This is a genomic window from Aeromonas simiae (assembly GCF_000820125.1).
GTDB classification, from domain to species: Bacteria; Pseudomonadota; Gammaproteobacteria; order Enterobacterales; family Aeromonadaceae; genus Aeromonas; species Aeromonas simiae.
In genome coordinates, this window is the sequence record NZ_CDBY01000058.1 from 1 (window position 1) to 53,224 (window position 53,224).

Consider the following 53,224-nt stretch of genomic DNA (forward strand, 5'->3'; position numbering starts at 1 on the left):
AATGAGGGGATCTCTGAGGGTTTGCAGGTGTAAAAATCTTCAACCAGACTTTTGCATAAATGAGAAAAGGCATCGTCAGATCTGACAGTTGACTCAATAAGAGCGCGGGGGTCAGCAGGAGCCCCAAATGAAAAAACCCAAATTGGCAGCAGATACGGCGGCTATGATGATAGCCACCGAGTATGTGATGGCGTCAAAAGTAGCTATACGAGCGCTAATGAAACGCCGGGGGTTGAACAGCTCGGATGTGGCTCGCCTTATCAGCGTCAATCCGGGGACCGTCAGCCGCTGGCTATCCAGCTCCAGCGGCCACTTCTTTGATTTGCATCACTATGCCCTGCTCTGCATTCAGCTGGGCATCCCTCCCGCCACGTTGCTGCCACCAGCGGAATGGACTGACGGAGGACTGCAAGCCAGCCTAAAGTACATCATCACACTCCCTGAGAAGGAACTCGCTTTTCTCATCGCCGTCAAAAAGCTGGCTGATGACTGCTACACGGGCCATTAAATCTCCAGCGGCCAGAGCCGCTCCTGCTCCAGCATGGCCAGCCTGACGGCCTCGCTCAGTTGCGTGCGCGTCACGTCGCGCACAGTGTTATCAGCCAGTACCCAACGGGCGGTATCATCCGGCCCCATCGCGTCAGCGCGGCGCATCATGCGTTGCTGGCTCAGCTCGTCGCCGTCAAATCGCAGACCATCCACGGCCACGACGATCGCGTCCACGGCGGCCTGCCGCTGCGCCTTGCGCGCATCACGCGCATGGCGTTCCCGCTCTGCTGACTGCATCTCTGCCGTGATCTGCTTGCTCCAATCGATACTCATGGCATCACCTCCGACTCGGTCTCATAGGGCGGCAGGGGGACGGGGCCATCCATTACCGTCATCGGTACAGCGAAGGCGGCAGGGAACAGTGTTTCACGCGGGGCATGCGCCCCGTGGGGAACGCGGAGAGTCAGGGATATTTCCCCGTCCGTTCGTGTCACATCCGATGCAATCCACGGGGAGTCGATGGCGGAAACGGGCAAAATATCGCCCTCACCCAAGGGGGTGAAATCCAACACCGAACCGTTGAGCTCCAGGGCGTCCCCACGCACTTCGGCTATTAGGCGATCATCGGTACTAAAGGGGCTCAATTTGATTTTCATCTACTGTTTGCCTTCAACGTTGATTAGTGCCAGCGGCCAATGACCCCCACCAAGAGGGTGCCGCTGAAGCTGGCCATGGATAACCCGCCCTGAAGGACGTAGCTAGAATATGACATCCCTTGCGTCGTCAGCACCGGCCAAGGCCGGTTACCGCCGCTGCCATACAGAACCTCTGCGAAGCTGCGTGCCACACCGACAAAATTTACGGGATAGTTCACCGTTACCAAGGCTGAGCTCTGGAATATCCCCCCCACAGCCGACGTAATAGCAAACGATGAAATAGACGGGTTGCAGAAACACACCATCAAGCCGCCCAAGAACTTGATGTACATTCCGTTCGCGTTTTCACCTGTTTCGACAATGGCGCCGGTGGGAAGCCCGCCCTCCTGGGAGACGGAGCCCACGGCGTTTTTGCTATCGAACTGCGTATAAATCAGGCCGGGGGAACTGTTCGCTGGGGTCTCAGTGCTGCCCGTATTGACAAGAGAGAGCTCGACACCAGGGCTGCATCGCGCCCGGATATACTGCGTGTAAATATTGCCAGGGGTGACATAAATGTCATACACATCCCCCCCACCAGGATTGGTAAAGCAAATGTCTGAAAAAATAGCATTCTGCCTTCCCTGGTTTCGGGCGATAACGCCAATGGATTTGGGGCTGTTGTTAAACCCACGAATTATTATTTCCACTTTATGAGAAAACTTGTTGTACCCAGCATTCCCAAATAACTCGATTATTTCAGTCCGCCCTTGCGGAATAGTCACTGTGGCAATCTTGCACCAACTCAGCGACATCGGGAAATTCAGGAAGACCTCATGCTGCTTGGCTTCCATCGCCGCCCTGGCCAATGCCGCCGTTGTCGCCTTGCTCAGCAATGACTGAGCGAACGCGGGCAGGTCGATCAGTTTAGCCTCCGTACTGGAGTTGAACACGGGCAGCTTGTTTGCCGCCGGCACCACGGCCTGCAACGCTTTGAGGGAGTCAGAGGTAGGCTGAAACGCCGACAGGGCCGGCACCTCTATTTTTTGCCCGTCAGGCGCCGTCAGCGGCACCATCCCTGCACCCGTGAGCACTTGCTGCCAGCTATCGTACTGCCCCTGCGCATACGCCAGCTGCGCCGACAGCTCACGTGAGAACGCGGGGATCGTGCCCGTCCGCGTGATGTCGATGGCGTACGCCTGAGAGTTGGCCGTTACCCCCGCATAGACCACAACCAGGTACAGGACTGTGTCTGACTCCACGTAGTCGATTTCATAGGCCTTGCCGTCCGGGCCATAGAAAGCGTGGCCCTTGTCGGGTTTGTAGACAGTACTCTTCCACTGAGTGCCGAAACCGGTCACCTTTTTACTGCCGTTCGTCACGCTGACCGTGCCAACGCGATACCATAACCCCGCCATTGATAGCTCCTAAAAAAAAGCCCGGCACTAGGCCGGGCAATGGATGTTAAACATCAGGTCACGGAAATTAGCCACGTTGCCATGGCAGGGAATTGCACATTAGCGATTCGATCTCCCCCCACTTTTTCTACAGCAAACGTCACATTGGCGGTCGTGTTTGCGGGGATCTCAATCGCCGGCTGCAACCAGGCCGTGAACGGCGCATTCGATACCCCGGTCGTAAACTCGCCGGTGACCTGGGCGCTATCCACCTCAACACCGTTTAGATAGCAGACAAGACGTATTCCAATCGTACCGAAACCGGACACGGCAGCCGTCGCCTGCACCCCTTTCACACAAATCAACACTCTTTTCCGGCGATATGCCGGAATAGATATATTCGCCGAGGCCCGCACCATTTTTGTTATATCCCCGTTGACTCTCGTCACGTCGAGATCAGCCAAAATAGTGCAATTTTCCTTTATCGTGACATTCTGGAATGTACCTGAATTAGCCAGCACATTTCCCTGAAACGTCCCGCTAGTGAAATAGACATCGCTGCCGTAAAAGCGGCCGCTTGAGTCAATACCGGCATTCCAGCGTTTGCCATACGCACTGAACGCACCACTGGCATTTTCACCCAGCCAGATATCCCCACCCCTGAATGAACCTCCCTCGATCAACGAGCCCACCAAGTGCTGCACGTCGATATACTTGGCGATCACATTGCCGATCTCTGCCGTGTCCATCATGGCGTGGTTCATATAAACCGTGCCGTTTTTGATGATGAACGGGTTTCGCTTCGTCGTGATGCCTCCAGCACGCGAGAGCACGGCGAACACATCGGCGTCGATCACGAAGCTGGTCAGGATCGAGCTATCGGCGGCCAGCGTGACCGCCAGGCCAAAGCCACCCCCGACTCCGTTGATCTGCGCCTTGGTGTACCATCCCGCCTCTACCTGCCCGGCGGTACTGGCCTGAGCCAACGCCACCGTCTGCACTGCGGCAGAGGTACTATCCGCCGTGGCCTGCACAGTATCCACCCGCTTACTCAGTGCCGAGTCGGCATTGGCCCTCGCCGTCGCCTCGCTCTGGATGGCTGCCACATTGGCCCTGTCACCCGCCTCGTATTCGGCGCGCATCACCTGCTGCTGCTGGGAGAGCGCCTCATCGGCGGTGGACATCGCCGTCTTGGTCTCCAGTATCTGGGCCGAGAGACTGGCATCCGCTGCCTGGTACTCGACCTGGATCAGCTCCACGGTCTGGGCCGTGGCTTGCTGCTGGTCAGCCAGCACCTTCTGATCCCGGCGGATCTGGCCGGATGCCTGCCGCTGCCGGGTTGCCTCGGCGGCGGCTCCCAGCGCACCGAGGATTTGCGCCTCGGCGGCGATGTCCACGCTAGCGTTGATCCCCTCGAATTTGCTGGACAGAGATGAGCCATCACCGGTCACCACCTGCTGCAACTCGGTGATGGCTGCCGTGTGGCCACCGGTCAACGCCTCCAGCGATGTGAGGCGCTGAGCCTGCGCGCCGTTCGCTGTGGCCACAGCCTGAGACAACTCGGTGATGGAGGCCGAGATCGTCGCGTCCGCCTGCTGCAGTGCGGCCTTGACCTGCTCGACGCGCTGAGCATTGGCTTCGGTTGCCGAGGTGTTGGCGCCGATCTTCTGCTCGGCGGCGGCCAGGCGCTGGCCCTGGGCATCCACTTCGCTCTTTGCGGCTTTCTGGGTCAAGGTGGCATTGGTGGCGTCCAGAGTCTGGCTGACTTGCGTCACCCGATTGCCGAGCTCATCCATCTCCGACTTCGTGGCCGTCTGTGACAATGTCCCATGCATGCCATCGATCTGCTGCTCGACAAATGTCAGGCGCTCGAACTCATCGCCGATCTCGGCACGAGTCACGCAGGTGTTGACGATCCCCTCGACAGCATCCAGATGCTGGCTGACCGCTGTGATTTCGGCGCCAAGTTCGGAGCGCACCGCGTTGACCGCGTCCATGGTGATTTCACCTGTTGTCGGGTCAACGCTGAACACCGCATTTCGAAAGTCAGCGAAATCCACGCTGTAGCGGTCGATGCGCTGGCGCAACTGCTCTTGCACCAGGGAGACGTTGACGTAGTTCTCGCCGAGCTGGTTCTGGGCATTTTCGAGCAGGGTTTTGACGTCCTGCTCGCGTTGGTCCAGCGCGGTCAGCGCACTGCCCAACTCAGAAAGCGAATCGCTGATCCCCGGAATGTCGGCGATCGGCTTGCGCAGCTCCTCACGCAGATGCTCGGCGCCGATCTCCCCGTCCAGCACATCCAGGATCGAGGCGGCGTCATACGTCGTCCGCGCCCGCGCGGCGAGCAGGCCCGACTTGCCATAGGCGTTGACCGCCCGCAGCCAGACGAAATACTCGGTATCCGGGCGCAGGCCCTGCAGGGTCATGTAACTGGCAATTCCCGCCTGGTTGGCCTTCTCCATCACCTCACCAATGGGGTGATCGATATGGCTCCACCACCACTCACACAGCACGCCGTAATCGTGCCCGCCAGCGAAACGGGGGCGCAGGGCCAGCGACCAGTTTCCCGCCTCCACGTCCACACCGATCGGGGTCGCCGGCACGGCAACAATGAAATTCACCGCGGCGACGGGGGACGGCGCACCCGTCATGGCGATCGCCCTGACCTGCGCGGTATAGTTTCCGGCGGCCAAGCCGTTTACACGGCAGGATTGACCCGGAACCTGGGCCGTCATCACCGTCACCGGGGCGGCGCCCGGAGTCAGGCGCTGAATGATCACCTGGTTGTAATTGACAGTGCCGCTGTTGCGCCAGCTGAGCACCCCCTGCACGACATCACCGACCGCCTCCACGTCATAACGCAGCTGATCCGGCATCGCCACGCCGCCTGTCGGCAGCGATGTGATCTCCGGGCGTTCCATGGGTTTGCCGATGGCATCCGCCCAGAACAGCGGGGAGTCCTCACGCAGTGTCAGATCGACCCCGCCATTGAGACTGAATGACCAGTCCGTGATCCGAAACTCAGCGCCATCAATGCCAAGCGCTGGAATGAACAACCGAATAGTCTGGCCAGGGCGATAGCGCCAACCAGATAGATTGACGGAACACGTCAATGTTCTAGCCGCTCTACGCTGGCGCAGGATCACATTCGCAATACGCTGCGCTTGGTGTGGACTGGTTACACAGCGCAGATCCAGATCTTCCAGCATCGGAACGCCGCCATCCTCCTCCACCCACTCCGGCACGATGACTGCCGGGAAGTCAGTCTTTTTAAAGGTGATCGGGTCAATGAAGGTGCCTGCAACCTGGTTGATTTTGTCACTGCTCGATGGCTCCGGCAGCAATTCCAGATCGCCGAGCAACTGATGGTGGCGCAGCTCGTCACTGGCGGGTCCATAGTAGGCGCCGGCCAGGATGCCGAACTTGCCGCCGATGTAGGTCGGCTGACCACAGCATGCCATGTGCAGGGCCTCCAGCACTTTGGCGCGCGGCTCTGTCAGGTCGAATTCCACGTTGGTGGTATAGCGCGGCTCCACCTGGCCATCCGCGACCGTGACTATCTCGTCACAGATATTGGCGGCAACGATAAACTCGTCCATGCGGATCTCGTCATCGGGCACGTTGAGCCAGCTGCGATAGTAGTCGAGGATCACCAGGGCGCTGTTGGCACTCCACTTCCACTTGCCATCGCGGGGATCCCATACCGACTTGCCGAACTTCTCCGCTTTGATATTGGGTAAACCGGCGGGGAACTTCTCGGCGTCAAACTTGAGCGAGAGGCGCAACCAGGTGATCCCCTGGCCTATCATGTCCTCCGTCCAGTCTGCGCACTTCTCCAGCATATAGGGGTCACAGGTCTGGCGGTCGGCATGCAGCTCCCAGCTGACCAGATCGCCATAGGTGCCGACCAGATCATCGCCGAGCCAGAGGTCGCCGATGCGGGTCAACTTGGTGCCAGCCAGCACCAGGACGAGGTGCAACCACTCCCCCTCGTCCTGCTCTCCCTCTTCTTCCGCAGCAAAGCTCAGCAGGCCGGACGAGATCACCCGACCATAAACACAGCTCTTGTCACTGGCGGCCGCCCGCAGAACCTGACTTCGTTCGCTTGCACTTCGGTAGTCGCCGAGACTGGGCTTTTTCATGGTGAGCATCATTGTTGCGCTCATCACTGCCGTTCCGATGGCGATAGCAACAGTCGCTGAGACAACTAGGGCTGATCCAGCGCCTGCGGCGATACCAGCAATAATGGGGATAGCTGCAGCAGGCATTTACTCAACTCTCCAGGCAAATAGGGGAACGACATCGGGGATGGGGCGGGCCCCCTGCTCGGTCATGGCCCATACCTGCCCCGCCCACATCACGGCGGCGGTCTGGCCGTGGGGCCCCTCGAACACCAGGGCGTCGCCGCGCTGGGCCATGGCCACCGGCACCCGCTCAAACAACGCATCGAGAGCGGCGGTAATGCTGCCATGGGTCTTGGCCAGAACCCGCTTGGCACCAGTCTCGGTGCTGTAGCGGCCACGATAGGCGGCGGCGGGATCCCTGTCGCAGGCAGCCAGGCAGACATCGGCCACGAACAAACAGCAGTCGTTTTCACCCCAACAAAAAGGCCGCTCGGAGGCGGCCTGAATGCACTGAATGATGCGGATTTGCCAGTCTGGATGGCGCATGGTCAGTCCTTATAAACGAAGCCTGGGGCGTCCTTCTTCGAGCCCCAAAAAATAGACCGGTCGGCCATCTCGTTCTGGAAGCGGAAGAAGCGATCACTGGGGTGAATGCGGCGGTGACTCTCGTCGGTGTAACGCTGGTTCAGCCCCTTCTGCCAATCCTCGAAGATGTTGGAGATGGTGAGCTGAATGGTGTTGGTCTTGCCGGCTTTTATGGGGGTCTGGGCGATCCGCCCCTTGAACTGCAGACTAGCATTGAGCGGCGTCCCATCGGGGCCCATCACCACTAGGTAGAGCCAGGCCATTCGATCCACGATGCGCTCGCGCATTACCTCTGCCAGCATGCTGTCATCCAGCCCCCCCAGGGCCACCGTCAACTTGGTGGGCGAGGTGGAAAGCTGCTCTTTCTGTGGGCCGACAGACCCCATGGAGCCCACGCCGTAGTAGGTTTCCCCGCCGATCACCAATGGTCCAAGGCCGGAGTGAACGCGGCTGACGCCGCTTACAAGATCCAGCTTGAGCGCATAGAGCGCCGAGACGTGGGGCTGGTTCAGCGCGGCGACCACATCGGGATCAAGGCCAACGATCATGGGTAGAAGCTCTCCACGAAAGACAGGGTCACATCGGTAAACACACCAGGGGAGCGCTGAAAGGTCACCGCCTTGTCGTCCCGCAACATGAAAACCCCGCTGGGACGGCTCACCGAAAGAGGGGTGCCGGATGGGTAGTCGCCACGCAGCATGGGGGCAACCCGGATCAGCGCGCCACCGCTCAGGTCTGAGGTAACATCGGCCAGCACCCGTTTCAGCTCATCACCGATCTGGATCCAGTCGCCTACCTGTAAAACTTTGGTGCCCGGCGTCCAGCCGCGACTGGTAAACATCTTGCGCATCGCCAGCGCCTCCGTCACGACCGGGACGCCGCGCACCGGCTGGGGACTACCGACCAGCCGAGCCCCAAAGTCCCAGAGGCGCACCCTGCCTGCCTGGCCATCAAGGGAGAAGACCAACGCCTCCAGTCGCCGGGCCTTGTCCACGGGCAGCCCCTTGAAGCTGACCTGCATCACGACTTTCGAACCAGGGGTTTCGACCGTCTGCACCGAGCCCGTCCAGGGAGACTCAAAGGATCGGGTCATGCTCTCCAGCCCCAGACTCATCTCGCCGGGGATCACGTCCACCGGCCAATCAATCACCTCAGCCATACGTCCTTACCCTATCAGTTTGCGGATCTGGCCGTAGCTAGACACATCCTCAACCACCATCTGATAACCCTTCCTGGCGCCCGCTTCTGCGCCTTGCCGCGCGGCCTGCTCGCAGGCGAGGGCCAGGGCCGCATCGCCAGCACCGGACACCGCCAGATGTTGGATGACCGTCACCCCACCACCGCCACCGCCCTGCCCTGCTGCCCGCTCAAGAATGGCGGCGCTGTCGCGGCGACTGGTCACATTGGCCGGACCGCGCACCAGGGTGCCGTTGACGAACTCATCGCCCAGCTCAGACACGATCCCGAACTGGTTGGCTGGGATATATCCACCCTTGTCGAACATGCCAGCAAGGGTCTGGCCTGCCACAACGCCGATAGAGGCATAACCCAACGCCTTGACGCTGGCCGCCAGCGGAATGCTATACGGCGCAGGAACGGCACCTAGCGCCTTAGTAGCCGCATCTTCTGTTGCCACGATCATCGATGGAATCGCCGCCGCTTTCTGCGCCGCAAACAGCACTTTATAGAGGGCGGATTGTTCCATCCCAGCCTGCTGCATCGCCGAGGTAGTGATGCTCATCTGCTGCTGGGTGAAGCTCAGCAGTTCGGCAGCCACCGTGGCCTGGTACTCGCGCTGCTTGTTGACCCGGTCGTTTTCGATTTGCAGCAGGCGAGCCTGGTGATCCTGCTCCAGCTGCTCACGGGCACTGTACTGCTCCATTTGCAGTTGCATCTGCAGTTCGTGATTGCCGGCTGCTGCATCATAGGCGCTGGCATACTGCCGCTGCAGGCGTGACTGGGCATCCTGCCATCGGCTCTGCTCTTCGATTATTGAGGCGCCATAAGCCTCCTGAGCCTGCACGGCGCGAGCGTCGTACCAGCGCTGATCGACCCCAGCCAAGGCAGCATTGCTGTTTTCCAACAACGCCTGGCGCTTGGTTAGCTCGCGGGATATCTGGGCGGTTTCCTCACGAAAAGAATCAACAGCCGCATAGTTGGGGGGCCTAACCTTCTTTGGTGCATCCGGGATCTCCACAACACCGACAGGGCGGCCAGTGCCGGGGGCAGGCAGTGGAGCCTCACCATCACCTGCCGTTGTGGCTTCGGCAATCTTCTGGCGGAGCAACCCGAGGTTCTTGAAATAACCATCCCAGCCGTTACTCTCGCCGATGTTCAGAAACGACTTGACCCGTTCCTCAGCCTGAGACAATGCCTCGCCCATTTTCGCAAGATGGCTAAAGGCGGGGGCGGCAGCACCTTCATCATTGGATGCAGCGATAAACGCCTTCTCGGCCTCGTTGTACTCGATCTTAGCGGAAAACAGATCAGCCCGAGCCTTGAGGTAGGGTGCTCGCATCGATTCATTCAGCAACGGTTCAATCTTGCCGATCGTTTGGTCAAGCCATTGCATCAATGACTGCAGGGCTCGACTGGCTTGCTCTACCCCATCGATCACATAGAGCGCGATCCCCTTCCCCAACTCGGCAAAGCCGCCCTTGGCCTCGGCACTGTCGGTAATCCACGTCCTGATCAGGCGCGATCCCTCCGCCACAGCAGGGGCCATGCTGGCCTTAACCTGCTGCCAGAGCGCCCCCATCACCGACACCAACCGATCAAGCTCGAGACGGGCATCACGCACCGCGGCAAACTGGCCACCGGTGAGCGCCATCCCCATCGACTCGATGCTGTCAGCAAAGGTCAGCAACTCCCCGTTGCGTGTGTAGAGGGTGTCGAACAACTCGGCGGCAGCGTCATTCAGCTCGTCAAGCCAGAATCGCGCATCGCTGGCGCTCATCTTCTGCAACTCAGCGGTGAAACGGCGCAGCTGCTCATCCGGTGAGAGGGAGGCCCAAGACTGCGCCGACTGACCGATCTGTTTGAAAAAGTCTGCCATGGGGCCACCGCCTGTCTTGGCGGCATCGGCAATCTTGACGTTAAGATCCTTGATCACGTCCGCCAGACGCTCACTACTGGAGCCCGCCCACTCTGCAGCTTGGGCGTAGGCATGCCACTGCTGCGCAGCGATACCCACATTGCGACCGAGCTGGGCAGTCTGATCCAGCGAACTGTACGCTGCCTTGATGCCAGCGAGAGCGGCTCCAGAGCCGATAGCAATCAGTGCACTACGCAGGCTGAATATCTGCGCGATCGTGGCCTGCACACCGCCGGCCACCGCCTTAGCACCGTTAACGATACTGCCGCCAAAGCTGGTGAAGTCGTCCCGTGAGCGTTTAAGCTCGCTGCGAAACTGCGCAGCATTGAGCCCCAGGGTGGTGACCAGGGAGCGAAGTACGGCCATGGAGATTCCTTACCCAAGCAACGCCTTAACGGCAAGCCGGGACTCTTCTGGTGTGATGGTATTGGGGTCTTTCGGGGTGGGATGCAGACGTTCGTGTTCGAGCCAATACCACGCCAGCCAGGTATTCAATTCGGAGACCGGCAGAGCCATGATCTCCGTGATGCTCTTGTGTAGATCCAGCGCCAGGCGGATCACCAACTTCGTGGTGTCGCTGGCGCTTATTCGTTTTTTTCCTGCTCCAGCGCCTTCTCGCCCATGTGATTGAGGCGCTTTGCCACCGGTAGCAGCCGGTCAACCAAGGACATGGGCATGGCGTCCATCAGCTGAGGAACATCGTCTTGGGTAGCCAGCGGCTCTCCATCCTCGTTGACCATGCAGGCCACGAGCAGGGAGACCATCCATTGGAAAGGGTTGTCGATCAGGGGGGTCCCACTGATCGGGTCAAAGTTGCGCTGCTGGTAATCCTGCAGTCCAGCGATGGACATCTCACGCACGATGATTTCCATGTCGTCCCCAAACTCAGGGGCAGGGACGCGCTCATGGCGATAGGCCAACTTGTTGAGCAGGGCCGCCGCCGTGACAGTGGGCGCCTTGGTTTTTTTGTTCGTCATGGTTGATTAGCCCCCTGCCGCCTTGCCCCAGGTCACGGTGCCGTTTTGCTTGCACGGCACCACCCAGTCGATAGTCTTGTCGCCACTGGTCTCGTCGCGCATATAGCCCAGCAACACCACCTCATACTCGGCGGTAACGCCGTCTGGCCACTGGTGCTGGATGATGACGATTTTGCGAGCGCGGGCGGCGGCGAAAAACGCCTCCTGACCAGCGTCGCCGTCGTAGGATTTCCCCTTGAGCTCCTTATCGGGGCCGTCGAACAGGCCCGCGATGTAGCGCTTACTCGTATCTTCTAGGGTCGTCTGCTCCTGGGTTGGGGTTTTCTCACCGACCTGGCCGATGCTCATCATGCCGATCACCTGCTGAAAGGTAGTGACGGCGCCCTTTTCCTTGAACAACGTGATGGTGCCGGCGCCCAGAACGGCGTCTTTCGGGGTAGCGCTCATGCTCGATTTCTCCGATTGGTGGTTTGGATCTCAACGATGGCGCGCAGCTGGCTGCCGCCCTCGCTCTTGGCGTCCCGCGCATCGAGCACGGTCACCCGTTGAAATTCGGTGGTCGTGGTGTTGTCCAGCGCAGCAAGCCGGTTGGCCAGCTCATCCAGCTGGGTGCGGCGGGTGGCATACAGGTCGATCTGCCAATTGTGGCTCTGGAGGACGTTCCCACCCTCCAGGGTGCGGGCCGCTTGCACCGGCGAGGTGAGGAAGTAGCCTGCCGCCGGCAGCTCGGCCTCTTGAGGCACAGTATCGGGGTATGGCTCAAGGCCAAGGGCACCGCTGATCAGCCGGTGAAACGCGTCTCTGAAAATCATCGCAGCAATGCCTTGTCGATGGCCGCTGACAGCGTGGTGCGCTGGATCTCCAGCGCGTCCTCGATATGGCGGTCAAATGCCGGGCGGATAAAGGGGCGCGCCTCGATGCCTGGGTGAATAAGGCTCTCTTGCCCTGGGCGGTCGCGTCGCAGGTGGGCGCGCTTCTGTGCCTTGGCAGAATCGCTGTGCTTCTTGAGGCTGGCCCCCGAGGCGAGGCTGTGCTCGCGGGTGCCGTGCTCCAGCCAATAGGCGTACACCGGGGCGTCGATGGCTTTACCTGCTGCCACCTGCACCTTGTAGCTCTTGAACACCCCAACCGAGGCCACCACATCGGCCCAGGTGGGATTGCGCGGAATGCTGACCCGCAGCTTGATGCTCTCGCCAAGCTGACCGGTGTCGTGGTCCCAGTTCTGTTCGTACAGCGACTGGGTATCGGCCAGCACCGGCTGAGCCGAGGTACGGGCGACGTCTCGTAGCACCTTCTTCTGCACGGCCAAATCCAGGTTGGCGAGCTGGCTTTCCAACTCATCGAAGCCGGACACATCGAACGACGTTGTCATGAGTCGACCCTCTCGGCGGTAATTGTCAACCAGGCGCGGCGCTGGTCTGGCTGAGCCAGCTTGATGTCCAACACCTCACCCGATGCCGCCAGCCGGATGCGCTGCGCGGTGGTCACACCGTGGCGGTGGCGAATGCGGATGCTGTACTGCCCCTCACTTACCTCTCGCCCAGCACGGATCTGCTCGCGCCCACCAATCATCTGCACATCCGCCCAGATGGGGCTGGATTCATCCCAACCATCGAGAGGCTGACCAACGGCATCACGGCCAGCCTGGCGGGTCAGCAGGGTGATGCGGTCTCGCAAACGGCCTGCAGGCATTGTTCCTCCGGCAATAAAAAACCCCGCCGGAGCGGGGTTATGTTGCTGACTTAGTTACCAGTCAGAACGACTGATGGTGAAGCTACGCTTCATTTCATCACCAAACTCAAGAAGCTTAGGCTTCACAGCATCTAGATCCCCTCGAGTTTGAATTGGTAGTTCCATGGCAGGATAGGACCCAAATTCACTGACAGTTGCAGGCATGTCAAGAAGAAGGTTTTTAAAGTCTGTTTTAAACTTGCCCTCTTTAGTCTCAACCTTCATCGTGAACTTAACTCTCCACGATGCCTTACCGATACATTCGAAACCGGCACATGGATAATTGATCATGCCATTGCCAATCAAAACTCCATCAGCAGCATTCTGATACTCGATGACCGACTTGGCTGATTTAAAGTTTTCAGCGATCCATTTCAGAGAGCCTTCATAAATTTGTCCCTTTGACATACCAGGAACATCATAGATTTGAGAAAACTCTCTATCTGATGGGTTAACAGGCATATCCGCAGGGGAGGTAACACATCCACTTAAACCAACAGCCACTGCCACCGAAAGACACTTTTTCATCCTATCCTCCTGAACAAAGAGAGGTAGGATATCGTTTGAAACCAATCGCCTTCAATGTAAATACACCATGGAATAGTGATCAATCCCTCACAACTCTGGATACAAGATCCGGTAAGGCCCCAGTAGATGGGCATACGCCAGCGGCACCTCGCTGACGGTTGCACCTGTGATGATGGTTTCCCGGTTCTCATACAGCTGGCCAGCATGCATCAGGATGGCCGCGACCACCGCTTGGTTATCGAGGGTCAGGCCGTAACTGTCGGTGTCGGGCACTGTCTCACCGGCGGCATAGAGCTGGCGGCCCATGTAGTTGGCGGCGGCCTGTTCTGCCGCCCCCAGGTACACCCCCAACAGCACATCTTCGACGCTGTCGGCGGCGTCCAGGCGAAGCTGTTTTTTCAGCAGCACCACATCAAGCAGAGGCACGGCGGCCTCCCTTACCCTTGCTTGGCGGTTTCTTGCTGGACTCGGCATCGCCATCGGTGGCGTATCGGGCGAGACCGGCTTGCACCAGCTCGTCCGCCTCTGCTTGGTTGGCAACGGTCAGGGGATCCCCGGCGTTGCCGCTCCGTTCGCCAAACAGCGAAGTCGTAAGAATCACGTGCATAACGCACTCCTATGCATCGACTCAAACAAGCCGGGGCCATGCCCCGGCATTGGTTATGCCTTGATGGCCAGCGCCTTGACGGCGGCGGTATCTTCGAGCAGGGCGTCGAAGCGATGGAACATCAGGAAACCGACCAGACCGAACTCGGCGTACTTCTCGGCTAGGCGGCGCAGAGCCATACCCTTGACGCGGCGGATCTGGAAGTAGCTGAAATCGCCGTAAGCCACGGCCTTGGCCCCTGCTGCCACGCTAGGCATCCCCTGGTCGATCTGGTACTGGTCGCCGTCGATGGTAGCAGGGGCTACACCGGCCACGTCCGGCAGCCAGAGCGGGCGGCCATCGCCATCCTTCATCTTTTTGAGACCGAGCAGGGTGTTATCGTTGAACAGCCAGCGAGCGGTGGCGAGACGATAAGCCGGATCCACCGCGTGCTTGAGATCGAGCAAATCGGCATGGGAGAGTGAACCGGATGCCGCCGAAGTCACACCGCCAGTGACCTGATTGAGCAGACCCTTGATGTTGTTGCCAGCACCACTGCCACTGATCAGCTGCTTAGCCTCGCCACGCCCCAGGCGGGAACCGAGGCGGCGGGCAACCAGCCCGGTGATATCGACACCGCTGTCCTGCAGCAGCTCGTCGGAGATCTTGACGATGTTGGAGGTCATCTTCTTGGCCCCGATGCTTACCTGGCCGAACTCCGCGTCATCTTCGGTAGTCTCCTGATTCTCACCGACCATCACCCCCTCTTCGAGGGTGCCGTCGGTGGTCACCCAGGTGATGGGGTTGCCGCTGTCGGTTTCGAACACAGTGGCGATATTGGCGAGGCCGCCGAACGCCTTCATGGTTTCGACCACCCGGTTGCGGAACTCGGTCGGCACGGTGAAGCCACCCTTGGCATCATCATTGGTCACCTGAGCGCGCATCTCTTTGAACAGCTGACGCTGCTCGCCGTCGAGCGCATCAAACCCGCCACGCAGCACAGTATCGAGTACCTTCAGCTGGCGAGCCTCGGCAACACTGGTGTTGGTGTCGATCAGAGAGCGGTGCTCAGGGTTGTCGTTGAGGTCGTCAGAATCCAGCTTGATCAGGCGCTCCTCTCGGGAGATGGCCGCATCCAGATCGTCCAGCTCCTTACTCATATCCCCCCACTGCTTGGTCAAGGCATCGTCCCAGCGCTTCTCGCTGTTCTCGTCGTTGAGTTTGCGCATCTGACCGGCGATGGTGGCGCGCTTCTGCTTCATTTCATGCAATTTCATGGGGCATCTGCTCCGTTAGGACAACAAAAAACCCGCCGAGGCGGGTCAGGGTTTACAGCGCGATCAGGCGCCGATCAGCTTCAATTCTCGCTCCCGTCGCAGGCGTTCCTGCTCTATCTGGGCTCGACTCTCGGTGGCCAGGTAATCCTGCATGGAGCGGGAGGCAGCGGCAGAATCCGGGTAAGCCGGGAAGGCCACCGGGCCGACATCGTAGAGGCGGGCAAACTTGGTGATCTCGCGGATCAGCAGGCCGTCATCGTCGTAGTACCAACGTTCGCCATCGTGGGCCACCCGAAAGTTGAACGAGCTACCGTCGATGTCTCCCCGCTGCAGCGGGGCCAACACCATATCCCGCACCGTCTGGGTGTCCGGGGCGGCGATCTCGTAGCGCAGGCCGGTTTCATCCAGGGTCAGGCGCAGGGTGCCGCTCTTGGTGCGCCCCAGTACGAAGTTGGGGTCGTGGTTGAACAGGCCACGTACATCGTCCTGCATCACGCTGTCAAAAGCGCCGGGCTTGATGATCTCGCGAAAGCCGCCGAGGTTTTCGCTCAGGCTGTTGAAGGTAGCGCCGTAGCCGATGATCTTGGCCCCTTGCCCCTCCGCACCGGGATCGGCGCGCACCTCGCAGCGGAAGAAGCGGCGCTCCCGATCACTGGTCGCTGTTGCTTGGGTCATCTTTAACCTCGTCGTTGGTGTTTTTGTCTTTATCGCCGATCAGCTTGCTCGCGTTGACAGAGACCAGCATCTCGTCCAACCCATCCCTCGGGTTCTTATCTTCGAGCAGACGGACCTCGTTGCGGGACATCCAGCCATCGGTGATGGCGTAGTGATAGAACTCGGCCCGCTCTTTGGCAGTGCCGCGCAGCAGACCGGCCAGGTTGAACTTGACGTAGTAGCCCGCCCGCCGCTCCATGTCCGTGAACAGCTTGCGGTTGAGCTCCATTTCCCAGCGCACCACCCATGGCATGATGCTGTGGCGCACGAAGTGGATAGCCTGCTCGCTGATGTTGGAGAAAGTCGCCTTCTCCAGGTCGTTGATCATGTGGCTGGGAACGTTGAACAGCCCGGCGATCTCGCTGCGGTTCATCTTCTGGGTGTCGAGGAACTGCGCCTCTTCCGGCGAGATGGTGATCGCCTTATAGTCCAGATCCCCAGAGAGTAAGGCGGTGCGGCCGCTACCATTGCCGATGCCGCCCTCTTTCCAGGCGGATTTCAGGTTGGCACGGTGCTGCTTGCCGATATCGCCAATGGCATTGGGGGTCTTATCGATCAGGATGCCGGAGGGGCGACCACCACCACCGAAGAACTGCGATCCGTATTTCTTGGCCGCCAGGCCCAGGCCAATGGTCTCGGCGTGGTAGCGGATCGGGCTCATTCCCCAGTAGCGGCTACCGCCAAACCCCTTGATGTGGGCGGCGTCATAGATCGGCAGGGCAAACCAGCGTTGCTCCTGGGCGTCATAGGCCGGGTAATACCAGCCGGAGGCACCTTTGACCGGCTCGCCGATGTGTTCCGGTTCGAACAAATCCAGCTCGATCAGCTGACCACGCCGATCACGGCGCAACCGGGTGATGGCGTTGCCGTTGGTCAGCACCACCTGCTGGGCCTGCTCGCGCCAGTCATAGCTGGATTGCCACTGGTTCGGCGAGGTGGAAAGCAGGGCGTGGGCCGGGTGATCGTTGCCATCCACCACGTTGCTACCGTCCCGACGCATTACATGAAGCGGAAGCTGGGCCATGTTGCTCGACAGCCGATGGACGCAGGCATAGACCGCCGCCAGGCGCATGGCGCTCTTGGCGGTGACGGCGATGCCGCTGTCAGTCACCGGGGCCAGGCCAAACCATTCGGCCAGCGCCGGATCTGACGAGGCCAGCACCTCTGCGCGCGATTCACCCCCGAGCAACATCCCGAGCATGGCGGTCTCCCCATCGTTTCAAAATTACCAGGACGGCGACCAGGGCCAGCCCCATCAGCAAGCCACCGACCAGCAGCAGGGCAGGACCGAGGCCATAGGTGAAGTAGGCCCCGGCGCCAATCAGGCAGAGGCCGAGCAGCAGCGCTGCGTCAATCAAGACGCGCATCAGTCGGGTCATAGTCATCATCTGCATAGGGGCTCATAAACTCGCCCTTGTTGAGCATGGCGCGACCAACGGCCATGATGGCCGCGACGGCGCCGTCGATCTTGGCGTCGCGATTCCCCTTGCGAGGGAACACGTTTTCGTTGGCATCCTCCTTCGCCATGACGTTGGAGATCATCCAGTTGAGCACCGGGTTGCCGTCATGGTGCAGGCGCCCGGAGGCGATCGCCGATTCGATCTCCTTCATCGGGGCGCTGAGGTGTGCCGTAGTCTGCGGGATCGCCACCGGCAGCCAGCCTGCCGCCGCGATTTGCTGGGCAAGCTGAGCCGAGTTCCATGGGTCGTGCGGCACCTCGCGGGGCGAGTAGACATTCGCCAGACCGATCACCTCCCCCCCGATCTCGCCGAAATCGATCTCGGCGCCGTCGGTGGCATTGAGAGCAGGCCCGCCGCTGTTGTGCCAAGGGGTGGCGATCCACTCCTGATAACGCGCCATGTTGCGGTTGTCCGGGTCGTTGACCGTTTCCTCCGGCAGCCAGTGGCGGCTGAACAGGTAGTAATGGAGCTGGCCGTCCGACTCGTAGCGGGCGAACACGATTACCATGGAGCAGACGTCGAGCTTGCTGGCCAGGTCGAGCGAGAACCAGCAGGGGCAACCGATGAAGTCCTCTATCCTCAGCGCCGGGTTGCTGGCGGCTTGCCAGTGGCCGAAGTTGAAGAAGGTGACGGCGGCAGTCGTCCAGACGTTGCAGTGTTTGATCAGGTACTTGGTCTGATTGCGAGCGCTGCGCTTGGCACGTAGTAACTGGGCCGCTAGGTAATCTTCGAACACCGACACGCCAAAATTGGGATTGGCCTTGCGCAGGGCCTCGATGCTGTAGGGATCATCCCCATCATCCAGGGTGTAGATGAGTGCGAATAGCTCGTCATCGGGTTCGACCCCCGCGAGCATCTTGACGCACTCGTCCCAGAACTGCTTGCAGGGGCCGGTCGGGTCAAAGCCCGCCGTACTGATGACCAGCATCAGCGGCTGTTCACGGGCCCCCATGCCAGTGTCCATGGTGTCGAACAGCTCGGCGGTGTCGTGCTCGTGGTACTCATCGACAATCGCCAGGTGGGGACTGGAGCCATCGCCGGGGTTACCAATGATGGGTTCAAACACAGAGCCATCCTGGCGCATCATCTTCTTGGCGGCGACCATGACACCGAAATGACGACGCAGGTTGGGCAGTTGGTGCGCCATCTGCATGGCGGGCTTGAACACCTCCCACGCCTGCTTTTCAGTCGTCGCGCCGCAATACACCTCAGCGCCCGGCTCGTTATCGGCGGCGAACATGTAGAGCCCGTTCCCGGCTGCAACGATGGACTTGCCATTCTTGCGCGGAACGAACAAGGCTGCCCGCCGAAACCGGCGCAGTCCGTCTTTCTTTCGCTTCCAGCCGTAGACGCAGGCATGAAAGAACAACTGCCACGGCTCCAAGGTGATACGGCGCTGAGCCAGCGGTAGACGCCGCCATTTCCCCTTGGTGTGAGGGAGCAGTTGCAGAAACTTGCAGGCCCGCTCGGCGGCGGCGATGTTGAACCGGTATGGGTAGGCTTTATCCTTGACCTTATCCAGATCGTCCAGGTGACGCTGGCAGGCCTGCCGAACATAGAGCCCTGCGGTGACCCGACCCGAGACAACGTCGCGGGCGTACTTGTTCGCGGCGTTGACATTCGGATTGGCGGCCATGGTCAGAAGATCCTAAATTCATTGTCCCCCTCGGGGTCACCGCCTCCGCCACCACCCATCAGCCGCCGGTAACTGGTTGGGTCAAGACCGAGCAGACTGCCGACCCGCACCAGGGTAGACAGCGCATCCTGACGCACTGCGACCGCCGGGTGCTTCTTGATCCCACTCTCGGTCGGCGTGGTAATCCCATCCTCCTTGATCATCTTCTTGGCGCGAAGATAAAGATCGAACGAGTCGCAATAGGTCAGCACCAGCGGCAGGTGATCTTCAGTGAGCTGCTTACGGTTGATCAGGATCTTGATGGTTCGCTTCCACAACGCAGCAGCAGTAGCGGAGTCCTGTAAATCTTCGGGGACTGGTGGTGCCCTAGTGATCAGTTGGTCGGAGGCAGCCGCCGGCAGATCTCCGCCAGATGGGCGACCTCCTCCTGCGGCTCTTGCCATAAACACACCTCATGTAACATAACACTGGAAAATTTTTCTTATTTCCCGCCCGTGTAAAAATCCCTGGGCGGCGGTACTAAGGGGCTTGAGACGGTAGGGATTTGACCACCCCCGCCCCGCCTGACCCGCGCCGCGACTGGATCTCGGCGGCCTTTTTGGATCTCTTGAGGATCTCGCCGAAAGGGTGCCTGGGGAGGGCTGTTTTCTGGGTTGGCGTTCAGTTTCACGCCAGTTCACCGCCGGTTCAGCCGCTCGTTCGCGGTCTTAACCTTGTGGTGAGCGGTACAAATGGACGCCAAGTTGCTCGGGTCATCCGTGCCGCCGTGCGCCTTTGGCACCACATGGTCAACAATGTTCGCGGGGGTGTATATCCCCTCGCCCAAGCAGGTAAGGCAAAGGTATCCATCACGCTGCAAGATAGTTTCCCGCAGCTTATCCCATGCCGAACCATACCCGCGCTGATGCCTGGACAACCCAGCCTGATATCGCTCCCACCCAGAAACGCGGTGAGCCTCGCACAAGCCGGACTTGTCATTGGTCAGAGCACTGCAACCGCCGGGATGGCGGCATGGCTTCATCCGTCTTGGCGGCATGGTCACTCCACAATAAGGGCCGCCCGCTGCTGCTATTGGCATCGCTGCATGGCGCTAGCATTGGGCGGCAAGGTAAATCAATGCGTATTCCTTTTGGGAGACCAAGGGATTGCATCACCAGTTATCTGCTGAATAACAACCTTGCGGTCAGACTCTGATTGCAGATGGCGCGTGAATGCGAGGAGAGCGGCATTGCTCTCTTTCAGCGCCCTCCCTGCTTTACGCAGTTGGAGCAGCGCATAAACGTTAAGGCAAAACGAAAGCAACAGGATGGCACCGGTTAACATGGCATTACTCCTTTCACAAAGGCATGGACTTCACCAGGTTGGTTCCCCTCCCTCGCTGTCCTGTTAGGTTAAGAGCCCATGCCTTTGTGTTGAGTGAGGCGCTGGCATCACGGTCGAGCCCAAAGGGTCAATCGTATCTGATGCTGCTTGGTCGCCGGTCAGTCAGCGCCTCGGTACTCATTGCTTGATGCACTCACGCACATCGGTAATCCACAACCCCGCTTTTTGGGGTTTCATATGTAGTGAAAATCCGCGCCTCAACGACCCGTCGAGGACGGGGGGCTGGGGGGAGTACCTTTGACCTGGGGGGTGGGGTATTGCGGTAGTTGGGTTAACGGGGTTGAGTCAATGAGAGATAGGCTCTTTCACAGGCTAGTCCTGACGCTCGAGCTCGGTCATACGCTGCTGCCAGCTCACCCGCTCTCTCGTCAGCCCGGCTGAGCAGGTCGGCGAGCACCATGGCAGGATGTCCGGCTGCCGGGCCTCCTTGGGCAGCCCCGGGATTGCTGGCGCACTGACTTGCTCGGGCTGCCAGGCGGCGGGCTTGCTCGCGCAGCCGGCCAGACTCAAGGTCAGCAGCAGCGGCATCAGCCTGCGCTTGGGCGATTTCTTCTTGTGCATGGTCTCTCACCTCATCGATTTCAGCCTGCCGGCGCTGCTCTTCCTCCCGAGCCTTCAGCTCAGCCTTAGTTCTGGCTGTGGCAAGGCGGGCAGCCTCTTCATTCCACTTTGCCTGCCAGGTCTTGCGCTCCCCCTCCTCCCCAGCAGCATGACCGGAGCGATAGAGCGCCACACCGCCGCCGGCCAGGGCGGCTATCACCAAGGCACCGGCCAGGAACGGCAGCACCTTGCTCTGCTGAGTCACTCCCATCACACCCCCTTGCACTTCGCATTGAGGCGCAGCCGGTCTTTCCAGAGCCCGGGGCATACCCGGTTCCCCGGTACCGAGCAGTCCTGGTTGCCGGAACGCTTGAATAGCAGGATCGCCTCGCAGGCCCCGGGGTAGTCGCCAGCGTTCAGGCGCTTCACGATGGTGGATCGGCAGAAGGCGCCGGGACCGATGTTGTGGGAGAGCTCGACATAGGCGTCGAACTCATACTGGTGGAGTGGCACCTTGATGCAGGCCTTGAGGGCATTCTCGAACACCCGCACCTCCCGAAGGCTCCTGTTCACCGCGGCGACGGGCGTGATGGTGTCACCCATCTTGACCCCTTCGGTGCTCCCAAAGCCGATAGTGGGGAGCTTGGTACCGTGTACGGGGTCGGGGTAAGCCATCGGCTCAAACCCCTCCCGATTCAGGATCCCCACAAAGCCGGCAGCACTGAGAGTGAGCGCCGCTATGGCAATTCGTACTTTTGTCATGCCTACCCCACCTGCTTGGCGCGTGGCTTGATGATGTTCGACCAGATAAACCAGCCGATCTGAACCGAAAGCCACACAAGCGTCGCGATCAGCACCCAGTCATTCAAAGAGACACCAGCCCACGACATACTCACCACCGCTACAGGAGGGGCAGATTTCGCAGTTTCACCGACCACAGTGGTAGCGATCTGCTCATGGCCTTGATTCATGAATCCACCCCAGAAACGAAAAAACCCCGGCTAAGCCGAGGTTTGAGAGCAAGAAACAAAAAAAAACCGCAACCTTTCGGGTGCAGTCTTCCATCGTTGGCAATCAGCCTACACAAAATTGCAGGTGGCCGTCAAGCCACCCTCACCTGCACAAGCAACAACCCCGCCGAAGCGGGGTTCTAGGGGCAAGTGACTTACCGCGTCGTATACCAATAGCGCGCCTGCGCCGCTGACTCCTGCTGGTGGCACCAATCCAGCACGGCCAGATAGAGCGGATACCAGCCCAGCTCCCATTGCCCACGGGTCAGTCCACCAGCCAACGGTTCAATGGCGCGTCTGATCTGAGTACCCGGGATGGGGCGTAGCCCGGTACCACCACAGCGTGGGCACACCTTATCAATCGCCTTGCCGTGCAGGCGGCTCAGTTCCAGGTCGCGGATCACTCCCCGCCCCCGGCAGAACTGCGGGTGACAGGAAGCCCCAGGAGTGTCAGCAGTGCGGCAGTAGTGTTCCAGGGCCAGCTCGGCCACCCGGCGCAAGGCCATGCCATGGCCACGTTCCTTGTTGGCCCCCACATAGCGGGGGGCAATCTTGGTGCACTCGGCTTGCACAGCTAGCAGGGCCTTCTTAGCATCCCCTAGGTCTTTGCAGTAACGCGCCATCACCAGCGCCATGCCGGCACCATTGTGCTTCTGAACCATTCCCAATGCCGTCATCACATCACTCTTTGTCAGATGAGAACGCTCCGTTGACTGGGCCTGATAGGCCTGCAGCATCACAGAACGCGGATCCCCTACGGTAATTGCATATTCAAAGCGCACTCATCACCTCCACCGTTACCGACACCATTCCCCCTTTCACTACCGGCCCGCGCTCCACCAGCAACCGGTCGATCTGGCTATCGTCCAGCCACACCCCGGCGTGGGTCAGGGCGTCTTGCACCGCCTTCACCGTGTTATCCAGATCCCGGGCTCGCCGGTCAGGGGCCTGCACCACCAGCCGCAGGGCCAGCCGATCGGGAATCTGCTTGCCGGCTAACTTGGCAGCCAGACAGGCATCGGCCGCAGCTTTGCGATAAACCCTCCCCTCCTGGCTCAGCAGGGTTCTGGGCTTACCGCTCACGGCCACATTGCGCCAGATCCGGTTGGTTGAAGGGGGCCATGGCAGGGTCACTGTCCATGAATCAGCTTTTGGCATTGAACACTCCCAAGGAGCAAGCCAGCTCCAGTGTGTTGATAACGTGCTCCAACTGCGAACCGTGCTTGGCCTCCCAAGCCTTCCACCCGATCCGGTGCAACTCCATGTGTGGCTGGTGGGCGAGTGGGAACGACATCAGGTCATGCGCCTTGCTGCCCATCACACTCATCCCGTGACCCACAACGTGGTGCGCCTCGATGCCCTCGCGCTGGCCCGTCACTACACAGGGCAACTGTCGAACAAAAGCCAAGTAGGCCGCACACTCCCAGCGCTGTCGTTTGGGCTTGCCTAAATGCAAGGCAGCAGGCTCAGGATCAATCTGGCGAATGGCCGGTTTGGCATTGATGCGGGCCCGCAGATCGGCCAGTGGATCGCGCTCTGCCACCTCAAGGCGATGATCACGATAGCGAGCATCGGTCTCCCGGTTACCACGGGGCGACCACTTCCGATCCGGTTCGATGGGTGCCAGGCGACAGGCAGAGCGCAGCAGCGGATCCGGCAATGAAGGCAGCACCTTATAGACGGTCGCCCACCAGCACAGATCCCGGGCAGTCAGGTCAGCAGCGGCCACCCCACACCAGCCAGCGACCCGCTGCAGCACAAGCTGCGCCAGCCACCCGGCCACATCGGCGAGGCGGATCGGTAACTGCCCATTGCGGTGCTCGTTGTCGTGATGCCAGCACAAAGGCAGATGGACCCCCTCCACCTCTGCGGTGACGGTTTCCCCGATGCAGCCATCGGCTATCACGCAAGCCGTGGCATTGGCGGTCAGCAGCTCCCCACCGGCGGCATTGACCACTGCGGCGCAGGCCAGGGCCGACATCAGCTCAGGGAACTGGGCCAGCAGGTCAGCCCCCTGATCGCACACAAGGCGCACCGGCTTGCCAGCCAATTGGCGCCTCACCGCCGGCAGGCTGTCGCCCAGCGGCACCAGGGCCAGCCCCAGCGCTTCGACAAACACGGCGTTACCTGCGCTCACGCTTGCCCCCTGATCGCGTTCAACTGTTGGCGAAACCACTCACGGTGCTCTTCATCCACCTCATCGATGGCGGCCACCACGACCTCACGCCCGATCTCGTTACGGCGACGGCGCCACACCAGCAGGTGCGCCTGCTTGATCAACTCGATGCGCTGCCGTTCAGCCGATGGCAACAGGGCCAGGTTGTGACTCATGCCGCCACCCCACGCAGGATGCCGTCACGGATTAGTCGCTCCACCAGCCACTGTTGGCCCTTGCCGGTGATCAGGGGGGTGAAGCTGATGCGCCGCTCGCCGTTGCTGTCAAACGAGCTCTCCCGGGTCGCGAACAGCCCGCGGTCCACATACTCCTGCATCGGCAGGTTCCAGCGCTCCCCGCGGCAACTCATCAAGATCTTGCGCTCCCTCAGCAGGGTGAACAGGGTATTGGGGCCAAGGCCCACCGTCTTGGCGAACGCCGACAAGGTGATCCCCTTCTCCACACTGGCGATCTGCTTGGCGAACTCCACCGCCGGGGCATCCATCGCCACCTTCTGTTCCAGCGCCATCTTCTGCTCGGCCAGCTCGGCAGCAAGGCGCAGTGCCTCCGGCAGGGTCTGGGGGATCATCATCGCGGGCTGGTGGGCTTGCTGCTCCAGCTCCTGCCAGCGGCGAATAATCCGGATCCGCAACTGGGCGCTGTAACCGGCCACCAGACAAAGGCTCTCGTCCTTGTCCAGCAACAGGCACGGTTGAGCACGACCAAGGCTGTCCCGGTACTCGGCTGACTTTTCAGCCGATTGAATTTCCACCAGCATCCGGCGAATATCGGCCAGCACATTCTTGTGCTCCTTACCGGTCAGCTCGGCGAGCTCCACGCTGGTCATCGTCAAAGGGGTTGCCCCCCGCATCATCAGTTCCATCACCTCACCCCCATCGACACATTCGCGGCCAGATACACCGCTAACCCCACCAGCACCACCACCATCAGGGTACCCCTCATGAAATCGCGCATGGGATCATCTCCAGCGTGGCGGGCCGCTGTTGCTGGCCGCGCAGGGCGTTCACCGCCTTCATCACCTCAGCCAGTTCGGCACCCTGTACCAGGTAGTGCCCGGCCCGGTGGGCCTGGGAGGTGAACCCCAGTTGCCGCGGGCAATCCGACACCTCAAGGCGCACCTGCACCGGCAACCAGTCCTTCACCTCCGGGTACACCGCCACCCGCACATACCGGGCGCGGCGAATGTCCCGCTCACAGGCATCACTGAACGTCACCGCCATCACGCCATCCTCCCTGTTATCGTCACACCCTCGCGGTGCAGTTGGGCCAGCAGTGGCTGCAGCTCAGCTTGAACAGCCTCATCGGTCACCTCGCGATCACGCACATAGACAAGGGCCTCCGCCTGCATCTCGCAGGCTCGCAAAGAGACCTGGCGGCCCACAGGGGCAGACTTCGGTACCGTATTGCGCTGCAGGATGCTGGCCTTGACCTCGGCCGGGCGCGGGGCGAACTCACCGTCGTTCTGCGCCATGGTCCAGCTCCAGCCTGCTGGCGCCTCCGGGATCTCGATATCGAAGGTGCAGGGCCACATCTTGTGCAGCTGAGCCATGGCCGCATTGGCGATCAGCTCGTGTTTATTGGCCACCATGCTCACCTCCCCGCTTGAACAGCTTTTTCAGGTTTGCCACGGCGCGCTGGCCTGTCTGCTGGTAAAACTCCGGGCTGTGCTTGATCTGCGCTCTGGTCGGCAGCCCCTTCATTACCTCGGCGTTAAGGTCTTCACCGGCCATCATCCGGCGCACCAGCTGGGCGTATGCCTGATCGAACACGGCGCGGTAAGCGTCTGCGCTCAGGGTCTGGCGCTCCCAGCTGGTAGCCTTGGCGGCCAGCTCAACGGCGGAATGGGTGTAACGGCGGGTGCGAACCTCAACCATCGCGCTATCCAGCGTGGGCAGGCCCAATGACTCCGGCGTCACCTCACACCACTTGATGAACTTACTGGTGCTCGGGAAGAAGTCCCCGCCATGGCTGCGGGCCATCCGCATGCCAAGCTGCAGCTGTTCGCGGCTGGTGCAACCGGCATCGACCAGGGCGCGGGTCCACTCGGCCAGTGCGCGGCGCTGATGGTCGTCAGTGGGGAATGCCTGTTTCCATGCCGGGAACACCGCTTTCAGCTGCTCGAACAGGGTGGCCACCATCTTGGAATCCCGATCGGTCAGCGGGCGCTGCTGCGGGGTGATGGTCTCCACGGTCGGCGCAGTGGCGATCTCGTGCAGCACAGCACTGAGTGGTTTCATGGTCATCAGAAACCCTCCCGCATGCGCTGGTTGAGCTCGGCGGCGGTCATAGTCTGGGTCAGGTCGGTGTGGTCATTGCGGCGCGGCGTGAAGGCCTGCAGGCCATTGCTGCCGCCACGGTCTTGGCACTTCGACAGCCAGGCGTTGATAAACCGGTTGATGCCAGTCTTGGTCTTGCGCTTGGTGGGGTTGGCAATCAGCCAGCCAGTCATGGTGCGCAGCTCTTGGGCCACATCCACCGCCGGATACAGGGCTTGCATCTGGGCAGCGAACGATTCGGTGACCTGATGCTCCCCGCTGTTTAGCGGCATGGTGATCACCACAGGCTCCTGCTGTGCTGACAGCTTGGCTGGCAGTAAAACAGGCTCAGCAGAAACAGATTCAATCACCACCGGCGTGGAGGCCGCGATAGCGGGCTCGGCGCTAGTGTTTTGATCTTTTGTCTTTCTTGTCTTTTGGATATTGTCTTTTGTGTGACCCTGATCTGAGGTTGTGCTAAACCCTGTTTTAGGGTTGTTTTTCAACCCTTCTTTGGGGTTATTAACCTTGTTCTTGGGTTGTTTTGTTTCCCACTCTGAAATGGTGGTATTCCAGCCCAACTTTCTACCTTCACGCACCAAGACACGGCGCTTAACCAGGGCGCGCACCACATCTCTCGCTTTGTTCTCAGTCATTCCGGTAGCCTCGGCAAACTGTGCCCCAGAGATCCAATCCAGCTTCTTGTTGAAGCCGTATGTCTTGCGGGTGACCACCAACAAAATGCGAAACTCCAGCTTGGAGAAGTCATTGCTCGGCTTGGCCATCTCATCCACCAGCTCACTGGCCAACCGCAAGAAGCCGTTATCTAAATCAACCACCCGAACCTCCTGTGGCTTCGCTGGTGCGCTATGAGCGGGGAATTGAATAACGGTGGCAAGGTTACCCATGAGCCACCTCCTGCAGGTGCTGCATCAGGCAGTTCAGGTGACGCTTGGCCTGCTCTTTGGTTGCCGGGATCTTGATGCCGCGCAGCAGACCGCCATAGACCAGATAGGACTGGCCCTGACTCTCCACCAGACGGGGGATCACAGCCGGGATCACGTTACGGCGCTTGCCTTGCGCTTTGGCGCCAGCTTCGGTACGCTTATGCATGTTGTTTTCTCCAGTGAAATCGACCGTGGGTCCGGCTGTTCGCGCAGCGCGGGCCCGATTCATTTCAACGACGTTCATCACTTCGCTCCTCCTTGCACGGCCACTGGCAACGGGCGAACCTGACTTGCCACTGACTCCTCCAAACTCAACAGCTCCCTGATGGCGCGATGCACTGCCGCCGTAATCGCCTGACGCTCGATCGGGTCAATCACCCCGTCCTGACGCGCTTCACGCAGCTCACCAAACACCGCCGCCACCACCTCACCCACCAGCATCACCTGGTCGGCCAGCTCCTCTTCGGTCACCGTGCTATCCGGCAGGGCCACCAACGTATGGCCGCGGGACAGCGCCCAGGCCTGCAGGATGGCGTTGTCACCGGTCAGCTCGGTCACCGCCATCGCCTCGGACAGGGTCAGGTGGTGGTCTTCACAAGCAGGGTTGAACTTGTTGTTTAGGGTGGTGGGGCGCTTGTTGCCCATCAGCTTGGCCAGCTCGGTGATGTTGTACCGGCGGCTCAACTGATAAGCGGCGTCAATAGGGTCAGAAAGGTGGGAGTGTTCCCGCTTCACTCTCGTGGTTGTTCTGGCTGGTTTTGTCATGATGGTTCTCATCGAGCACGGGCCGCAGTAGTCACTGGCGATGCTCTGGGTAAATAATTTCCATAACGCTGATTTTTTTAGAGAAAAAATCAGCTATCCGCTGGGCCCGCTCAAGTGATGCCCGCTGAAGACCGCGCTCAATGCGGCTCAAGTTGCCAACATCAATCCCGACGGCCTGACTCAGCTCATTGATCGTTACCTTCTGCTGCTCCCGCAGCCTTCGAAGAGGTGTAAGCATGAACGCCCCCTTATATGCGCTACACGCATATCAAAGCACAGAAACAAATGCGTGTCACGCTTTGCGCGAGTCGCATATAAATTGCCATCATGGGCAAATGAAAGTAGGAGCAAAAATCAGGGCGCTCAGAAAGGAGCGCAAAATGACCATCAACGAGCTAGCAACCCAAGTGGATAGCGACGTTGGCAATATTTCTCGATTGGAACGGGATATACAGGGGTTCAGCCCCCAGTTGCTCTCCAAGATCGCGGACGCCTTGAGCGTGCCTGTTGCTGAGCTGTTTTCTGACCACCAGCAGCAGCCTCAACACCAAAACATGGAGCTCGCCCCGCCGGATATTCACCGGATCCCGGTGATCACCTATGTGCAGGCCGGGGTCTGGACTGAAACCAGCGAGATCCGCGAGTGTGATGGCAACATGGCCTATGTCACCACCGATCTGGACTTGGGCCAGCGTGCCTTCGCTATCGTGATCAGGGGCAATTCTATGGAGCCGGAATTTACCGAAGGAGACCTGGTGCTGATCGACCCGGACGAGCCACTCCACCCGGGGGATTTCGTGGTCGCCAAGAACGGCGAAGAAGAAGCCACCTTCAAGAAGTACCGCCCCCGGGGTTACGGCGAAGATGGCCAGGAGATTTTCGAGCTGGCACCTCTCAATGACGACTACCCCACCATGCGCTCCGATCGCCAGCATATCCAGATCATCGGCACCATGGTGGAACACCGCAGGCGCAGAAAACGGCGGTAGTGAGGCAAAAAATTATGAGCAAAGGTAAATTAGCACTTGGGGTCGCAGCAGGGCTCTTTGCCGCATACATGTTCGCAGCACCCTATATAACCGTTTATCAAATTAAATCTGCCGCAGAGAATAATGACGCGACCACACTGTCTGAATATATTGATTTTCCTAGCCTCCGCCAGAGCTACAAAGGCCAGATAACTGCCATGCTGGAAAAAGATATGGCCGAAAATGAAGAAATGAAAAATAACCCATTTGCAAAAGCAGGTGCAGCGCTTGGCGGTAGGATGGTGGAACAGATGGTCGATGCCTACGTGACACCGGCTCGGATAGTTGAATTGATATCCAGCGAAAAACCTGCTCTGGAGCCTAGGCAGAGTTCAATTCAAAGCTCGGGTAACGCTACCTCTTCAAACCGAAAGGCATTCGCTGATGCATCACTGTCCTACGAGTCCCTTGATAAATTTGTGATCAATGTCGAATACGACGGTGTCAATATAGAGGACTGGGTCCTTCGCAGGCAGGGGTTGTTTGGCTGGAAGATCACCAACATCGTATTTCTACCCGCATATGCCGGGGTAGAGTAAGGAGTTATGGCATGACAATTGTTTCCATTCCTGAATGGAACACCGTGGGCCTATTACCCCCCATTAATCAGGCTAACCCAATCAGTCCCGAGCGCTCTCCTTATAACGTTGCGCTACTGGACGTCATCATGCGTTTTGCCACATCGCCCGAGCGCCGCCAGGTGCTGCTGGGCTTTCTGGACTATCGCGCAGCCTTGCATGGCATGGGACTGGTCAACGGTTTTCAGTGGCTGGATGGCAGCTTCACAGAACAGGTGGAAACCCTGGAGCGCCGTCCACCAAGAGACATCGACGTGGTGACCTTCTTGCATACCCCTGATGACTTTGCCCCGTCTGATGCACAACTTGAGATACTGGATCACGATACCGCGAAGGCCAGCTTTCTGGTGGATAGTTATATCGTCGAACTCAATTTCTTGCCGCTCGAAGCCATCGTCCAGCAAAGCGCATACTGGTACAGCATGTGGTCACACCGTCGCAATCAGGCTTGGAAAGGGTATTTGCAAATCGACCTGAACCCCGCCTACGATGCGGATGCTCGTGCCAGACTAAACCAACTCAATACTCCGGAGGTGCAGCCATGAACAACGAAGATCGCCAGCACCTGCTGGCTGAGCGCACTTTCCTGCAACGGATGCTGGCTGACACGCCGACCACGGCACGCCTGACCCGAATGAGTCAAGAAGCCCGCTTGCACACAGTCGAGGCACAGCTCGCGGCACTGCCCGCAGATGAACGAGTGCTTGCCCGCGCCAAACTGACGTTTGACGGCGTCCCCGTGATCCGCAGCCATGGTATCTTCGCCGACTTTGGCATGAAGGCCGTGAGCAGCTTTACCGATGCGGTAGCATCCATAGCCGCCTCGCTCACCACCCCCTTGGCAGCCATGGGCCGCATACCCAACCGGGATCAGAACCAGTTGCTGATCACTAGTACCGCCGTGGGTTCATTCGGGTTTGAACTGGAAGAGCATAGCGCAGAGCAACTGGTGCTAGGGCTAGAGAATGCGAGTCCAGTAGCCATCGCGCTGGAGCGTACACAGGCATTGCTGCAAAGCACCTTGGGCGATGACGATGCTCTTGCAGATATTGCCTCGGAGACCGATCCGCGTGCGTTGGATAAGGTGCGTAACTTCTTGAGAGTGCTGGCAGACAATGGTGCTGTCTGTGCATTGCAATATGGTGGTCAGGGTGTCCGCTTTACCGATGTGGGGCAGGTCAGCCGTAGTCTGGCGCGACTGGAAGCAGACAACCTGCACGAAAGCGTGGAACAGTTACAGGGCGAATTCGTCGGCGTGTTGCCAAACAGCCGCAGCTTTGAATTCAGACTCGTCGGCGATGGGCAGATTGTCCGTGGCAAAGTCTCCCCACGGGTGCAAGACGTGGACGCCATCAATAGCCATTTGCACCAAGCCGTGCAGATCGACGTCACCAAAACGCAAGTTGGTAACGGTCGTCCGCGTTATTTTCTGGCTCAGATGCCGCACTGGGCTCAATCATGATGGTGCTTTGCAGTTAGCCAATGATCAGCTAAGCCCACCAGCACGGTGGGCTTTTTTACACCCGCAAATATGCGCTTGACGCATTTGCGCATAGCGCATATCTTTATCCCAGACACACCAGTGAACGGGATAAACCATGTCGAACCAACACCACCAAAAGCGCATCTACATCGCCGGCCCCATGACCGGCATGCCTGACTGCAACCGCCCCGCCTTCCATGCCGAGGCCAACCACCAGCGTGAGCGCGGCCATATCCCGCTCAACCCTGCCATCCTCCACGAGGGCCTGAACCAAGCCGAGTACATGGCCTGCAGCCTGCCCATGGTCATGCTCGCCGACGAGCTGGTCATGCTCCCAGGCTGGCGAGATAGCCAGGGCGCCACCGCCGAGTTCCACCTCGCCATGAAGTGCGGCAAAGTCATCCGCCAGGCAGAAGACGGCTTTGCCTGGTACCCCACCAGCCCCGAGGTGGCGGCATGAACCACTACGCCCAAGCGCTGGCCGAACTGCAGGCCCAGCCTGACCACGAACTCAAGCAGATCGGCGATCAGTGGCAGACCCCCAAGGCGCTGGCCTGGGGCCTGTTCCACAAGTTCGCCCCCACCCTGGGGCCGGTGGTGCTCGACATGTTTGCCGACGACTGCAACTACCTGGTGCCCAACTACTACGACGCCGAAGACAACGCCCTCACCCAGGAGCTGGCCGCCGACCTGCGCCGGCTGGGGGGCGCTGCCTACGCCAACCCACCCTACTCGCGCCCCTGTACGGATAGCGAGGGGAACCCCATCACCGGGATGGAGGCCATCCTCAACTACTGCCGCGAGCAACGGGCGCTGGGCGCCAAGATCATGTTGCTCATCAAGGCTGCCACCAGCGAAACCTGGTGGCCAGAAGATGCCGACTTCATCCAGTTCATCAGCGGTCGCATCGGCTTTGAGGTACCGAGCTGGTACGTGCCTCGCGACCCCAAGAAGGACAAGCCCAGCTCTAGCGGCTTCGCCTCAGCCGTAGTGATCTTCGACGCCAGCTGGCAGGGCGAGCGCCTCCCCGAGGCACGCCTGCGCCGTGACGACCTCATCACCACCGGTCAGATCATCCTCGATATGATCCACCGCCAGGCGGTGACCCTTATCGAGGAGGCCGAGTACTCCCTCGCGAAGACCCGTCAGGGCCATGTTCCCGACGCCGGGAAAATGGTCGAGCCTAACCATATCGGCGACACCAACAACATGGTTGCCCAGACCGCGTTGGAGCCAGCGATGATGCAGGAGCAACCCGCGGTAGCCGAGCCAGCAGCATGGGAGCCACCAGTGGCCAGCGATGAGGCAACCAACGCCGCAGCTGCCAGCGAGCTGGCAATGCTGGAGCAGACGATCCCCACCAGTGCGAGCACCAAGCTGGCCGAACTGGGCTATGCCGATGCCAGCAGCATCATGGCCAAGCAGATTGGGCGCGTTTATCTCGGCGAAGAGCAACAGGATACGGTCAGGGGCTATGTGCAGGGTTGGCTGGACGAGCCTTATCCGCTCTCCGAGATCTTCTATCGGCTCGAGCTGGCCGCCGCCAACCTGCTGGCCGGTCAGCCTATCCACCAGGGCTTTGTCATGGAAGATAACCGCGCCCCCACCCTGCCCCGCTGGCAGCGCCACCCGGCGGTCAAAGCCATCATCTACCAGATCGATGATGCCGACATCCTGACCCCGGCCAAGACCTCCGAACTGGCGGGCTGGATCATCAACAACCTGACCACCCCGGATCTGCTCACCCTGGCCACCAACAAGGCCGACGAGCTGCTGGCACAAAGCGCCGACCAACCGGCGGCCCCCCTCGCACTGACCGTCACCGACCCGGCCGCGCCGCAACAACAGACCGCGCCCGCCGCCGAGCAGGCCGAGCAGGCCGAGCAGGCCGAGCAAAGTGCAGAACAGAGCGCCGAGCAAGCAGCAGAGCCACAGCCAGACCAACCCTTGGCCGAGTGGGCCTATGACTACCAGCACAACGAGCTCAATCTGGGCAGCGCCGACTGGTCGCGCTTTGTCATCGTGCTGACCCTGCTCTATGGCATCCGCGACCGCTACACCCCGCGCCAGGTCGCCATCACTATCTCCATCTGCGATGAAGCCTTGATGGAGGAGTACACCACCCTGCCGAAGGCGGAAAAAACCCGCCTGCGCGACGTAGTGGCCGCCTTCACCGGTGCCCTGAGAAAGCTGGCTGGCTGCCCTGATGACGTCATCCAGCACGCGGTGATCGCCTTTGACCAGCAGCGCAATAAATACCCGCGGGGGGAGCATATCCGCCGCGCCTCCATGCAGCTCTCGCAAACCGCGATTGACCAGCATGGCCGCATCGCCGCCGCTCAGGACGAGGATTCCGCATGATCACCCACAACGGCCACAAGATCATCAGCAGCAAAGGGCTCAAGAAAGACCACAGCGCCAGCGACGCCCTCAAGCGCCGCCAGCAGCTCCGCGACGAACTCGAACGCCGCCAACTGGCCCGCGAACTGGGCATTAGCCACAAGGAGATCCCCCATGGACGATAGACAAGCCCTGGCCAACGAGATACTGCAAACCGCGCTGGCCGAGTGCGTGGCCCCACGGCAAGACCATCTTCCCGACGCCGCGCAAATGGTCGCCAACAGCTTCACCAATGAGGATTTGGAAGGCATGGCGCACGGCGACAACCCTGTCGCCAACGCATATAGGGAGCTGCTGGGCCGCCGCCAGCGTGACCAACGGCTGGCGGTACTGCTGGCCGAACTGCGTGACCACATCGGCCACACCCACCCCACCACCATGAAAGAGTATCACCACGGGTGTGACCTGCTGGAGATGCTCGACGCGGCGCTAACCCAGCTGGGCGGCACCCAATGCCCGCGCTGCCAATCGTGGTGGCTAGACGACGGCAGCACGGCGGAATTTATCGGCTGGCACGGCCAGTGTGGCCGGTGTGAATTTGATGGCGTGAGGACACAGGAGGACACCCCATGATTGCAGATTACGAATGGCAGATGACCTGCCCGATGTGTGGCACCAGCCACCCGGAAGACAGCGAACAAGCGGAGTGGCTGTCGACGACCAAGGCCACCCCGGCCCTGTGCGATGAGCAGGTGGCGCGGGTGTGGCAAGACATGGTGACCATTGCACCCACACTCGACCAGGACGGATGGAAGATATGATCAAACAACAAGCCGCCGGACTCACCATTCTGGCACTCAACACACTGGCCGCCTTCGTGGCACTGGCACTGATTTAAGGGGGCTACATGAGCATCGTTCAAGACGTGGCAGAGTGGGTTCACACCAGAGCACAGGGGGCCGTCAGCGCTGACGTGGCGGCCGAGTTCAACGTCAGCACCTCGCGGGCCAGCATGATCATTGCAGCCATTCACCGCGAACAGAGATTCGATACCCGTGTTGAGAAATGCCAGATCTGCAACTCGCTCGGGGCGCCAGCATCAGGCCGCCGCCTATATGTGGACAAGGTCACCCCGTCACAGTGGGAGTGCAAGCCGGTGATCGGCACCTATCGCAACGGCCAGACCGTCCAGTTCGGCAGCATCCTCGAGGCGCACCGCCAGATGGGGTTTGACCGGGAGATGATCTCACGCTGCCTGCGCGGCGAGCAGAAGCACCACCGCGGCTACCGCTGGAAGGTCGCAACAACAGAACAGAATTGTGAGGGAACTTATGCATAACGTAATGCTAGATCTGGAAACAATGGGCAAAGGCCCCCGCGCGGCCATCGTCACCATCGGGGCTGTGTTCTTTGACCCGATGACCGGTGAACTTGGCGCCGAGTTCGAGGCTCATATCCACCTGAGTGACAGTGCCCGATTCGGGGAAATGGACCCTGACACCGTGCTGTGGTGGCTGGAGCAGGGCGATGAAGCGCGCGCGGCACTCAAGCCATCAGTGAAACACTGCTCGCTGAGTGATGCACTTGCGAGGCTGTACGAATGGATGCAGAACGGAAATAAAGGTGGTAAGCCTGATTTACAGGTTTGGGGAAACGGAGCCGGATTTGACAACGTGATCCTGCGTAACGCCTATCAGGAAACTCGGATGCCGCTAGGATGGGCGTTTTGGAATGACCGTGACGTTCGAACCATTGTGGAACTCGGACGCCACATGCTCGGCTTCGACCCTAAAAAAGATATGCCATTCGAGGGGGTGGCCCATCGCGCACTGGATGATGCCAAGCATCAGGCCCGCTACGTCAGTGCTATCTATCAAGCGCTTATGGTGGGTGGTTCAGAATGAAACGAGGCATCAACAAGGTCATCCTGATTGGCAACCTTGGTCAGGATCCGGAAGTGCGCTACATGCCAGGCGGGAACGCTGTCACCAGCATCACCTTGGCCACCTCCGAGACCTGGCGCGACAAGCAGACAGGGGAGCATAAGGAGCGCACCGAGTGGCACCGTGTCGTCCTGTTTGGCAAGCCGGCCGAGGTGGCCGGCGAGTACCTGCGCAAGGGTTCTCAGGTCTACATCGAGGGGCGGCTACAAACCAGAAAATGGCAGGAGCAGAACGGGCAGGATCGCTACACCACTGAGGTGGTGGTCGACATCAACGGCAGCATGCAGATGCTGGGTGGCCGGACGTCACAGAATGGTGGTCAGCCTCCTACGCCAGCCCAACAGCAGGGTGGTTATGGAAATCGCCAGCAGTCCGCTGAGCCCACTATGGACTTTGATGACGATATCCCGTTCTGAGATTGACCTTATCGCCGGAAGGCGACAGGAGTGAACGATGACAAATGAACTGCTAACTGATGCAGACCTGATCGAGCTGACGGGTTATGAGCGAGCCGCCATGCAGTGCAAGGCGCTCGAGAGCATGGGGGTGTGGTACCACAAACGGGCCGATGGAAAGCCGCGGACAACCTGGCACCACATCAACCACCCCTACAATTTAAAGGCGGCGGGCCACTGCGGCCCCCGTTTTGATCAACTGGAGTAATGAAAACGCGATGGGGAGAAAGCGAAAACCGGAGGATACCTGGATGCCAGACCGGGTGTACCGGCACCCCAGGGGGTTCATCTGGCGGCCGGCAGGAACCAACAAGACCATCTTGGTGGCCAAGCTGGATGCAGGAAAAGCCGAGGTATGGCGGCGCTTTGAGCTTGCGCGGGCAGACTATGAGGAGAGCGACACGGTTGCCTCACTTGTCGCGGCCTACTTCGAATCAGCCGAGTTCGCCAGCAAGGCCCCCCGCACCCGCTCCGATCGGGTGAAGGAGTCCGTGTGGCTGCTCAAGGTCTTTGGCCAGATGCAGCCAGACACCGTCGAACCGGCACACATTCGCCGCTACATGGACAAGCGGGGGGTGAAGAGCCGCACCCAGGCCAATCACGAGCACGCCTGCTTGAGCGCTATCTACAGCTGGGGCTATGAGCGGGGACTGGTGAGCAAGAACCCCTGCAAGGGGGTGAAGAAGTTCACGGCCGCAGCGCGCGATCGCTACATCACAGACAGCGAATACCGCGCTATCTATGACAACTCGCCACCCTATCTACAGGTGGCTATGGAGATCGCCTACCTCTGCGCCGCCCGGGTAGGCGACATTCTGGCGATGAGGTGGAATCAGGTTCTCGAGGAGGGGGTATTCATCCAGCAGCGCAAGACCAGTAAGAAGCAGATCAAAGCCTGGACGCCACGCCTGCGTCGCGCCTTCGAGCAAGCACGCACGCTATCTCAGCCGGGTTGTGTCTCCACCTTTGTTGTCTGCCGCTCAGATGGTAGCGCCGTGGGTCACCGAACCCTTAACTATCACTGGGCAGAAGCCAGGGCCGCCGCCGGCGTCGCTGGTTGCACCTTCCACGATCTGAAGGCGAAGGGGATTTCTGACTACGCAGGAACAGCCGCAGAAAAGCAGCTATTTAGTGGGCACAAGACGCTGGGACAGGTGGCTGTTTACGACCGGAAAACGCAGATCACGCCGACGCTCGACGTTGAATAGTCATGCTGACCGGCAGTGGCGATAGTTTACGAGGCAAATGTACGGAAGTTTACAGAGAAAAAGGGTTAGGTGACGCTAATCACCTAACCCATTGATTTGAATGGCGGAGGAGGTGGGATTTGAACCCACGGATGGTCGCCCATCGACGGTTTTCAAGACCGTTGCATTAAGCCGCTCTGCCACCCCTCCGCAGCAGTGGCCGGCATAGTAACCGGGCGAGCGGCGCTTGTAAATCCCTGCAAATCTTGTTTGCCGATTAAATCAGCAACTTATACGAACGCTCCTGTTCTGGACGGTTTTTACTTTCCCACCCTTGACTTGTGCAGCTCGCGCCCCACTATAGAGCAACTTCATCCAAAGGCGACGAATCTCATGCGTATCAAATCCGCCCTGATGGGGGCCGTAGCGGCCGCCCTGATGCTTGGCCAGCCGCTGCAGGCCGTAGAAATGACCCAATCTGACGTCGAGCAGATCGTGCGTGACTATCTCCTGAAAAATCCCGAGATCCTGGTCGAGATGTCCAATAACCTGCGCGCCAAGCAAGAGAACATGCAGGCTGAGAATGACAAGGGCCTCATTAAGAGCCATGCCAAGCAGCTCTACAACAATCAAGATCCGGAAATTGGTAATCCCAAGGGCTCACTGACCATCGTCGAGTTCTTCGATTACAACTGCGGCTACTGCAAGCAGGCCCACCCGCTGGTGGCCGAACTGCTCAAAGAAGACAAAGACATTCGCTACATCTATAAGCAGTTCCCTATCCTGAGCGAAACCTCCTATCAGGCAGCCCGCGTCGCACTGGCGGTGCAACTGACCCAGCCCGCCAAGTACCAGGCCTTCCACGACAAGCTGGCCGGACATCGCGGCGCCCTGAGCGAGCAATCGCAGATTGAGGCGCTGGCCAAGGAGGCCGGGATTGACTGGGCACAGGTCACCAAGAGCCTGAAGGATCCCCGCATCGACCAAAACATCTCCACCAACCGCGCCCTGGCCGAAGCACTCAACATCAGTGGCACGCCGGCCTTCATCGTGGGTGATCAGGTGCTGCGCGGTGCCCCGCGCGATCTGGCCAGCCTGAAGACCTTCATCCAGGATGTCAGGGACGGCAAGGGCTCCTGAGCCACCAATCCCCCCTCTCCGGTCGGCCTCATGCCGACCGGATTCGTTTGGGGTTAAATTTACGTCATGCTGTTGGCTTGATCGCGCTGTGAGGTGCACCATTGCACGCTTTGCGCCTCTTGGTGCTGGTGTCGGTCGAAGCAAACAGTTAGTCTAACGACGTTGTTGCTATTTGTGAGGTACTGATGAAAACCATTGTGCGTTTTAGCCTGCTGGGCGCATTGATGCTGGGCAGCTACGCCTTTGCCGACGAGCCGAAGAAGTTTGATATCAGCATGTTCCCGGCCGCGGAGCCGAATCAGGAGCGGGTGGTTATTCGCCTGCCGGAAGTGGAAAACGAAGCCGACATGATGGTCGAGCTGCAAATCGGCAAAATGATGCTGGTCGACTGCAACGTGCCCCGCTTCTCCGGTAATCTGGAGCAGCACAGCGTCAAAGGCTGGGGCTATAACTATCTCTCCCTGGGACAGGTCTCCGACCCCATCTCCACCCTGATGGCCTGCCCCGATCTCCAGAAAAAAGAGAGTTTCGTGCAAGTCTACGGCCAGGGCTTCTTCGTCAACTACAGCGCCCGCATGCCGATCATCATCTACATCCCGCAGGACTACGAAGTCCGTTACCGCCTGTGGCGTGCCGACAAGCAGGCCCAGCCTGCATTGGTCGAGTAACCCCCTTCAACGTAACAAGGCCAGGCAATTGCCTGGCCTTGTTATTTCTACTCGCTTAGCCCTTCTTGCCATCATCCGACGCGGCGGCCCAGAGCCCGAGCTCGCGGGCCCCTCTGACGATAGGAAGGCCAGGCTTAGCCTGGCCTTCTTTGCTCCCCTTATGAGGCCCGGCAGGGCTTGAACATATCGAGCCGGGGCTGATAGGCAGAGGTGGCCACGTCCATCACCCCGAGCAGGGAGTGGAACAGGTTGTCCTGGGAGTACTCCCCCTCGCTGGCAGCTTGGCTCAGGCAGCCCTCGTCGATCCCCTTGCTGCGGCTCAACTCGGGCGAGAGCCACATCAGCATGGGTACGTGGGTCTGCTCCTGCGGCGCCAGCGCATACGGGGTGCCGTGCAGATAGAGCCCCTTCTCCCCCAGCGACTCACCGTGATCCGACAGATAGATGAGCCCCACCCGATACTTAGATTCCAGCCCCTTGAGCCGCTCGATCATCTGGCTGAGGAGCCAGTCGGTATAGCGGATGGTGTTGTCATAGGTGTTGACCAGCGCCTCCTGACTGCAATTTTCGATGTCGCTGCGCGGGCAGTCGGGGGTAAAGGCACGCTGCTCATCCGGGTAGCGTTTGAAATAGGTCGGGCCATGGCTGCCCATCAGGTGGAAAGCCACCAAGCGGTTGCCGCGCATGCTCTCTATCTCTCTGTCCAGCCCTTGCAGCAGCACCTCGTCGAGGCAGACATCCCCACGACACAGGGTCGGATACTCCTTGGGCGACATGGTGATGGTCGGCACCCGATCGCACACTCCCTTGCAGCCGCCGTCGTTCTCCTTCCACAGCACAGAGACACCGGCGCGGGCCAGCACATCGAGCACCCCGTCCTGGTTGTGAGCCTTCTCGTCGTCATAGCCGGCACGGGTCAGGTTGGAGAACATGCAGGGCACCGACACGGCGGTGGCGGTGCCGCACGACTGTACCTTGGCAAACGAGATCACCTTCTCGGTGCGGGTGAAGGGGTTGGTGTCACGCCCATAGCCGTTGAGGGCGTAGTTCTGGGCGCGCGCCGTCTCCCCCACCACCAGAAACAGCAAGGTCGGCTTGTCACCGTGGGCACTGGCCACCTGACGGGCATCAGTACCAATCTCACGGTAGGGCTCGGGGGTACGCAGGTAGCGATCGCGAAAGATGCGCCAGCCCGCATGTACATAGCTCGATGGCACCAGTTGATGGGTCAGCACCTTGTTGTTGCGCCCGACCGAGGCGTAGTCCTGGTAATAGAGGCCAGCGATGGCACCAAGCAGCAGCAGCGAGACCGCCATGGCCCCCAGACGCTGACTGCTCCCCTTCCACCAGCACGGGTACTCGATCCGGGTCAGCAGCAACAGCAGGACGGGCAGGATCCCGGTGATCAGGAACCAGCCGAAGCTGGAGAGGCTGAGGTAGGACTCGGCCTCGGCGGGGTTCGTCTCCACCACGTTGCGCACCATGTCGGCATCAAACACCACACCGTACTTGAGCATGCCATAGCTGGCCAACGAGCCAGTGAGCAGCATCATCACAAAGAAGGGCTTTTGCACGAAGCGCAGCGAGAAGGGCAAAAAAACCAGGTTGAGCGCGGCGATGAGCAGCAGCGGAATGGAGACGACAAATCCCACCTTGACGTGCTCAAGCCCCTCCAAAATGGTGGTCAGGTGCAGCAGCACCGGCCAGTTCAGGATCAGGGCGAAGTAGAGCACCAATAACAGGTGCAGACGCAGCATGGGCAGACGAAACGGCATGGGTGATGGATCCCCGGACAGAGTGAACATGGGGGTACGATGCCGACGCTGACTTAAGACTCCCTTAAGTGGGGAATTGAATTGACAAAAAAGGCCACCGTAAGGTGGCCTGCTTCACATTATTTGGGCTTAGACGCCGGCCTTGGCCAGGGCGGCGGAGACAATCTCCTGCGCCTCTTTCTGGATCAAATCGAGGTGCGCATCGCCCTTGAAGCTCTCCATGTAGATCTTGTAGATAGACTCAGTGCCGGAGGGGCGCGCCGCGAACCAGCCGTTCTCGGTCACTACCTTGAGGCCACCGATGGCGGCGCCATTGCCGGGGGCTGCGGTCAGCTTGGCGAGGATCGGCTCACCGGCTAGGCTCGAGGCCTCGACCAGGCTCGGATCGAGCTTGGCGAGCACCGCCTTCTGCGCCGTGTTGGCCGGTGCGTCGATACGGCGATAGCTGGAGCGACCGAAGCGCGCCTCGAGGGCGTCGTAGTGCTGCTGCGGATCCTTGCCGGTGACGGCCAGGATCTCGGCTGCCAGCAGCGCCAGGATGAAGCCATCCTTGTCGGTGGTCCAGACGCTGCCGTCTTTACGCAAGAAGGAGGCGCCAGCGCTCTCTTCCCCGCCAAAACCGAACTCGCCGCTGTAGAGGCCGTCGACAAACCACTTGAAGCCGACCGGCACCTCTTTGAGGGTGCGGCCGATGTCGGCGGCGACCCGGTCGATCATGGAAGAGGAGACCAGGGTCTTGCCCACGGCTGCCGCAGCCGGCCAGCCGGCACGGTGGGTGAACAGATACTGGATTGCCACCGCCAGATAGTGGTTCGGGTTCATCAAACCAGACTTGGTCACAATGCCGTGACGGTCGTAGTCAGGATCGTTGCCAAGGGCGATGTCGAACTTGTCCTTGAGCGCGATGAGGCTGGCCATGGCGTACGGGCTGGAGCAGTCCATCCGGATCTTGCCGTCCTTGTCGAGCGTCATGAAGGAGAAGGTCGGATCGACGCGGTAGTTGACCACCTCGATGTCGAGGTCATAGGTCTTGGCGATCACGTCCCAGTAAGCCACACCGGAGCCACCGAGGGGATCGACACCGATCTTGATGCCGGCCTGCTTGATGGCATCGACATCGATGACCTGCTTGAGATCGTTGACATAAGGGGTGACATAGTCGTGCTCGACCACGTTGGCCAGTTGCAGCGCCTCGGCAAACGGCACCCGCTTCACGTCGCGCAAACCCGCTTCAAGAATGGCATTGGCACGATCTTCCACCCAGGAGGTGATCTCACCTTCGGCCGGGCCACCGTGGGGCGGGTTGTACTTAAAACCGCCATCGCGCGGCGGGTTGTGGGACGGGGTGATCACCACCCCATCCGCCTGCTCAGCCGGCTTGCTCGCGTTGTAGGCCAGGATGGCATGGGAGATGACCGGGGTCGGGGTGTAGCCGAGCCCCGCCTGGATGCGCACTTCGACGCCGTTGGCCGCCAGCACTTCGACGGCGCTGGCCAAGGCGGCCTCGGAGAGGGCGTGGGTATCCATACCGACGAACAGGGGGCCACGGATGCCGGCCTGCTGGCGATACTCCACCAGCGCCTGGGTCACCGCCAGGATGTGGGATTCGGTGAAGGCGCTGTCAAAGGCGCTGCCACGGTGCCCCGAGGTACCAAAAGCCACCCGCTGCTCGGGGCGGCTCATGTCTGGTTTGTTCAGGTAATAGGCGCTGACCAGACGGGGGATGTTAGTCAGGTCTTCGGCGCGGGCCGGTTGTCCGGCGTGGGGATGCTGGGCCATGTCTCTTTCCTTGCAAACGATGAATCAGATAGCGGCACACACCTGGGCCACCAGCGCCTCGTCGTAACCCATGCTGCTCATCAGCTGGGCCACAATATTTTGCTTGCGGCTGGTGTTGGTGTTGGTAATCACCCAGAAGGGGGTGCCAGGAACCGGCTTGGGCTTGGTGGTGCTGCCACTGGCGCGCAGGGCATCGGGATCGCGGGAAAAGTACATCCGCTTGCGTCCCTTGATTTCAGTGGCCTGGGTAAAGGCGGCCGCATCCTCTTGATAGAGGGTGCCGAGCACCAGCATGAAGCGTTGGATGGAGCGCTCCTCCTGGGCCAGCTCACCGCTCTCGAGCAGGGCAACTATCCCTTCCTGCTGGACGCGCGGCGCCACCTTCTCAGGTGCCGTGGCCGGGCCGGGAGCGGTCACCGGAGCAGACTGACCCAGCAGACGGCGCAGGATATCCGAGGCGCTCTCGCCGATATGGCGGGTCTGGCTGGCAATGTAGAGATAGAGATCGTCATCAAGCTCGATGGTTTTCATAGGGCAGGCACTGGGCTCGTCGATACATGGATGCGGCGATTATACATAGCCTCACCCGGTGGCCCAAGCCAGGACACCGGATGAGAGTCCAGAACAGGGGCAGGATAAGGCATAATGGCATCCAGGTTCTGTGATCCCTCGCACTGAACGCCAAGGTGATGGAAAATTACCACAAAAAAACAGTGCCACTTTTATATGAAACTGTTTTCTTTCAGTGCATTACAAGAATATCCATGACCATCATGAGCGCGAAATAGGACGGTAATTTTGCAACTTAATTACAAACGCCAGGGCCAGGGTAAACCGGTCGTGCTGATCCACGGCTTGTTTGGCAGCCTCGACAATCTGGGCCTGCTGGCCCGCCCATTAAGCGAACAGTGTGATGTCATCAGCATCGACGTGCGCAACCACGGCGCCTCGTTTCATGCCGACGAGATGAGCTATCCAGCGATGGCCGCCGATCTGCTGGCCCTGCTCGACACGCTGGCACTCCCCTGCGTCACACTGATTGGCCATTCCATGGGCGGCAAAATTGCCATGCAGCTCGCCAAGCAGGCGCCCGAGCGGGTGGAGCGACTGGTGGTGGTGGACATAGCACCGGTCGCCTACCCCCACGCCCGTCACCGCAACGTCTTTGCCGGCTTGCAGGCCGTGCAGGCCGCCGCACCGCAGAGCCGCAGCGAGGCCGACCAGATCCTGGCCGAGCATGTACGCGAGCCCGGAGTACGCCAATTTTTGCTCAAGTCCTTTGCCAAGGGAGAGCACGGCTGGGGCTGGCGTTTCAATGTGCCTGCGCTCATCGCCAACTACGCCAACATCATGGGCTGGCCCGATCCTGAGTCACGCTACGAGGGACCGACGCTGATGATCAAGGGATCAGAATCCGATTACATCCAACCCGAATATCAGGAGACGGTACAGGCCCAGTTTCCGGCCGTCAGGGCCCGGGTGGTGGCCCCGGCAGGCCACTGGCTGCATGCGGAAAAGCCGGCATTATTCAATCGTTTGGTCACCGAATTCCTGGCCGGCGGCGGTTAACAGATCAAGCGCCTATGTGCTATAGTGCGCCGGTCATAAGGAGTGTGCGCATCTCATGTTGAGCCAACACATTGATTTGATTGAAAGTATCGGTCTCAAAGCCTTTTTTGTGATCGTCTTTCTTCTGATCGGTCTCGCCATCCAGGACGTGCTCAAACGGGGGAATGTGCCCCCTTTCGGCCGCTTCATCGTCTGGTTGGTACTTTTTCTGGGATGCGCGGGTTTTGTCGCCAAGGGCCTGATCGAACTGAGCTGGGAAGGCGCAGGGATCGGCTGATAAAGAAGTGGTATGGCCAAACAGCAAACTGATCGAACCACACTGGATCTGTTCGCCAATGATAAGCGCCCCGGCCGGCCGAAAACCAACCCGCTCCCCCGTGAAGCACAGCTCAAGATCAACAAGCGCAATCAGCTCAAGCGCGATCGGGAGCGCGGTCTGAAACGGGTCGAGCTGAAGGTGGAGGCACACCTGCTGGAGCGTCTGAATCAGCTGGCTGAGTGCCGCAACATCAGTCGCGCCGAACTGATCCAATCTATCCTGAAGCAACAGCTGGACGAACTGGCCGCCGAGGCGAGTTCATCCCGCTGAGAAATCAACACCACATACGGGTAACGAGACACCATGGCAAGTGTAGGTCTGTTTTTTGGCAGCGATACCGGTAACACCGAAGCCGTCGCCAAGATGATCCAGAAAGAGCTGGGCAAGCAGTTGATCGAAGTGCACGACATCGCCAAGAGCAGCAAGGCCGATATCGAGAACTTCGATCTGCTGATCTTCGGCATCCCGACCTGGTACTACGGTGAATCCCAGGCCGACTGGGACGACTTCTTCCCCGAGCTCGAAGAGATCGACTTCAACGACAAGTTGGTCGCCATCTTCGGCTGCGGCGATCAGGAAGACTATGCCGAGTATTTCCTTGATGCCATGGGCACCCTGCGCGACATCGTTGAAGCGCGCGGCGCCATCATCATCGGCCACTGGCCGACCGACGGTTATGAATTCGAGGCCTCCAAGGCACTGGTCGACGACAAGCATTTCATCGGCCTCGGTGTCGATGAGGATCGCCAGCCCGAGCTGACTGCCGAACGGGTCAAGAATTGGTGCAAACAGCTGCACGAAGAGATGTGTCTCTCCGAGCTGGAATAAATGACTAAAAGCCCCGCAAATGCGGGGCTTTTCTATTGCGTGCAGTTTCGGTTCAGGCAGATCTGTTACAATGGAGCCACCTGTCCTCATATGTATATGTGACTGATAAGCCTACCGGGTATTACGATGAAGATTCTGCTGGTCGAAGATGATAAGTTGCTCAACCACCACCTCACTACGGTACTGACCGAGGCGGGAAACCAAGTTCACAGCGCCCACCAAGCCGAACTGGCACAACACTACGCGCATGAGTATCCCATCGATGTGGGTATTATCGATCTCGGGTTACCGGACATGGATGGTCTGAGTCTGATCCGCACCCTGCGCGAACAGCATATCCCCTTCCCCATCATCATTCTCACCGCGCGTGGCAACTGGCAAGACAAGGTAGAAGGCCTGGAGGCGGGCGCCGATGACTATCTGGTCAAGCCGTTCCAAAAAGACGAACTGCTGGCCCGCCTCAACGCCCTGATGCGCCGCAGTGCCGGCTTTATCTCGCCCAAGGTGCAGGCTGGGGACTATGAACTTGATCTGTCGCGCAAGGAGCTCACGGTCAAGGGGGAAGTGGTGGTGCTCACCAGCTTCGAATACCTCATTCTCGAATACCTGATGCGCAGTGCCCGCCAGGTGGTCTCCAAGCAGCAGCTGCTCGATCAGCTTTACGGTGACGGAGAAGGCGATCCCAACACCATTGAGGTGATGGTGAGCCGCCTGCGTAAAAAACTTGATCCCACTGGCGATATCCAGCCCATCTCCACCATCCGTCGCCAAGGTTATATCTTCAATTTACAGTGCAGCTAATGCGCAAATCACTTCATCTAAAATTGATGCTCAGCTCCATGGTGGTGATAGGTTTTGTCACCGCCGTGGCAGTGTATGCCCTCTACCAGACCCATGCTGAAGAACGCGCCCGCGACTACAGCTCTCGGATGAACCAAAACCTCTCCCGGTTGCTCTCTTCCAATCGCCCGCCAGAACTGGTCAAGGACGAAAAGGAGATGGCGCTTATCAACGGTAACTCGATGGACCCCAGCCTCGATACCATGATCTGTCGCTCCGACGGGGAGCTGCGCTGGTCCAACTTGCATCTACCCGAAGTCATCGACCTCAAAGAGACGCTCTGCAACGATCTGGTGAACTACCTCAAGCGCCAGGATCGCGACTACTTCTTCAAGTATCTCGAGGTCAAGCAGGGCGAATACTTCATCTACAGCATCCGCTTCACCCGTAAGGAAGAAGGGCGCCCCGTCACCAACTACGTGGTGATGATTGATTCCGCCAAGCAATACAACGCTGACCTGCATGCCTACCTGATGCAGAAAATTCGCCAATCCTCCGCCGCCTATCTGCTGCTGATTGGCGTGATGCTGCTCAGCACGCGCTGGACCCTGCGTTCACTCTATAAGCTGCGCCGTGAAATCGACCAGATCCGGGCAGGTAAGCGCGAGTCGCTCTCCAGCGGTTATGAGCGTGAACTGACCCCGCTCACCGAGTCGGTCAACCAGCTGCTGGAAAACGAGCGCCAACAGACCCTGCGCTATCAGCATGCCCTCAACGATCTGGCCCACAGCCTCAAGACCCGCCTCGCCCTGATCCAGATCACGGCGCAGGATGCGGGGCTCGGTAAGGAGGCGAGCAGCAACCTCAACGAACAGGTGCTGACCATGGATCAGATCATCCAGTATCAGCTGCGCCGTGCCGTGGCGGGTCGTCAGGGGTTACGTCAGCGTGGAGTCGAGCCGATCCCGCTCATTGAAAAACTCTTGGCCAGTCTGGCCAAGGTCTATCAGCACAAGCGGCTGCAAACCCGCTTCCTGTTTGACGATGATGTCCTGTTCAACGGCGATCAGGGCGATCTGATGGAGCTGATGGGTAACCTGCTCGACAATGCCTGTAAGTTTGCCATCTCCCAGGTGCAAGTGACGCTACGCCGCCATGGTGAGCGGATCAGCATCACCATTGAGGATGATGGACCGGGCGTCGAGCCCAAGAAGCTTGATCGCATCTTCCAGCGCGGCGTGCGTGCCGACAGCTCGGGTGGACAGGGGATCGGCCTTGCCGTCGTTTCTGAGATCGTTGACTCCTACGGTGGCAGCATCGCCATCTCCGAGTCAGTACTGGGCGGAGCCTGCTTTACGCTGGAGCTGCCCTGACGCTGTTGCAGATAAACGCAAAAAAGCGCCCCATAGGGGCGCTTTTTTATTAGCCCGGCTCAGGGCCAAAGGGTCGTCGGCACCACCATCAATGCGGTGCGCTGCCCCAGCGCCACCTTGGCATTGGGAAAGACCACCGCCTCACGCTCAGCCTCTACCAGGTGGCGCGTCGCCCCATCCTCGGCCAGCACAAAGCCACGGGGAAACTCGCTGAAGTTCTCGACATCGTCGGCAAACAGGAAGCGGAACGCCTCGCTCTGTTTGTTGATGACGCGGGCAATGCGAAAGAAGAGGAAATCGTCGGCCCGCCACGGCTCGAGCGGCACCGCATCCCCGGTGATCAGCGCCTCAAGGGCGCCGCGAACCTCGATGAAACGGGTCATGTCATTCTCACCGAAGGGGCGCACCTTGCCGAGTTCAACGGTAAAGCCGTGAGCCGCGAACTGCTCGCTGCTGAAGTAGCTGAACGTGGTGGTGGGGCTCTCGGAGAGCAAAAAGGTGCGCACACCGCAGGCCCCAAGAAAACGCACCTGCTCCTGGCTGTAGTCACGCCCCTCCCCTAGCCGGGGATAAACGGCAAACTTCTCATGACGCGAGCCACGGATGGCGGTGTGCAGATCGTAGTGACAGCGCTCGCAGCCGCCCCCCGCGAAGAAGCGGGCCACATACTGCTCGAGCCGCTTGGCCCGCACCCGCTCCCGATTGCACAGGCCCGGCCCGCGACTGTGGGCGCCACTGAACAGGCGGTTCATGTTCTCCTCCACCTCGCGCACGCCGAGATTCATGGCGGCCAGATTCCCAAAGATGAAGAGGGTGCGCTGGCGGGCCTGCCGCTCACCCGAAAGCAGACGGGTCAGCAACTGGTTACAGATCTCGATGGGGGCGGTCTCGTTGCCGTGGACCCCGCAAGAGAGGATCACCGCCTTGGCGCCGGGAGCCTGCGGCTCGATGCAGAGCACGCCGGTATCCCACACCTCGGCGCGATCACCGCCGGGCAAGGAGAAGCTGAAAGGCTCGAGCTGCCACTCGTTGGCGCGGCTCAGGGCGAGAAAGTCGTGCTCAGGAATCATGCTGACCTCACAGTTCGCAACTGTGCCCGATTATAGGTGCGGCGCCTTTAGCATCACAACTTATTCAACATTTTCAAACAGTAAAGTAACCGAATGGCAGGCAGGGAGAGGGGAAAACAGGAAAGAGGGGAGGAAGGGCGGGGCATCCATGCCCTTGCATTCAACCGCGCCAGAACGGCTTGACGGTCTCCTGATAGCGATCGGCTTCGGTCAGGCCGATGTCACGCAGCAGGTAGGCCGGCATTTCGGCCAGCTGACGGCGACTGCGGCTGCGCTCCATCCAGGTCAGCAGGGTGTGCTTGAGACGGGCCAGCATGGACACTTCGCCCTTATGCTCGTAGCCGACGTCGGCGTAAGTGATGTTTGCCATGATGAGGCTCCTTTGAATTAGGTTGCGCAAAGTCTAGGAGAGCCCCGAAGCCGTCTCAATTGACGAATTTTGATACAACTCATTAGTAAAAGTAATGGTTGTTTGGCCCAACATCTGAATGCTAATTGATTTATTTTCAATGGGTTATATCTAGTTAATTACCACTAACAACGGCCGCAGTGTTTTATGCTGGTCACCCCTTGGTAAACTATGCTGCCGTGGTACGGAATTATGCATGAAGGGCGGCGGGGCTTCCCCGTCACCTCGACATCGATTACCGTGTATGTTTCTGATTTGATGACAAATTGATCGCTTTGGTAACAATCGGAGAGCCTGTGATCCCGACCGAGACCTTCACCCCCATCGCCCGCCTGCGCGCCCTGATGCATGAGCTGGAGCACTCGTTAGCCGAGCTCGGCGCCCTGCTGCGCCAAGCGCCACTGCGGCAAGCCAGGGTGCACCCTCTGCCCGGGGTGGCACAGGGGTGTGAAGAAGATCCCATCGAGCACATTCCGGTGGGCACCTTGGAGGGGCCCGAGGCGCTCGAGGCCGCCATCCGTGCCTTCGGCGAACATACCCTGCGCCCCGGCTGCTCGGCCAAGGCCACGTTACGTCTGCCCGGCTGGCTGCATTATCCCGCCGCCAGCGCCCAGCACATCGCGCCCCGCATTGCCCACATCAACCAACTCAAGGCGCATTTTCAGGAGGAGGTGCAGCGGGCAGGAGGGCGGGATGACAAGTTCCAACTGGTGCATCAGGCTCTGCCCGGCACCATCACATTGCAAATCTACCGCCAGCTCGCCCTCTATACCGGTGATCTGCTGGCGATCGGCTTCACCTGGGCCGACAAGCAGGCGATCCGCAAACTGGAGAAGGGCGAGGTGCTGGCCATGCTCGAGCGCAGCCAAGGCTATGTGCCAGGGCTGATGACCAAAGAGGAGTGGCAGCAACGGGTCGAGCGGGAGATAGTGGACGTCAGGCGGCTCGGGCCCGGCGCCGAGCTGCGCATCCGCCGTCCGATCAAGACCCACCCCATGGCCAATCTGCGCTGGGGCGATCGCGCCCCGGCCAAGCAGCAGGTCAAGGCGAGCCTGCCGCTCATCATCTGCAGTGACGCCTCTCCCAAGGCCAAGCCGCTGACCGACTACCCCAGCCGGCCCCGCCAGCCACGCAGCGATCGCCGCGGCGCCGAGCGGGTGCTGATCGAGCGGATGCACATTTACATGCGTGACGAGCCATCCGCCACCTAAGCAAAGGGCCCCGTCGGGGCCCTTTTCACGTTAACCGAGCAGCAGGTTGCGCAGGCTCTCGATATCGAGCGGCCCCGCCTGTGACTGGCCGCTCAGCAGGCTGTCGGCCAGCGCTCGCTTCTCCCCGTGCAGCGCCACTATCTTCTCCTCCACCGTCTCGGCACACACTAGGCGATAGACGGTCACCGGCTGGGTCTGACCCATACGGTGGGCCCGGTCGCTCGCCTGATCCTCCACCGCCGGATTCCACCAGGGGTCGAGGTGCAGCACGGTATCGGCCTGGGTCAGGTTGAGCCCTGTGCCCCCCGCCTTGAGGCTGATGAGAAACAGCGGCACCGCTTCGTCGCGGAAACGGCTGATGGCCTGCTGCCGCTCTTTCATGGAGCAGGCGCCGTCGAGGTAGCAGTACTCCCAGTTGCGCCCCTCGAGGCGCTGGCGCAGCAGGGTCAGCAGATCGACGAACTGGCTGAACACCAGCACCCGATGACCGCCGTCGATCGCCTCTTCTAGCAGCGCCATCGCCTCATCGAGCTTGCTGCTCTCGGCTTGCCAGTCGGGCAGCACCAGATGGGGGGAGCAGCACAGGCGGCGCAGCCGGGTCAAACCGCTCAGCACGTGCATCAGGGTGCGCCCGTCGCTGCTCTGAATACGCTGCACCACTTCGCGCCGGGTCGCCTCGTAGAGCTCCCGCTCGGCCTGAGAGAGGGCGATGTGATGCACGATCTCGGTCTTCTCGGGCAACTCGGAGAGCACCTCCTGCTTGAGGCGGCGCAATACGAAGGGGTGGATGACCGAGCGCAGCAGCGCCATGTGCTGGGGATCGCGGCCGGCACGGCCGAAGCGGCGCTTGAAATCCCGCTGGCTGCCGAGCAGGCCGGGGTTGATAAAGGCAAACAGGCTCCACAACTCGCCCAGGTGGTTCTCTACCGGGGTGCCGGAGAGGGCGAGACGAAACGCCCCATCGAGCTGAGTCAAGATCTTGGCGCGCTGGGTGCCGGCGTTTTTGATCTGCTGCGCCTCGTCGATGACCAGCGAGGCCCAGCTCACCTTTTTCAGCGGCTCGGAAAGGCTCGAGAGCAGGCCGTAGTTGATGAGCACCAGCTGACCGGCGCGCGCCTCCTGCACCAGATGGGCGCAGCCATAGGATTGATCCAGGGTCACCACCTCCAGCTCGGGGGCGAAGCGAGCCGCCTCCTCTTGCCAGTTGGTGAGCACCGACTTGGGCACCACCACCAGTGCGGGCCCCTCGCTGGCACGCATCCGCAGCATGGTAAGGGCCTGCAAGGTCTTGCCAAGGCCCATGTCATCGGCAAGACAGGCCCCAAAACCGTGGCGGGCCAGGGTCGCCAGCCAGTTGACCCCCTCGCGCTGGTAGTCGCGCAGCCCCTCGAGCAGGGGCACAGGACAGGTAGCAGGCTCGGCCCACTCCGCCTGCAACTCACTCCACGCCTTGTCCCCTTGGGTCGACATGGCCGAGAGCAGACGCATCAGCGGGTAAGCAAGCCGGCGGCTAAAGCGCTGCTCCTCATCGAGCATGGCGCCGAGCAGGGTGAGCCGCTCCGAGAGCTGATCGCTGAGCAGCAGGCTGGTGTGTTCATCGAGCATCACCGTCTTCTGACCGGGACGGAACTGGCGCAGCAGCAGGCGCAAGTCCAGCACCTGATGCTCGTCGAGCGCCACGCTCCCCTCCAGGGCGAACCACTCCTGGCGCTGCTCGATACGCAGGCTCAGGGTGGTCTCGTCGAGGTTACGCAGACGCTGACTCTGGTCGTGCCAGAAGATCTTCACCCCCTTGGCCACCCACTCGGGTAACAGCCCGATCGCGTCGATGGCCTCTTCTTCTTCCAACTGCCACGCCAGGCGGGGACGTGCCAGCCCCAGGCTCTGGCACAAGTGCTGCCACTGTGCCTGCTCGGCCGCCATGTCCCTTTGCCAGTAGTCGGCACTGCGCACATCACTGCGCACCACAGCGTCGCCGTGACCCAGCGACAGCGTCGGGGTTCGCTCCCCTTGCGTCACGCACGAGAGCGAAAGCACTCCCTTACGCCAGTCAAGTTGCACGCCAGGCTCACCCGGCCAGGGGTGCAGACGGGCGTTGCCACCGAGGGCGGCCTCCTCGGCGCACCAGTGCAGTGTCTTGAGGGCATTCAAACGATCCGCCAGGGCAGGCAACTCAGCCACCGGCCAGCGCCGATCGACCGGAAGCCACTCGCTCAGCTCAGGCGGTAACTGCACCACCTGCCACAGATCGGCGGCCAGCGGCAACACGGTGGCTCCCTGCCCCACCTCGGGGTATAGGCGAATGGCCCCCTCCTGCGTCAGGTAGAGCAGTGGCTGGGTTAACGCCAGTTGCAGCCGCTGCCCCTGCACGTTGTAGAGCTGAGGATGAGCGGCCAGTAGGCCCCAGAACTCGGGCGACCAGTGGCGCCCCTCCTGACCGAATTGATGCAAAAGGGCCCAATCCTGCTCATCGAGCAGGGAAGGGTGTTGGGCGGCCAGCAGCGTCAGATCGACCCGTCGTCCGGCCGTCCACTCCCCCTTGACCCCCAGTTTCTGAATGCGGCACTCCAGCGTCGGCCCTTCGGCACTTAAGTTCCACACCAGCCGCTCTTTTATCTTGCCAAGCTGGCTGCTACGGCCAATCCCCTGTAACCAGCCGAGCCAGCCCGCCGGCTGGCCCTGTGCGCCCTCTTCTTCCTCTTCTTCGCGCCAGGTGTCGATCCCCGCCAGCACACCGCGTGCCACCGGCATACCCAGCAGCAGTCGCAACAGCTCCTGACACAAGGCCATCAGACGGTGGCGCGCCGTGGCACCGAGCAGATCGTCGAGCGGCCACTTGCGCAGAGCCTGCAACGCAGCGCTGCTCTCGCCATGGCGGCTCAGGGCACACAGATCGATCCACAGGTGCCCCCAGAAGATCTCGTCGGGGGGCAGTTGCAGCATCTCAAACAGACCGACCGAGTGGCGCTCTCCATCCCAT

The 53,224-nt window shown here is 60.2% G+C and carries 70 protein-coding genes and 1 tRNA gene (1 of these 71 cut by a window edge); 24 read left to right on the plus strand and 47 right to left on the minus strand.

Annotated features, from left to right (window positions below):
* Window positions 1-127: 127 nt before the first annotated feature.
* Window positions 128-508, plus strand: coding sequence for a helix-turn-helix domain-containing protein (locus BN1134_RS11865; protein ID WP_052449477.1), 381 nt, complete (start codon window positions 128-130; stop codon window positions 506-508).
* Here the strand turns inward: BN1134_RS11865 and BN1134_RS11870 are convergent.
* From BN1134_RS11870 to BN1134_RS12065, 40 genes are all read right to left on the minus strand, one after another.
* Window positions 505-822: a DUF4376 domain-containing protein gene (locus tag BN1134_RS11870; protein WP_052449478.1), complete on the minus strand. Its 318-nt coding sequence runs from the start codon at window positions 820-822 to the stop codon at window positions 505-507. The genes BN1134_RS11865 and BN1134_RS11870 overlap by 4 nt on opposite strands.
* Window positions 819-1,145 carry a hypothetical protein gene (locus tag BN1134_RS11875; protein WP_042047458.1) on the minus strand — a complete coding sequence of 109 codons (327 nt, stop codon included), beginning with the start codon at window positions 1,143-1,145 and terminating at the stop codon, window positions 819-821. Before BN1134_RS11875 ends, BN1134_RS11870 begins: the two co-directional genes overlap by 4 nt.
* 23 nt (window positions 1,146-1,168) lie before the next feature.
* The gene (locus BN1134_RS11880) at window positions 1,169-2,542 is read right to left on the minus strand and encodes a hypothetical protein (RefSeq protein ID WP_042047459.1); all 1,374 of its coding nucleotides are present in this window, start codon (window positions 2,540-2,542) and stop codon (window positions 1,169-1,171) included.
* A gap of 53 nt (window positions 2,543-2,595) precedes the next feature.
* Window positions 2,596-6,675 carry a phage tail tip protein J-related protein gene (locus BN1134_RS18905; protein ID WP_052449479.1) on the minus strand — a complete coding sequence of 1,360 codons (4,080 nt, stop codon included), beginning with the start codon at window positions 6,673-6,675 and terminating at the stop codon, window positions 2,596-2,598.
* 114 nt (window positions 6,676-6,789) lie between these two features.
* Window positions 6,790-7,191 (minus strand): DUF6950 family protein, encoded by a 402-nt coding sequence (locus BN1134_RS11890; protein WP_042047460.1) that lies wholly within the window; start codon window positions 7,189-7,191, stop codon window positions 6,790-6,792.
* A 2-nt stretch (window positions 7,192-7,193) separates the two neighbouring features.
* Entirely contained in the window at window positions 7,194-7,778 is a 585-nt protein-coding gene (locus BN1134_RS11895) for a hypothetical protein (RefSeq protein WP_042047461.1), read from the minus strand.
* Window positions 7,775-8,389, minus strand: coding sequence for a hypothetical protein (locus BN1134_RS11900; RefSeq protein ID WP_042047462.1), 615 nt, complete (start codon window positions 8,387-8,389; stop codon window positions 7,775-7,777). The genes BN1134_RS11895 and BN1134_RS11900 overlap by 4 nt, the downstream gene beginning before the upstream one ends.
* A gap of 6 nt (window positions 8,390-8,395) precedes the next feature.
* The gene (locus BN1134_RS11905; RefSeq protein ID WP_042047463.1) at window positions 8,396-10,690 is read right to left on the minus strand and encodes a hypothetical protein; all 2,295 of its coding nucleotides are present in this window, start codon (window positions 10,688-10,690) and stop codon (window positions 8,396-8,398) included.
* A gap of 9 nt (window positions 10,691-10,699) precedes the next feature.
* A complete protein-coding gene (locus BN1134_RS11910) occupies window positions 10,700-10,840 on the minus strand; it encodes a hypothetical protein (protein ID WP_156991752.1) in 141 nt (46 codons plus the stop codon).
* Window positions 10,841-10,908: 68 nt separating this feature from the next.
* Window positions 10,909-11,301, minus strand: coding sequence for a hypothetical protein (locus tag BN1134_RS11915; RefSeq protein WP_042047465.1), 393 nt, complete (start codon window positions 11,299-11,301; stop codon window positions 10,909-10,911).
* Window positions 11,302-11,307: 6 nt separating this feature from the next.
* Window positions 11,308-11,748, minus strand: a complete 441-nt coding sequence (locus tag BN1134_RS11920) for a hypothetical protein (RefSeq protein ID WP_052449480.1) — start codon at window positions 11,746-11,748, stop codon at window positions 11,308-11,310.
* Entirely contained in the window at window positions 11,745-12,113 is a 369-nt protein-coding gene (locus BN1134_RS11925; protein WP_042047467.1) for a hypothetical protein, read from the minus strand. Before BN1134_RS11925 ends, BN1134_RS11920 begins: the two co-directional genes overlap by 4 nt.
* On the minus strand, window positions 12,110-12,673 hold the full coding sequence (locus tag BN1134_RS11930; RefSeq protein ID WP_042047468.1) for an HK97-gp10 family putative phage morphogenesis protein: 564 nt from the start codon (window positions 12,671-12,673) through the stop codon (window positions 12,110-12,112). The genes BN1134_RS11925 and BN1134_RS11930 overlap by 4 nt, the downstream gene beginning before the upstream one ends.
* The gene (locus BN1134_RS11935) at window positions 12,670-12,993 is read right to left on the minus strand and encodes a phage head closure protein (protein ID WP_042047469.1); all 324 of its coding nucleotides are present in this window, start codon (window positions 12,991-12,993) and stop codon (window positions 12,670-12,672) included. The genes BN1134_RS11930 and BN1134_RS11935 overlap by 4 nt, the downstream gene beginning before the upstream one ends.
* 54 nt (window positions 12,994-13,047) lie before the next feature.
* On the minus strand, window positions 13,048-13,560 hold the full coding sequence (locus BN1134_RS18910; protein WP_084214793.1) for a DUF4468 domain-containing protein: 513 nt from the start codon (window positions 13,558-13,560) through the stop codon (window positions 13,048-13,050).
* A gap of 87 nt (window positions 13,561-13,647) precedes the next feature.
* A complete protein-coding gene (locus BN1134_RS11945; protein WP_052449482.1) occupies window positions 13,648-13,986 on the minus strand; it encodes a head-tail connector protein in 339 nt (112 codons plus the stop codon).
* Window positions 13,973-14,167 (minus strand): hypothetical protein, encoded by a 195-nt coding sequence (locus BN1134_RS20045; RefSeq protein WP_042047471.1) that lies wholly within the window; start codon window positions 14,165-14,167, stop codon window positions 13,973-13,975. The genes BN1134_RS11945 and BN1134_RS20045 overlap by 14 nt, the downstream gene beginning before the upstream one ends.
* Window positions 14,168-14,220: 53 nt before the next feature.
* Window positions 14,221-15,423 carry a phage major capsid protein gene (locus BN1134_RS11955; protein ID WP_042047472.1) on the minus strand — a complete coding sequence of 401 codons (1,203 nt, stop codon included), beginning with the start codon at window positions 15,421-15,423 and terminating at the stop codon, window positions 14,221-14,223.
* A 63-nt stretch (window positions 15,424-15,486) separates the two neighbouring features.
* A complete protein-coding gene (locus BN1134_RS11960) occupies window positions 15,487-16,098 on the minus strand; it encodes an HK97 family phage prohead protease (RefSeq protein WP_042047474.1) in 612 nt (203 codons plus the stop codon).
* Window positions 16,073-17,338 (minus strand): phage portal protein, encoded by a 1,266-nt coding sequence (locus tag BN1134_RS11965; RefSeq protein WP_198133177.1) that lies wholly within the window; start codon window positions 17,336-17,338, stop codon window positions 16,073-16,075. Before BN1134_RS11965 ends, BN1134_RS11960 begins: the two co-directional genes overlap by 26 nt.
* The gene (locus BN1134_RS11970) at window positions 17,313-17,504 is read right to left on the minus strand and encodes a hypothetical protein (RefSeq protein ID WP_042047476.1); all 192 of its coding nucleotides are present in this window, start codon (window positions 17,502-17,504) and stop codon (window positions 17,313-17,315) included. The genes BN1134_RS11965 and BN1134_RS11970 overlap by 26 nt, the downstream gene beginning before the upstream one ends.
* Window positions 17,488-19,233, minus strand: coding sequence for a terminase large subunit (locus BN1134_RS11975; RefSeq protein WP_042047477.1), 1,746 nt, complete (start codon window positions 19,231-19,233; stop codon window positions 17,488-17,490). The genes BN1134_RS11970 and BN1134_RS11975 overlap by 17 nt, the downstream gene beginning before the upstream one ends.
* Window positions 19,234-19,235: 2 nt before the next feature.
* Window positions 19,236-19,676 carry a phage terminase small subunit P27 family gene (locus BN1134_RS11980; RefSeq protein WP_042047478.1) on the minus strand — a complete coding sequence of 147 codons (441 nt, stop codon included), beginning with the start codon at window positions 19,674-19,676 and terminating at the stop codon, window positions 19,236-19,238.
* Window positions 19,677-19,909: 233 nt separating this feature from the next.
* Window positions 19,910-20,311: an HNH endonuclease gene (locus BN1134_RS19325; protein ID WP_332309660.1), complete on the minus strand. Its 402-nt coding sequence runs from the start codon at window positions 20,309-20,311 to the stop codon at window positions 19,910-19,912.
* Window positions 20,312-20,346: 35 nt separating this feature from the next.
* A complete protein-coding gene (locus tag BN1134_RS11990) occupies window positions 20,347-20,556 on the minus strand; it encodes a hypothetical protein (protein WP_042047480.1) in 210 nt (69 codons plus the stop codon).
* A gap of 331 nt (window positions 20,557-20,887) precedes the next feature.
* The gene (locus BN1134_RS11995; RefSeq protein WP_309295576.1) at window positions 20,888-21,484 is read right to left on the minus strand and encodes a DUF2514 domain-containing protein; all 597 of its coding nucleotides are present in this window, start codon (window positions 21,482-21,484) and stop codon (window positions 20,888-20,890) included.
* Window positions 21,427-21,918, minus strand: coding sequence for a lysozyme (locus BN1134_RS12000; protein WP_042047483.1), 492 nt, complete (start codon window positions 21,916-21,918; stop codon window positions 21,427-21,429). The genes BN1134_RS11995 and BN1134_RS12000 overlap by 58 nt, the downstream gene beginning before the upstream one ends.
* A 2-nt stretch (window positions 21,919-21,920) precedes the next feature.
* Window positions 21,921-22,127: a hypothetical protein gene (locus tag BN1134_RS12005; protein ID WP_033132437.1), complete on the minus strand. Its 207-nt coding sequence runs from the start codon at window positions 22,125-22,127 to the stop codon at window positions 21,921-21,923.
* Window positions 22,128-22,321: 194 nt separating this feature from the next.
* Window positions 22,322-22,843 carry an antitermination protein Q gene (locus BN1134_RS12010; RefSeq protein WP_232300634.1) on the minus strand — a complete coding sequence of 174 codons (522 nt, stop codon included), beginning with the start codon at window positions 22,841-22,843 and terminating at the stop codon, window positions 22,322-22,324.
* A gap of 94 nt (window positions 22,844-22,937) precedes the next feature.
* Window positions 22,938-23,324 carry a RusA family crossover junction endodeoxyribonuclease gene (locus tag BN1134_RS12015; protein WP_041211155.1) on the minus strand — a complete coding sequence of 129 codons (387 nt, stop codon included), beginning with the start codon at window positions 23,322-23,324 and terminating at the stop codon, window positions 22,938-22,940.
* Complete coding sequence (locus tag BN1134_RS12020) at window positions 23,311-24,303, minus strand: DUF968 domain-containing protein (RefSeq protein WP_232300635.1); 993 nt, start codon at window positions 24,301-24,303, stop codon at window positions 23,311-23,313. The genes BN1134_RS12015 and BN1134_RS12020 overlap by 14 nt, the downstream gene beginning before the upstream one ends.
* Window positions 24,300-24,497: a DUF3283 family protein gene (locus tag BN1134_RS12025; RefSeq protein ID WP_005324004.1), complete on the minus strand. Its 198-nt coding sequence runs from the start codon at window positions 24,495-24,497 to the stop codon at window positions 24,300-24,302. Before BN1134_RS12025 ends, BN1134_RS12020 begins: the two co-directional genes overlap by 4 nt.
* On the minus strand, window positions 24,494-25,204 hold the full coding sequence (locus BN1134_RS12030; RefSeq protein WP_042047486.1) for a phage antirepressor KilAC domain-containing protein: 711 nt from the start codon (window positions 25,202-25,204) through the stop codon (window positions 24,494-24,496). The genes BN1134_RS12025 and BN1134_RS12030 overlap by 4 nt, the downstream gene beginning before the upstream one ends.
* Window positions 25,205-25,280: 76 nt before the next feature.
* Complete coding sequence (locus tag BN1134_RS12035; protein ID WP_148304688.1) at window positions 25,281-25,556, minus strand: hypothetical protein; 276 nt, start codon at window positions 25,554-25,556, stop codon at window positions 25,281-25,283.
* A gap of 5 nt (window positions 25,557-25,561) precedes the next feature.
* On the minus strand, window positions 25,562-25,930 hold the full coding sequence (locus BN1134_RS12040) for a hypothetical protein (protein WP_193354202.1): 369 nt from the start codon (window positions 25,928-25,930) through the stop codon (window positions 25,562-25,564).
* Window positions 25,917-26,585, minus strand: coding sequence for a replication protein P (locus tag BN1134_RS12045; RefSeq protein ID WP_042047488.1), 669 nt, complete (start codon window positions 26,583-26,585; stop codon window positions 25,917-25,919). The genes BN1134_RS12040 and BN1134_RS12045 overlap by 14 nt, the downstream gene beginning before the upstream one ends.
* Window positions 26,585-27,505, minus strand: coding sequence for a replication protein (locus tag BN1134_RS18915; RefSeq protein ID WP_049832163.1), 921 nt, complete (start codon window positions 27,503-27,505; stop codon window positions 26,585-26,587). Before BN1134_RS18915 ends, BN1134_RS12045 begins: the two co-directional genes overlap by 1 nt.
* Window positions 27,498-27,710: a hypothetical protein gene (locus BN1134_RS12055; protein WP_005324016.1), complete on the minus strand. Its 213-nt coding sequence runs from the start codon at window positions 27,708-27,710 to the stop codon at window positions 27,498-27,500. Before BN1134_RS12055 ends, BN1134_RS18915 begins: the two co-directional genes overlap by 8 nt.
* 77 nt (window positions 27,711-27,787) lie before the next feature.
* On the minus strand, window positions 27,788-28,309 hold the full coding sequence (locus tag BN1134_RS12060) for a phage regulatory CII family protein (protein ID WP_042047489.1): 522 nt from the start codon (window positions 28,307-28,309) through the stop codon (window positions 27,788-27,790).
* Between the two features lie 31 nt (window positions 28,310-28,340).
* Window positions 28,341-28,547, minus strand: a complete 207-nt coding sequence (locus BN1134_RS12065; protein ID WP_042047491.1) for a helix-turn-helix domain-containing protein — start codon at window positions 28,545-28,547, stop codon at window positions 28,341-28,343.
* 97 nt (window positions 28,548-28,644) lie between these two features.
* On the opposite strand from BN1134_RS12065, the gene BN1134_RS12070 reads away from it, so the two are divergent.
* The 14 genes from BN1134_RS12070 to BN1134_RS12130 all read left to right on the plus strand — a co-directional run bounded on the left by BN1134_RS12070 (window position 28,645) and on the right by BN1134_RS12130 (window position 37,344).
* Window positions 28,645-29,298, plus strand: a complete 654-nt coding sequence (locus tag BN1134_RS12070) for a helix-turn-helix domain-containing protein (protein ID WP_042047539.1) — start codon at window positions 28,645-28,647, stop codon at window positions 29,296-29,298.
* A 14-nt stretch (window positions 29,299-29,312) separates the two neighbouring features.
* Complete coding sequence (locus BN1134_RS12075; protein WP_042047540.1) at window positions 29,313-29,876, plus strand: DUF2939 domain-containing protein; 564 nt, start codon at window positions 29,313-29,315, stop codon at window positions 29,874-29,876.
* 11 nt (window positions 29,877-29,887) lie between these two features.
* Window positions 29,888-30,460 (plus strand): DUF6932 family protein, encoded by a 573-nt coding sequence (locus BN1134_RS12080; protein WP_042047492.1) that lies wholly within the window; start codon window positions 29,888-29,890, stop codon window positions 30,458-30,460.
* Window positions 30,457-31,377 (plus strand): hypothetical protein, encoded by a 921-nt coding sequence (locus BN1134_RS12085; RefSeq protein ID WP_042047493.1) that lies wholly within the window; start codon window positions 30,457-30,459, stop codon window positions 31,375-31,377. Before BN1134_RS12080 ends, BN1134_RS12085 begins: the two co-directional genes overlap by 4 nt.
* A 136-nt stretch (window positions 31,378-31,513) precedes the next feature.
* Window positions 31,514-31,858 carry a DUF4406 domain-containing protein gene (locus BN1134_RS12090; RefSeq protein WP_042047494.1) on the plus strand — a complete coding sequence of 115 codons (345 nt, stop codon included), beginning with the start codon at window positions 31,514-31,516 and terminating at the stop codon, window positions 31,856-31,858.
* Complete coding sequence (locus BN1134_RS20180) at window positions 31,855-33,759, plus strand: phage N-6-adenine-methyltransferase (RefSeq protein WP_232300637.1); 1,905 nt, start codon at window positions 31,855-31,857, stop codon at window positions 33,757-33,759. The genes BN1134_RS12090 and BN1134_RS20180 overlap by 4 nt, the downstream gene beginning before the upstream one ends.
* A complete protein-coding gene (locus BN1134_RS20050; RefSeq protein WP_005324025.1) occupies window positions 33,756-33,923 on the plus strand; it encodes a hypothetical protein in 168 nt (55 codons plus the stop codon). The genes BN1134_RS20180 and BN1134_RS20050 overlap by 4 nt, the downstream gene beginning before the upstream one ends.
* Window positions 33,913-34,371: a hypothetical protein gene (locus BN1134_RS12100; protein ID WP_042047495.1), complete on the plus strand. Its 459-nt coding sequence runs from the start codon at window positions 33,913-33,915 to the stop codon at window positions 34,369-34,371. The genes BN1134_RS20050 and BN1134_RS12100 overlap by 11 nt, the downstream gene beginning before the upstream one ends.
* Window positions 34,368-34,559, plus strand: a complete 192-nt coding sequence (locus BN1134_RS12105; protein ID WP_005324029.1) for a hypothetical protein — start codon at window positions 34,368-34,370, stop codon at window positions 34,557-34,559. Before BN1134_RS12100 ends, BN1134_RS12105 begins: the two co-directional genes overlap by 4 nt.
* Window positions 34,560-34,645: 86 nt before the next feature.
* Window positions 34,646-35,077, plus strand: a complete 432-nt coding sequence (locus BN1134_RS12110) for a hypothetical protein (RefSeq protein WP_042047496.1) — start codon at window positions 34,646-34,648, stop codon at window positions 35,075-35,077.
* Between the two features lie 4 nt (window positions 35,078-35,081).
* Window positions 35,082-35,642, plus strand: a complete 561-nt coding sequence (locus BN1134_RS12115) for a 3'-5' exonuclease (RefSeq protein WP_198133179.1) — start codon at window positions 35,082-35,084, stop codon at window positions 35,640-35,642.
* Window positions 35,639-36,097 carry a single-stranded DNA-binding protein gene (gene ssb / locus BN1134_RS12120; protein WP_042047498.1) on the plus strand — a complete coding sequence of 153 codons (459 nt, stop codon included), beginning with the start codon at window positions 35,639-35,641 and terminating at the stop codon, window positions 36,095-36,097. The genes BN1134_RS12115 and ssb overlap by 4 nt, the downstream gene beginning before the upstream one ends.
* Window positions 36,098-36,134: 37 nt before the next feature.
* Entirely contained in the window at window positions 36,135-36,344 is a 210-nt protein-coding gene (locus BN1134_RS12125) for a DUF4224 domain-containing protein (protein ID WP_042047499.1), read from the plus strand.
* Window positions 36,345-36,387: 43 nt separating this feature from the next.
* Entirely contained in the window at window positions 36,388-37,344 is a 957-nt protein-coding gene (locus tag BN1134_RS12130; RefSeq protein ID WP_198133180.1) for a tyrosine-type recombinase/integrase, read from the plus strand.
* 101 nt (window positions 37,345-37,445) lie between these two features.
* Here BN1134_RS12130 and BN1134_RS12135 read toward each other — a convergent pair.
* Window positions 37,446-37,533: transfer RNA gene (locus tag BN1134_RS12135), tRNA-Ser, on the minus strand.
* A 183-nt stretch (window positions 37,534-37,716) separates the two neighbouring features.
* Between BN1134_RS12135 and BN1134_RS12140 the strand changes: the two genes are divergently transcribed.
* Both BN1134_RS12140 and eco read left to right on the plus strand, forming a co-directional pair.
* Complete coding sequence (locus tag BN1134_RS12140) at window positions 37,717-38,463, plus strand: DsbA family protein (RefSeq protein ID WP_042047501.1); 747 nt, start codon at window positions 37,717-37,719, stop codon at window positions 38,461-38,463.
* Window positions 38,464-38,648: 185 nt separating this feature from the next.
* The gene (gene eco, locus BN1134_RS12145) at window positions 38,649-39,131 is read left to right on the plus strand and encodes a serine protease inhibitor ecotin (protein ID WP_042047503.1); all 483 of its coding nucleotides are present in this window, start codon (window positions 38,649-38,651) and stop codon (window positions 39,129-39,131) included.
* Between the two features lie 158 nt (window positions 39,132-39,289).
* Here the strand turns inward: eco and BN1134_RS12150 are convergent, their stop codons facing one another.
* From BN1134_RS12150 to seqA, 3 genes are all read right to left on the minus strand, one after another.
* Window positions 39,290-40,906 (minus strand): phosphoethanolamine transferase, encoded by a 1,617-nt coding sequence (locus BN1134_RS12150; protein ID WP_042047504.1) that lies wholly within the window; start codon window positions 40,904-40,906, stop codon window positions 39,290-39,292.
* Window positions 40,907-41,035: 129 nt separating this feature from the next.
* Window positions 41,036-42,685, minus strand: a complete 1,650-nt coding sequence (gene pgm, locus BN1134_RS12155) for a phosphoglucomutase (alpha-D-glucose-1,6-bisphosphate-dependent) (RefSeq protein ID WP_042047505.1) — start codon at window positions 42,683-42,685, stop codon at window positions 41,036-41,038.
* A gap of 24 nt (window positions 42,686-42,709) precedes the next feature.
* A complete protein-coding gene (seqA, locus tag BN1134_RS12160; protein ID WP_042047506.1) occupies window positions 42,710-43,216 on the minus strand; it encodes a replication initiation negative regulator SeqA in 507 nt (168 codons plus the stop codon).
* Between the two features lie 267 nt (window positions 43,217-43,483).
* On the opposite strand from seqA, the gene BN1134_RS12165 reads away from it, so the two are divergent.
* The 6 genes from BN1134_RS12165 (at window position 43,484) to BN1134_RS12190 (ending at window position 47,554) form a co-directional block, all read left to right on the plus strand.
* Entirely contained in the window at window positions 43,484-44,254 is a 771-nt protein-coding gene (locus BN1134_RS12165) for an alpha/beta fold hydrolase (protein ID WP_042047507.1), read from the plus strand.
* A 55-nt stretch (window positions 44,255-44,309) separates the two neighbouring features.
* On the plus strand, window positions 44,310-44,531 hold the full coding sequence (locus BN1134_RS12170) for a DUF2788 domain-containing protein (protein WP_042047508.1): 222 nt from the start codon (window positions 44,310-44,312) through the stop codon (window positions 44,529-44,531).
* 12 nt (window positions 44,532-44,543) lie between these two features.
* Window positions 44,544-44,843 carry a LexA regulated protein gene (gene ybfE, locus BN1134_RS12175; protein ID WP_042047510.1) on the plus strand — a complete coding sequence of 100 codons (300 nt, stop codon included), beginning with the start codon at window positions 44,544-44,546 and terminating at the stop codon, window positions 44,841-44,843.
* A gap of 33 nt (window positions 44,844-44,876) precedes the next feature.
* The gene (gene fldA, locus BN1134_RS12180) at window positions 44,877-45,401 is read left to right on the plus strand and encodes a flavodoxin FldA (RefSeq protein WP_042047511.1); all 525 of its coding nucleotides are present in this window, start codon (window positions 44,877-44,879) and stop codon (window positions 45,399-45,401) included.
* A gap of 126 nt (window positions 45,402-45,527) precedes the next feature.
* The gene (locus BN1134_RS12185) at window positions 45,528-46,202 is read left to right on the plus strand and encodes a response regulator (protein WP_042047512.1); all 675 of its coding nucleotides are present in this window, start codon (window positions 45,528-45,530) and stop codon (window positions 46,200-46,202) included.
* Window positions 46,202-47,554 (plus strand): ATP-binding protein, encoded by a 1,353-nt coding sequence (locus BN1134_RS12190; RefSeq protein WP_042047513.1) that lies wholly within the window; start codon window positions 46,202-46,204, stop codon window positions 47,552-47,554. The genes BN1134_RS12185 and BN1134_RS12190 overlap by 1 nt, the downstream gene beginning before the upstream one ends.
* A 59-nt stretch (window positions 47,555-47,613) precedes the next feature.
* On the opposite strand, the gene astE is transcribed toward BN1134_RS12190, so the two are convergent.
* Window positions 47,614-48,624: a succinylglutamate desuccinylase gene (gene astE / locus BN1134_RS12195; RefSeq protein WP_042047515.1), complete on the minus strand. Its 1,011-nt coding sequence runs from the start codon at window positions 48,622-48,624 to the stop codon at window positions 47,614-47,616.
* A 160-nt stretch (window positions 48,625-48,784) separates the two neighbouring features.
* Window positions 48,785-48,994 carry a DUF1127 domain-containing protein gene (locus BN1134_RS12200; protein ID WP_042047516.1) on the minus strand — a complete coding sequence of 70 codons (210 nt, stop codon included), beginning with the start codon at window positions 48,992-48,994 and terminating at the stop codon, window positions 48,785-48,787.
* Window positions 48,995-49,377: 383 nt separating this feature from the next.
* Here BN1134_RS12200 and BN1134_RS12205 point away from each other — a divergent pair, with 383 nt between their 5' ends.
* Window positions 49,378-50,244 carry a DNA replication terminus site-binding protein gene (locus tag BN1134_RS12205; RefSeq protein ID WP_042047542.1) on the plus strand — a complete coding sequence of 289 codons (867 nt, stop codon included), beginning with the start codon at window positions 49,378-49,380 and terminating at the stop codon, window positions 50,242-50,244.
* 30 nt (window positions 50,245-50,274) lie between these two features.
* Here BN1134_RS12205 and BN1134_RS12210 read toward each other — a convergent pair whose 3' ends face one another.
* Window positions 50,275-53,224: the 3' portion of a DEAD/DEAH box helicase gene (locus BN1134_RS12210; protein WP_232300639.1), read on the minus strand. Its footprint extends 740 nt past the window's final position; 2,950 of the gene's 3,690 nt are visible here — the last part of the coding sequence; its start codon lies off the right edge, out of view — the gene reads right to left on this strand; the stop codon is at window positions 50,275-50,277.

Coding starts and splice junctions, on each gene's coding strand:
- BN1134_RS11915 (WP_042047465.1), bottom strand. CDS start 11,301: ATGACGAACAAAAAAACCAAGGCGCCCACTGTCACGGCGGCGGCCCTG.
- BN1134_RS12080 (WP_042047492.1), top strand. CDS start 29,888: ATGACAATTGTTTCCATTCCTGAATGGAACACCGTGGGCCTATTACCC.
- BN1134_RS12150 (WP_042047504.1), bottom strand. CDS start 40,906: ATGCCGTTTCGTCTGCCCATGCTGCGTCTGCACCTGTTATTGGTGCTC.
- BN1134_RS12025 (WP_005324004.1), bottom strand. CDS start 24,497: ATGAGTCACAACCTGGCCCTGTTGCCATCGGCTGAACGGCAGCGCATC.
- BN1134_RS11905 (WP_042047463.1), bottom strand. CDS start 10,690: ATGGCCGTACTTCGCTCCCTGGTCACCACCCTGGGGCTCAATGCTGCG.
- BN1134_RS11920 (WP_052449480.1), bottom strand. CDS start 11,748: ATGAGCGCTACCCCGAAAGACGCCGTTCTGGGCGCCGGCACCATCACG.
- BN1134_RS11925 (WP_042047467.1), bottom strand. CDS start 12,113: ATGATTTTCAGAGACGCGTTTCACCGGCTGATCAGCGGTGCCCTTGGC.
- BN1134_RS11880 (WP_042047459.1), bottom strand. CDS start 2,542: ATGGCGGGGTTATGGTATCGCGTTGGCACGGTCAGCGTGACGAACGGC.
- eco (WP_042047503.1), top strand. CDS start 38,649: ATGAAAACCATTGTGCGTTTTAGCCTGCTGGGCGCATTGATGCTGGGC.
- BN1134_RS20045 (WP_042047471.1), bottom strand. CDS start 14,167: ATGCACGTGATTCTTACGACTTCGCTGTTTGGCGAACGGAGCGGCAAC.
- BN1134_RS11990 (WP_042047480.1), bottom strand. CDS start 20,556: ATGTTAACCGGTGCCATCCTGTTGCTTTCGTTTTGCCTTAACGTTTAT.
- seqA (WP_042047506.1), bottom strand. CDS start 43,216: ATGAAAACCATCGAGCTTGATGACGATCTCTATCTCTACATTGCCAGC.
- BN1134_RS11970 (WP_042047476.1), bottom strand. CDS start 17,504: ATGCGCGTCTTGATTGACGCAGCGCTGCTGCTCGGCCTCTGCCTGATT.
- BN1134_RS12015 (WP_041211155.1), bottom strand. CDS start 23,324: ATGCCAAAAGCTGATTCATGGACAGTGACCCTGCCATGGCCCCCTTCA.
- BN1134_RS12065 (WP_042047491.1), bottom strand. CDS start 28,547: ATGCTTACACCTCTTCGAAGGCTGCGGGAGCAGCAGAAGGTAACGATC.
- BN1134_RS12055 (WP_005324016.1), bottom strand. CDS start 27,710: ATGCATAAGCGTACCGAAGCTGGCGCCAAAGCGCAAGGCAAGCGCCGT.
- BN1134_RS11980 (WP_042047478.1), bottom strand. CDS start 19,676: ATGGCAAGAGCCGCAGGAGGAGGTCGCCCATCTGGCGGAGATCTGCCG.
- BN1134_RS12140 (WP_042047501.1), top strand. CDS start 37,717: ATGCGTATCAAATCCGCCCTGATGGGGGCCGTAGCGGCCGCCCTGATG.
- BN1134_RS12100 (WP_042047495.1), top strand. CDS start 33,913: ATGGACGATAGACAAGCCCTGGCCAACGAGATACTGCAAACCGCGCTG.
- fldA (WP_042047511.1), top strand. CDS start 44,877: ATGGCAAGTGTAGGTCTGTTTTTTGGCAGCGATACCGGTAACACCGAA.
- BN1134_RS12125 (WP_042047499.1), top strand. CDS start 36,135: ATGACAAATGAACTGCTAACTGATGCAGACCTGATCGAGCTGACGGGT.
- BN1134_RS12000 (WP_042047483.1), bottom strand. CDS start 21,918: ATGACAAAAGTACGAATTGCCATAGCGGCGCTCACTCTCAGTGCTGCC.
- BN1134_RS11975 (WP_042047477.1), bottom strand. CDS start 19,233: ATGGCCGCCAATCCGAATGTCAACGCCGCGAACAAGTACGCCCGCGAC.
- BN1134_RS12010 (WP_232300634.1), bottom strand. CDS start 22,843: ATGACGGCATTGGGAATGGTTCAGAAGCACAATGGTGCCGGCATGGCG.
- BN1134_RS18905 (WP_052449479.1), bottom strand. CDS start 6,675: ATGATGCTCACCATGAAAAAGCCCAGTCTCGGCGACTACCGAAGTGCA.
- BN1134_RS12085 (WP_042047493.1), top strand. CDS start 30,457: ATGAACAACGAAGATCGCCAGCACCTGCTGGCTGAGCGCACTTTCCTG.
- BN1134_RS20050 (WP_005324025.1), top strand. CDS start 33,756: ATGATCACCCACAACGGCCACAAGATCATCAGCAGCAAAGGGCTCAAG.
- BN1134_RS11900 (WP_042047462.1), bottom strand. CDS start 8,389: ATGGCTGAGGTGATTGATTGGCCGGTGGACGTGATCCCCGGCGAGATG.
- BN1134_RS12170 (WP_042047508.1), top strand. CDS start 44,310: ATGTTGAGCCAACACATTGATTTGATTGAAAGTATCGGTCTCAAAGCC.
- BN1134_RS12130 (WP_198133180.1), top strand. CDS start 36,388: ATGCCAGACCGGGTGTACCGGCACCCCAGGGGGTTCATCTGGCGGCCG.
- BN1134_RS12005 (WP_033132437.1), bottom strand. CDS start 22,127: ATGAATCAAGGCCATGAGCAGATCGCTACCACTGTGGTCGGTGAAACT.
- BN1134_RS11930 (WP_042047468.1), bottom strand. CDS start 12,673: ATGACAACGTCGTTCGATGTGTCCGGCTTCGATGAGTTGGAAAGCCAG.
- BN1134_RS18915 (WP_049832163.1), bottom strand. CDS start 27,505: ATGGGTAACCTTGCCACCGTTATTCAATTCCCCGCTCATAGCGCACCA.
- BN1134_RS18910 (WP_084214793.1), bottom strand. CDS start 13,560: ATGAAAAAGTGTCTTTCGGTGGCAGTGGCTGTTGGTTTAAGTGGATGT.
- BN1134_RS11890 (WP_042047460.1), bottom strand. CDS start 7,191: ATGCGCCATCCAGACTGGCAAATCCGCATCATTCAGTGCATTCAGGCC.
- pgm (WP_042047505.1), bottom strand. CDS start 42,685: ATGGCCCAGCATCCCCACGCCGGACAACCGGCCCGCGCCGAAGACCTG.
- BN1134_RS12110 (WP_042047496.1), top strand. CDS start 34,646: ATGAGCATCGTTCAAGACGTGGCAGAGTGGGTTCACACCAGAGCACAG.
- ybfE (WP_042047510.1), top strand. CDS start 44,544: ATGGCCAAACAGCAAACTGATCGAACCACACTGGATCTGTTCGCCAAT.
- ssb (WP_042047498.1), top strand. CDS start 35,639: ATGAAACGAGGCATCAACAAGGTCATCCTGATTGGCAACCTTGGTCAG.
- BN1134_RS11895 (WP_042047461.1), bottom strand. CDS start 7,778: ATGATCGTTGGCCTTGATCCCGATGTGGTCGCCGCGCTGAACCAGCCC.
- BN1134_RS12060 (WP_042047489.1), bottom strand. CDS start 28,309: ATGACAAAACCAGCCAGAACAACCACGAGAGTGAAGCGGGAACACTCC.
- BN1134_RS12190 (WP_042047513.1), top strand. CDS start 46,202: ATGCGCAAATCACTTCATCTAAAATTGATGCTCAGCTCCATGGTGGTG.
- BN1134_RS12045 (WP_042047488.1), bottom strand. CDS start 26,585: ATGACCATGAAACCACTCAGTGCTGTGCTGCACGAGATCGCCACTGCG.
- BN1134_RS11865 (WP_052449477.1), top strand. CDS start 128: ATGAAAAAACCCAAATTGGCAGCAGATACGGCGGCTATGATGATAGCC.
- BN1134_RS12205 (WP_042047542.1), top strand. CDS start 49,378: ATGCATGAGCTGGAGCACTCGTTAGCCGAGCTCGGCGCCCTGCTGCGC.
- BN1134_RS12030 (WP_042047486.1), bottom strand. CDS start 25,204: ATGGAACTGATGATGCGGGGGGCAACCCCTTTGACGATGACCAGCGTG.
- BN1134_RS12115 (WP_198133179.1), top strand. CDS start 35,082: ATGCTAGATCTGGAAACAATGGGCAAAGGCCCCCGCGCGGCCATCGTC.
- BN1134_RS12185 (WP_042047512.1), top strand. CDS start 45,528: ATGAAGATTCTGCTGGTCGAAGATGATAAGTTGCTCAACCACCACCTC.
- BN1134_RS11875 (WP_042047458.1), bottom strand. CDS start 1,145: ATGAAAATCAAATTGAGCCCCTTTAGTACCGATGATCGCCTAATAGCC.
- BN1134_RS12070 (WP_042047539.1), top strand. CDS start 28,645: ATGAAAGTAGGAGCAAAAATCAGGGCGCTCAGAAAGGAGCGCAAAATG.
- BN1134_RS12090 (WP_042047494.1), top strand. CDS start 31,514: ATGTCGAACCAACACCACCAAAAGCGCATCTACATCGCCGGCCCCATG.
- BN1134_RS12075 (WP_042047540.1), top strand. CDS start 29,313: ATGAGCAAAGGTAAATTAGCACTTGGGGTCGCAGCAGGGCTCTTTGCC.
- BN1134_RS11910 (WP_156991752.1), bottom strand. CDS start 10,840: ATGGCTCTGCCGGTCTCCGAATTGAATACCTGGCTGGCGTGGTATTGG.
- BN1134_RS11995 (WP_309295576.1), bottom strand. CDS start 21,484: ATGCCCCGGGCTCTGGAAAGACCGGCTGCGCCTCAATGCGAAGTGCAA.
- BN1134_RS12040 (WP_193354202.1), bottom strand. CDS start 25,930: ATGGTGGCCAATAAACACGAGCTGATCGCCAATGCGGCCATGGCTCAG.
- BN1134_RS12200 (WP_042047516.1), bottom strand. CDS start 48,994: ATGGCAAACATCACTTACGCCGACGTCGGCTACGAGCATAAGGGCGAA.
- BN1134_RS11955 (WP_042047472.1), bottom strand. CDS start 15,423: ATGAAATTGCATGAAATGAAGCAGAAGCGCGCCACCATCGCCGGTCAG.
- BN1134_RS20180 (WP_232300637.1), top strand. CDS start 31,855: ATGAACCACTACGCCCAAGCGCTGGCCGAACTGCAGGCCCAGCCTGAC.
- BN1134_RS11935 (WP_042047469.1), bottom strand. CDS start 12,993: ATGCCTGCAGGCCGTTTGCGAGACCGCATCACCCTGCTGACCCGCCAG.
- BN1134_RS11965 (WP_198133177.1), bottom strand. CDS start 17,338: ATGCTCGGGATGTTGCTCGGGGGTGAATCGCGCGCAGAGGTGCTGGCC.
- BN1134_RS12105 (WP_005324029.1), top strand. CDS start 34,368: ATGATTGCAGATTACGAATGGCAGATGACCTGCCCGATGTGTGGCACC.
- BN1134_RS11870 (WP_052449478.1), bottom strand. CDS start 822: ATGAGTATCGATTGGAGCAAGCAGATCACGGCAGAGATGCAGTCAGCA.
- BN1134_RS11960 (WP_042047474.1), bottom strand. CDS start 16,098: ATGACCCAAGCAACAGCGACCAGTGATCGGGAGCGCCGCTTCTTCCGC.
- astE (WP_042047515.1), bottom strand. CDS start 48,624: ATGATTCCTGAGCACGACTTTCTCGCCCTGAGCCGCGCCAACGAGTGG.
- BN1134_RS19325 (WP_332309660.1), bottom strand. CDS start 20,311: ATGCCAATAGCAGCAGCGGGCGGCCCTTATTGTGGAGTGACCATGCCG.